The organism is Collinsella sp. AM18-10 (assembly GCF_003471585.1).
GTDB lineage: Bacteria > Actinomycetota > Coriobacteriia > Coriobacteriales > Coriobacteriaceae > Collinsella.
Genome location: NZ_QRJO01000004.1, coordinates 1 through 57,671, shown reverse-complemented (window position 1 = coordinate 57,671; position 57,671 = coordinate 1). Strand labels below are relative to the sequence as shown.

Sequence of the window (57,671 nt, the reverse complement as noted above, 5' to 3'; positions counted from 1 at the left end):
AAATACGGTCACCGGCTCGCACGGCGTACTTTTTGGACAGGCAGGTCTCGCCATTGACCACTACGGCCCCACCCTCAATCAGATGTGCGCAGGCAGAGCGCGTAGGGCAGCCGTCATTGGCGCCCAGATAGGCGTCAAGACGCTGACCAGCGGCATCGTCGGCAACAAGGATATGGATGTCGGCCATTAGCGCTCAGTCCTTTCGCGAATCTTGCGGGCACGCTCCCCACGTTGTTTAGCCTTGCGCTTGGCGCGGGCCTCGTCACGGGCGTTAAGCTCGGCGGTCGCATCGACCTCACGAGCCGCGGGGCTCAAGAACATGTAACCGAAGAGCGCCAGCACCACACCGACCGTAATGCCGATATCGGCCACATTGAAGACGGGGAAGTCGATGAAGGTGGTGGCAATAAAATCGGTCACGAAGCCAAAGGCCAAACGATCGATCGCGTTACCGATAGCACCACCCGCAACCATCGCCATGCCCACAACCTCAAGATGGGCGAGCTGAGGTGCACGAACGAGGTACACGGCAATAGCGATAATGACCGCCAACGCCAGCACGGCAAACGCGATGCCATGCCCCTCGCCCATGCTAAAGGCAGCACCGATATTGCGGACAAATAGAAAGTCGATCACACCGGGGATAACAGTCACATGCAGGGCATCGCCCACGGCACGAACCGCAAGCTTAGTCAGCTGGTCAACAAGCAGCACAACGAGCGCAACACCACCAGCAACACCCAGCCGCCAACCCAAAGGCGGCGTCATATCCCCAGTACGACTCAAATCAATCCCCTACCCTCAAAACAATCGAATTCCGTTTAACGCAGTAGATAATCATACCTTGACGCAAGCAAGAAGCGACAAATCTCCCAAGAACGGAAACACCGCAGGTAGAGCATAAATGAGCGAGCGGGTCGCATTTGAGACAAGGTGACGTGAAATGAAAGGGCGCTGACCTTTCGGTCGCGCCCTTGAAATTGAACGTCAGATTGTCCAAATGCGGCCCGCGCAGCGTCGGCAGGTCCGCCGTTCGGTAGAACGGCGGAACCTACAGGGCATTCGCACACCTCTTGCAAATGTGAGCGTGGCCGTTGTACTCGCCGACGGTGGTGCGGTAGTTCCAGCAACGGTCGCAGCACTCGCCCTCGGCAGCATCGATGGCAACAGAAAGCTCCTCGCCCTGGGTAAGCTCAACATCGGAGACGATGTAGAACTCGGCCAGGTCGACGGCCTTGTCGCCGGTCAGCAGCGCATACATTTCGGCGGGAACGACCGCCTTGACGCGGACCTGCTGGCTCTTGGTGAAGGTGCCGGCGGAGCGGGCATCCTCAAGGGCCTTGGTCACGACGCTACGGAGCTCGAGTGAAGCCTCGAGCACGCCCTCAAACTCGTTGGCCTCGTCGACCGTGATGGGCGACTTGTACCAATCGAGCAGCGCGGCGTACTTCTGGTGATCGACGCAGCCGGCGGGCGCATAGGCCATGGCCTCGTCGACCGTATAGGACAAGATCGGCTGCAGGTCGCGCATGAGCATCGAGAAGAGCTCGGCGAGCACGGTCTGGGCGCTGCGACGCTCGAGCGAGCCGGGCTTCTCACAGTACAGACGGTCCTTCAGGGCGTCGAGGTACACGTTGGAAAGCTCGGTAACCACGAAGTCGTAAAGCGCACGGTAAGCGCGCGGGAACTCGTAGCAAGAGTAAGCATCGTCGACCTCGGCCTGGACCTGGGTCAGACGGGCAACCATGAGCTTGTCGAGCGGCAGCAGGTCGGCAAAAGCGACGCCGTCGGTCTCGGGCTCAAACTGGCCCTCGAGCTCGGAGAGCAGGAAGCGCAGCGTGTTGCGGAAACGACGGTAGGCATCGGACGTACGAGCGAGAATCTCGTGGTCGATGGAAACGTCGGAGCTGGTGTCGACCGAGGCGACCCACAGGCGGATGATGTCGGCGCCCATCTCGTCACAGACCTTATTGGGGTCGATGACGTTGCCAAGCGACTTGGACATCTTACGGCCCTGGCCGTCGAGGGTGAAGCCCTGCGAGACGACCGCCTTGTACGGAGCGTGGCCGTTGGCGCCCACCGAGGTGAGCAACGAGCTCTGGAACCAACCGCGGTGCTGGTCGGAGCCCTCAAGGTACACATCCGCCGGATACTCCAGCTCGGGACGGTACTCGCAGACGGCCTTCCAGGAGACGCCGGAATCCCACCACACGTCGAGGATGTCCTTATCGGCCTTAAGGTGATGGCCGCCGCACTTGGGGCAGACGCAGGCCTCGCCCAGGTAGCTCTGGGGAGCGTCGGTAAACCAGGCGTCGGAGCCCTTCTCGTGGAAGAGGTTGATGACGGCGTCGAGTGTGGCGTCGTTCATGACCTTCTCGCCGCAGTCGGCGCAGGTGTAGCTGGGGATCGGCACGCCCCAGTTACGCTGACGGCTGATGCACCAGTCGGGACGCTGCTCGACCATGGCGCCAATACGGTTGGCGGCATGGGCCGGATACCACGTGACGTTCTCGCGGACCTCCTTGCCAGCCTGATCGCGCAGACCGGTCTTGTCCATCGAGACAAACCACTGGTCGGTAGCACGGAAGAGCACCGGGTGCTTGCAACGCCAACAATGCGGATAGCTGTGCGTGATCTTCTTCTCGAGGACCAGGGTGCCGTGCTCGCGCAGGAACTCGATGATGTGCGGGTTGGCCTCATCGGTGTCCATACCGCTGAAGGGGCCACCGGTGCCAAACTCCTTGCCGGTGTAGAACTTGCCGTCGTCATCGACCGGCATGCAGATGTCGGTGATGCCCTCCTTGAGGCAGGCGAAGTAGTCATCGACGCCGTGGCCGGGCGAGTTGTGGACGATACCGGTACCGTCATCGACACCGACGTAATCGGCCAGCAGCGCCACGCCCTCGACACCGTCAAAGATCGGCTGCTTGTAGTGGATGTGGTGGAAGGTCTCGGCGGGAACCACATAGGGCTTGCCGTCGACCATGACCGGGGTGTACTCCCAGCCAAACTCCTCGCAGCACTTGGGAGCCAGGTCCTCGAGCATGACCTCGGCGCGGCCGTCGTGCTCAACGGCGACGTAGGCGGCGCCGGGCTTGAGGGAAACGGCCTGATCGGAAGGGATGGTCCACGGGGTGGTCGTCCAGATGATGAAGTCGACCGGGCCGTCGAAGTTCTCGAGGCCGGCGGGCTTGGAGGTCATCTCAAAGTGCACGAAGATGGACGGGCTCGTCTCGTCGGAGTACTCGATCTCGGCCTCGGCCAGCGCGGTGTGGCAGTGCTTGCACCAGTGAACCGGCTTGTGGCCGCGATAGATCATGCCCTTATCGAACATGGCCTTAAAGACCTCGATATCGGCGGCGTCATGCTGGTGATAGAGCGTCAGATACGGGTTGTCCCAATCACCGAGCACGCCCAGGCGACGGAAACCGGCCTTCTGGAGCTCGATGTTCTCGACAGCGAACTTATTGCAAAGCTCGCGGATCTTGGCCGTGGAGGTCTGGTTGAACTTCTCGGTGCCGAGCTTCTCCTCGACCTTGTGCTCAATCGGCTGACCGTGGCAGTCCCAACCGGGGACAAAGGGAACCTCATAGCCCTGCATCATCCAGTAACGGTTGATCATGTCCTTGGAGATCTTATTCATGGCGTGGCCGATGTGGATCGGGCCGTTGGCGTACGGAGGGCCGTCATGCAGCACGAACTTCTTGTGACCCTCGTTCTTCTTTAGAACTTGCTCGTAGACCTTGTTGTCCTGCCAGTCCTTGAGTCGCTTGGGCTCGGACTTGGAAAGACCGGCACGCATGGGAAATCCGGTTTTGGGCAGATTCATCGTCTGCTTATACTCGTTTGCCACGGTACCCCTTTCATGTCGTGGGCGCGCACGCCCATTGGGCACCAAAAAAAGCGCCCGTCCCTGCAAGCTGGGACGAAGCGCCACAAAACGGGCCATGTGCCCGCAAAAGCTCTTCGCTTAACCACCCAGCTTAGATGCCCTCGCCCGCGTTACAGCGCGCTCGCATCCGTTACTCGGCTGATCTGTATCGACGACCATCTCGGCGATATCTACTAAGACGAACCTGCGCGGCACGTCCGTTGGGACCGCAGCTCCGGGGTGATTTTCATCGGTCGCATGCACGGGTTCTCAGCGCTCCCCGCTCTCTGTAGCATGCGGACGGCCGACTACTCGTCCCCATCAACGCTTATGGCGTGTATCCTAACACGTTCCGCGCCGGCGAAAAACCCTCAACACTGGTTTAATACGTTCGAAATTTCTTACGGCTGTGGACTGTCTCTAGAAGCAAAGCCCTTCACCGACGAGAAGTTCGCCGCCGCCATCAAGGCTGCCAACGCTTACGGCCACACGCTCTAGGACTGGCCCAAAACCACCACAAAGGGGACAGGCACCTTTCTGGTGGTTTTTTATTGCTCCAGCATTCAGTTCGTACTCGAATCCGATTCTTTACGAGAAAGGGTTCGGGTACGTTTTTTGTTTATCGGAAATTCTGCAGAAGGACTACTCGGAACGGTAAACAGAAACGAACAGAGGCAGGGTATCATCGTGGTTATGGTATCCTGCCTTTTGTTTTGCGGAATCAAGGTTGCTTTATGCGAACTTGATCGCCACTTATATGGCGCATTGATGGCAATTGCTTCGTACGTGCATACCGGGAGCCTGTACACCTCCGGCAAGGCGTAGCACGCTAGACTTTGTACTAAAGTCTAGCGTGCTAAGGGGGGGGGCAGGCCCCTTAGAATTCCTGTGGAGTGTGTACGCACGTACGCAGGAAAACGGCAAAATTTCGCTATATCAGGGCGTTCTTTCATTGGAGAGTATGGTATACACGGCTTAGTTCAATAAATAAGAATTTATATATAAATTTTATATCTGATTTTTGATTATCCGCATAAACACTATACTTTCAAGCATTTTGAAATATAGGAAAGCACTCATTTTACCACGAATTTACCACGATTGAATGAGCCTTGATATGACGTAAGAATTTGAAAAGGACACCGTATAGTTTGGTGTCCTTTTACATGAAAATCATTAGTCGCTATTGATTGTTATTATACATTTTGTTAATTGTTCTTATTTCTTTTACGTTTTTTACCGAAAATCATGAGTATTGTCCGAGAGTGATTGGTCTTGCGTATGGTTAACCCTAAAGTTATGGAAATAAGACTTAGAAGCAAACTTAAGAGTGTGTTGATAGTGCATTATCTTAAAATTTTGTTATAATAGGAATTTAAGTTAAATTAGATGCTAAAAATTTGTAATTAAGAAGGAGGGATTCGTCATGTTGGTATTCCAAATGCGTAATGTAGATAAAACATCTACTGTTTTGAAACAGACTAAAAACAGTGATTACACAGATAAATAAATACGTTAGATTAATTCCTACCAGTGACTAATCTTATGACTTTTTAAACAGATAACTAAAAAATCGTTTAACTTCTGTATTTATTTATAGATGTAAGCACTTCAGGAGTGATTACATGAACAAAAATATAAAATATTCTCAAAACTTTTTAACGAGTGAAAAAGTACTCAACCAAATAATAAAACAATTGAATTTAAAAGAAACCGATACCGTTTACGAAATTGGAACAGGTAAAGGGCATTTAACGACGAAACTGGCTAAAATAAGTAAACAGGTAACGTCTATTGAATTAGACAGTCATCTATTCAACTTATCGTCAGAAAAATTAAAACTGAATACTCGTGTCACTTTAATTCACCAAGATATTCTACAGTTTCAATTCCCTAACAAACAGAGGTATAAAATTGTTGGGAGTATTCCTTACCATTTAAGCACACAAATTATTAAAAAAGTGGTTTTTGAAAGCCATGCGTCTGACATCTATCTGATTGTTGAAGAAGGATTCTACAAGCGTACCTTGGATATTCACCGAACACTAGGGTTGCTCTTGCACACTCAAGTCTCGATTCAGCAATTGCTTAAGCTGCCAGCGGAATGCTTTCATCCTAAACCAAAAGTAAACAGTGTCTTAATAAAACTTACCCGCCATACCACAGATGTTCCAGATAAATATTGGAAGCTATATACGTACTTTGTTTCAAAATGGGTCAATCGAGAATATCGTCAACTGTTTACTAAAAATCAGTTTCATCAAGCAATGAAACACGCCAAAGTAAACAATTTAAGTACCGTTACTTATGAGCAAGTATTGTCTATTTTTAATAGTTATCTATTATTTAACGGGAGGAAATAATTCTATGAGTCGCTTTTGTAAATTTGGAAAGTTACACGTTACTAAAGGGAATGTAGATAAATTATTAGGTATACTACTGACAGCTTCCAAGGAGCTAAAGCGCTCGGGACCCTATTAAGTATTTTTAAAAGCATGGTCGCAAGTTTCACTAGCAGCCATGCTTTTATTGAATCATTGTAGGACATTTTAAAGATAATTGCCCACTTTAAAATTAAACATGTGCTTAGAATCGTTCTAGGCAACACCAATAACAATCACTAATCACAAGTGATTTGTGATTAAAAGGAGAATATCGATGAAACTGTTTTTATGTTCTCACTTTTCAAGTGTAGGAAGTCTGATAAAGGAAGAAATTGAAAATAAAAAAGTCGCATTTATTCCAACAGCATCGCTGCGTGAAGGCTACACCGGTTATGTCGGCTCGGCTCGAAAACTATTCAAAAAGTTGGGAGCAATCGTAACTGAAATTGATATTTCAACGGAGGCTTATTCAACGATACAGTCTCTTTTTGAAGATGCGGATGTGATTTATTTTACCGGCGGAAATTCTTTTTTCCTTATAGACCAGCTCCGTAAAACGGGAACGGATGAGCTGTTGAAGAAAGAATTGGCAAAGGGAAAACTGATGATTGGTGAATCGGCAGGTGCAATTGTATGCGCTCCAAGCATCCAATATATCGAGCAAATGGATGAAAAGCCGGAGGACTACTCACAAGAAGATGATGCAGGGCTTAATTTGATTGATTTCTATGTTCTTCCACATTATCTTACAGCACCATTTAAGAAAGTTACCGAGAAAATAATGACTGAGTTTTCGGATTTGAATCTATGCCCAATTAACAACCGTCAGGGAATTGTAATTGATGGTGAAGGTTCAAAGGTAATTTACAAAGACTAATTTGATAATTCCAGTTTGCTGTACTCGTTCCTAGCAGGGTTTGGGGCAGGCACGCCCCAACAAGAAGCTGTCCCAAAGGGGCAAGAATGGGGACTGCGGACGATTTCTTGGACCGTTACACGGCCCTTCCCAGCGCGGAGCGGAACTCGGCCGGCGTGCGGCCACCGAGCGCATCGCTGCGCCTCTCCGTATTGTATCGACCGATCCAGCCCCCGAGCTCCTCGATGAAGCGGGCGGGGGTCCAGTCCGACCAGTCCCTGCCGTGCCAGAACTCCTTCTTGAGCAGGCCGAAGAAGCCCTCCATCGCCGCGTTGTCCGGGCTGCAGCCCTTGGCGGACTGGATTGGCTACACTGATGTGGACAGTTCCGGGAGGGGCGCAAGAGACGGGAAGGCCGTGTGCGCGTTCCTGCGCGAGGGCCGCGGGGAGGGGCTGCCTGGGCACGGCGCCTGTCAACTCGGTCTACGTCTTTGATGACCGGGTCGTACTCAATATCAACTTCACGGATGATGCCAAAACGGTCACCCGTGAGGAAGTGTTGGGTTCGAGTGCTATGGACAATGTTCCAGCATGCTGGGATCGAACTCGCTAGCCGGAATCACACGGTAGCCGTGGCGGAGCAGTAGATCGACGAAGACACCGTTGCCCGTTGTGAGTTTGCCGCTAAAGGTGCCATCGTAGATGCGACCCGCGCCGCACGAGGGACTACGATCCTGCAAGACGCACGCAGCGATCTCGGACGGACCGCCTGCCTGCTCACACATATCGAGCGCACGTTGGGCACCCAGGCGAAACTCGCGATCGACTGAGACGCCCTCGCAGGTACGGACTTCGCCGTTCACAATCTCGGACGGCTTGCGCGGTGTAGGCAAGCCACCAAAAACCTCAGGGCATACCAACGGGACCTCGGTCCCCGTGCGCTCGCAAGCCTCGACCAGCTCGCGATGGTAGTTGTCGAGCCCGTTATACTTGCAGCTCTCGCCCATCAAACAGGCGCTCACCACGATCTTCATACATAACCCTCCCAAGCAAAACGCCCCATTTGAGATAGAAACTCAAATGGGGCGTTCGACGCTGTGCAACCAGCTTTACTGCTGCTTCGGCATCAGCGGATTCTCACGCGACAGGAGATTCATAAACTCCTCACCCGTGATGGTCTCCTTCTTGTACAGATAACGAGCCAGCTCGTGGAGCTTAAACTTGTTCTCCTTCAGGATCTGCAGAGCGCGGTCATGCGCGTCCTCGATCAGCTTGGCGACAATCGCGTCCACGCGCTCGGCCGTGCCGGGGGCGCAGGTGAGCGACGTATCCTGGTTGAGGTACGCGTTCTGCACGGTACCGAGCGCCATCATGCCAAACTCGTCGGACATGCCAAAACGCGTCACCATGTTGCGGGCGAGCTTGGTGGCCTGCTCGATATCGTTGGCAGCACCGGTCGTCATCTCACCAAAGATGAGCTCCTCGGCTGCGCGGCCACCACAATAGACGGCGAGCTTGTCCAGGACCTCCTGGCGTGTGGTCAGGAAGCGCTCATCCTCCTCGACCTGCATGGTGTAGCCCAGAGCACCGCTCGTGCGCGGGACGATGGTGATCTTCGTGACCGGCGCGGAGCCCTTCTGGCGGGCGGCAACGATGGCGTGGCCGATCTCGTGGTAAGAAACGACCTGCTTCTCGTGGTCGGACAGCACCGTGGACTTACGCTGCTGGCCGGCGATGACGACCTCCACCGACTCCTCAAAGTCGTCCTGCGTGGCGCGCTTGCGACCCTCGCGGACGGCACGCAGGGCGCCCTCGTTAATGATGTTGGCCAGGTCGGCGCCCGAGGCACCGGGCGTGGCGCGGGCAATCGCGGTTAGGTCGATCGGCGGCTGCGTCTTCACGCTCTTGGCATGCAGCTCGAGGATGTTCTTGCGACCGGTCAGGTCGGGCAGCTCAACGGGAATGCGGCGATCAAAGCGGCCGGGGCGCAGCAGGGCCGGGTCAAGGCTGTCGGGACGGTTCGTGGCAGCGAGGACGACGATACCCTTGTGGTTATCGAATCCATCCATCTCGGTCAGCAGCTGATTGAGCGTCTGCTCGCGCTCGTCGTTGCCACTAAAGCCGCCGCCATCGCGCTTCTTGCCGATGGTATCGATCTCGTCGATAAAGACGATGCACGGGGCCTTTTCCTTGGCCTGCTTAAACAGGTCGCGAACCTTAGCGGCGCCGCGGCCGACAAACATCTCAACAAACTCAGAACCAGAAATACTAAAGAACGGAACGCCCGCCTCGCCGGCAACGGCCTTGGCAAGCAGGGTCTTACCGGTACCCGGAGGGCCAACAAGAAGAGCACCGCGCGGCAGCTTGGCACCGATCTCCTCGTAGCGCTGCGGCTTCTCCAGAAAGTCGACGACCTCCTTGAGGGATTCCTTGGCCTCTTCCTGACCGGCGACGTCCTTAAAGGTCACACCCACGTCCTTGGAGCCAATCACGCGAGCACCGGACTTGCCCAGTCCACCGCCGCCAAAACCACCGCCGCCAAAGTTCATCGACGGGCCGTCATCACCCATGGCCTTCTTCATGCGGCGGTTGAGCCACCAGCCGATCAGGAAGAAAATCGCCATGGGAAGAATGAGGGTGAGCAGGTAGTAGGTCATCAGACCCGAGTTCTTATCGGGAACGACCGACTCTAGCGAAGCGCCAGATTCAAGCACGCGATCGGTAAAGCCCGCGTCATTCGGCACGCCGGTCGTCTTGTAGGCGATGTTCTCGTCCTCGCCCTTCTTGGTGTAATAAATCGTGTAATCGTCTGTGTTGTACTCAACCTTGTCGACACTCTTCTTATCGAGCGCTTTGACAAACGTCGAGTAATCGGTCTTCGTAATCTGCTGCGTGTGACCGATGTTGGGGAACAGAACGGTCGAGAGCACGAGGTAGACGACGAAGGCGATGAGCACGTAGAGGATCATATTCCGTCTACGTTTGTTGTCATCCATCTCCATCTGCTTGAACTCCATCTACTGGGGTTGATAATGTTTTCTAGAATACCCAACCCACACGGCGATAAACCGACGCCGGGCACGAAAGGACAGAGATGGCATCACTGGAAGTCGGCAAGGTTCAAATCTATACGGGCGACGGCAAGGGCAAGACGACGGCTGCGCTGGGGCTCGCGCTGCGCGCCACGGGTTATGGTCTTAACGTGCTCATGCTTCAGTTTGCCAAGAAGCTGCACTGCGCCGAACATGATGCCGCGCCGTGCTTGGGACTACGCATTGTACAAGCCGACCGCGACACACCCGAAACCTGTGCCACACAGATTATGGAGCTGGCGCGCGAGCAGATTGGCCAGGTCGACGTACTGATCTTGGATGAGCTGGGAGAAGCCATGCGACGGGGCTTTGTGACGCGTGAAGATGTCGAAGCGTTGATCGCGATGAAACCAACGACCACGGAGCTCGTGCTCACCGGCCGCGGCTTGCTGCCCCTCGCAGACCTTGCCGACCTAGTAACCGAAATGCGCCCCGTCAAACACTACTTCGACGAAGGCCTCCTAGCCCGCCAGGGCATCGAATACTAGTCATTGGGGACGTCCCCAATGACTAGGCGGTGGCGCGACCGAGCCAGTTGCCGCTGTGATGGTAGACGGTGAACATCGCGGCGGTGATTACCCAGGTCATGGGGTAGACCAGCAGCAGATGCTCGAGCGAGGGGTCGAGCGGCATAATCGCGAACACCCACGCCACGCGGAGCACGACGGTGCCAAAAATCGTGAGCATCATAGGCTGGAAGCTCACGCCAGCGCCGCGGATGGAGCCGGACGCGTTTTCGATAATCGAGAAGATCGCGTAGAACGGCGCGATGAAATGAAGAATCGTCGTGGTGTAGGCCGAAATCGAAGCATCGTCGACAAACAGACGCGACAACGGACCCGAGAACACCAGTAGCACGGCAGACAGGCCACCAATGAGCATAAACGACAGCACAAGCGACGTATGGTAGCCCTTGCGCATGCGCTCGTAGTTGCGCGCGCCAAAGTTCTGTGCCGAGAACGTGGTGATCGAAACGCCAAGCGCCTCGGTAACCATCCAGACAATGCCATCCAAACGGCCCGAAAGACCCCACGCCGTGGTGACATCGGCACCAAACGAGTTGACCGACACCTGAATCAAAACGTTGGAAATCGAATACGCAGCAGACTGAAAGCCAAGCGGCAGACCACACGAGATCATGCTCTTACAAATGCCAGGATCAATGCAGAGTTTGGACAGTGAAAGCCGCCACGCACCCGGAGCGTGCATCATACGAATCACGATCATCGTGGCGTTGGAGCAAATGGTCAGCGCCACCGCGATGCCGCAGCCCAGAGCCTCCATATGAAGCACGGCAACGAAGATGACATCCAGCACCGCATTAACAAGGCAGCCGGAAGCAATGATCACAGCAGGACCGCGTGTGTCGCCCACGGCGCGCAGCAGCGCCGTTCCCATATTGAGCAGCAGCGCCGCAACCATGGCGGCAAAATAGCAACGAGCATAGGCCACGCCCTCGGCCAATAGTTCATGCGGCGTGTTCATAAGTACCAGCATGGGCTCAACGAACACTATGCCAAGAATCGAGAAAACGATACCGCCCACCAGCGCGAGCGTCATGGCCGTATGGACCGAACGACTCAATCGCTCATCATCGTGCTGACCAAAATACTGACCGGTAATGACCGCGCAGCCAGCGCCAACGCCAACGCAAAAGCCAATGCAGAGCTCGGTGAGCACCATCGTGGCTTGAATGCCACCCAGCGCGAGCTTGCCGCCAAACTGGCCGACGATATACGTACCAATAAGCGTGTAAGCCTGCTGAAAAAACGAGCTAAAGAAGATAGGGACGCACAGCGACAGCAGCTGTTGCCAAATGACACCCTGCGTTACATCGATAGCCGTAGATTTCTTAGCCACACGCCCTCCCCACCAGCGTACGTCAAACAACAAAACGGCAATTTAAGACCAAAGCCAATACCAGCTTAGCACCGACCGACGTCGGCCGAAACGCCCCGAACCAGAGCCCGGTGCTAACTATCTGCCTAGTGATACAGCCCCGGCTGGTAGTGGTACTCGTTGCTCACATGCGGGCACAGCTGCCAAAAGGCAACAGCGCTTGCCGCGGCCACGTTGAGTGAATCGACCCCATGCGCCATCGGAATACGCACGGCGCGGTCGCAGCCTGCAATGGTCTTGGCGCCCAAGCCAGCACCCTCGGTGCCCATAAAGATTGCCAGGCGGTCAATCTCCTGGAGCGCGGGATCGTCCAGCGACACCGAATCATCCGTCAACGCCATAGCGGCACACGAAAAGCCGGCATCGTGTAGCACCGCCAGCCCATCATGCGGCCATACGCGCGCTTCGCTGCCAATGCGTGTCCAGGGCACCTGGAACACCGTGCCCATGCTCACGCGGGCCGAACGACGATACAGCGGATCACAACACGTAGGACTGACCAAAATGCCGTCAACGTTGAGCGCGGCCGCCGAGCGGAATATTGCGCCCACATTGGTATGGTCGACAATGCCCTCGAGCACGCACACGCGCACCGGGCGCTCCCCCGCCGCCTCGACGACGCCGCCCAAGAACTCATCAACCGGAATCTGTCGCGGGCGACGAAATGCCGCGAGCGCACCGCGCGTCACGTTAAAACCCGTCAGACGCTCCATAAGCTCCATCGAGGCAACGAACACGGGAACCGGACCCGCGCCCTCGCGTACCGCCAGGCGCTCAAACAGCGGCATCATTTGGTCGAGCCAGCGCTCGCCCAAAAGAAAGCTCACCGGCTCGTATCCGGCGCGAACCGCACGTTCGATGACCTTGGCACTCTCGGCGATAAAAATGCCCTTCTGCGGCTCCAGCACGCAGCGCAGCTCACGCTCGGTCAGTCGCACGTAGGCATCAAGCCGCTCGTCCTCGAGCGAATCGATTCGCAGCACCTCAACGGCATCAGTCATAGCAGCCAGCCCGCACCTTTCTTTACAGCGCATCTATACCAAACGAGGCGACGCTAAGCGCCGCCCCATGCATTCAAACAATCCGATGATACCGTTCACGCCGGACGATTTACGCCTCAACGCGACGATACGTTACGAACTCATAATCGACACCCTCGTCGCCCTCGCCCGAGGCAATCGTGGCAACACCGCCACGCCGCGCAATCTCCCACGCGGGATCGGCATCCAAATCGGGAAAATACGTATCCACGTCATGCACGCAATGGTTATGCGTAACCTCGGCCTCCACGCAATACGGCAAAAACTGTCGATATACCTCGCCGCCGCCAATCACCCACGCAACGGTCTCATCGGCAACCGCGGCGAGCGCCTCGCCGATACTATGCACCACGTCGACACCTTCGGGCGAAAAATCCTCGTCGCGCGTGAGCACGATATTGCGACGATTCTTGAGCGGCCGTGCGCCGGGAAAACTCAGCAGGGTCTTGCGCCCCATAATAACCGGGCAACCTTTGGTGCACGCCACAAAATGACGCATGTCGGCACGGTTGGACACCACCATGTCGCCCTCGCACCCAATACCCCAGTCATCGCACACGGCGACAATGGCAGAAAGCTTACACGTCATGCACGTCACCTACACCGCAATGGGGATGTTCTTGACCTGCGGGCCGTGCTCATAGCCCTCGACAATCAGGTCGTCGGTCGTAAACGCATAGAAGTCATGCACATCGGGGTTAAGCGTTACCTTAGGCGCGGCAAACTGCGGACGCTCGATAAGCTCCCGGACGATATCGACATGACGGTCGTAAATGTGGGCATCGGCAATCACATGCAGCAACTCGCCGGGAATCATATCGACCGACTGCGCGACCATCATCAGCAAAATGGCGTACTGGCACACATTCCAGTTGTTCGCAGCCAAAATGTCCTGGCTGCGCTGGTTGAGAATCATGTTGAGCGTCGGTTTATCATCCTGCGGGCGCTGCGTCACGTTATACGTCACGCTGTAGGCGCACGGATACAGGTGCATCTCGGACAGGTCGCTAAACACGTAGGTATTCGTCATAATGCGGCGGCTGTACGGCGTATTCTTGAGGTCGTACAGCACACGGTCCATCTGATCGAAGTCACCCTCGGCATAATGGCTCTTCTGCCCAATCTGATACCCGTAGGCCTTGCCGATGGAGCCGGTCTCGTCGGCCCACTCATCCCAAATATGACTGTTGAGGTCATGCACGTTATTGGACTTCTTTTGATAGATCCATAGGATCTCATCCATGGCAGATTTGAGGGCCGTGCGACGCAGGGTAAGCGCCGGAAACTCCTCACGCAGGTCGTAGCGGGCCGTGACGCCAAAGTTTTTAATGGTATAGGCAGGGGTGCCGTCCTCCCACACCGGGCGGACCTTTTGGCCCTCGGTGGTGGTGCCATGGTCCAGAATATCGCGGCACATGGTTACAAACTGTTGATCAGCCTTGCTCATTGACCCTCCTGTCAGTCGCCTATAAGCGATTTTAATTGTAGCCCAGGCGCGCAGTGTCGGATTGGACACTTGGGTCGGCACACGCAATGCACGGCAGCCAGCACCCCCACAATCGCAGACGTAACAACTTTGAATTTCTGACATATGTTAAAAAAGCTTGCGCGGAACCGCATACACGCTATCCTATTACTGACATATGTCAGATTTGGAGAGAGTATGGCAGGAAGACGCGAAAAATTACGCCGTGTTGGGATCATCCCCGAATATCGCGGCTTTACCCCCGACGGCCTTGCCAGCGGAGACGCCATCGACATGACGGTCGACGAACTCGAGGCGCTGCGCCTGTGCGACCTGGAAGGCCTTAACCAAGAGGCAGTCGCACAGCAGATGGGTATCGCGCGCGCCACGGTGGCGGCTATTTGCAGCCGTGCGCATCGCAAGGTGGCAAACGCGTTGGTCAACGGGCGGGCGCTCGTCATCGAGGGCGGCAATATCGCGTACTCCCCCATCACCGCAACGACGGCCGCATGGCCAGCAAAGGAGGTCGACACCATGAGGGTGGCAACCACGTACGACAACGGCAACATCTTTATGCACTTTGGCCGCAGCGAGCAGTTCAAGATCTACGACATTCAGGATGGCAAGGTACTCAACGAGCAGGTCGTGGGCACCGACGGCACCGGTCACGGTGCCCTTGCGGGCCTGCTCGCCAACGGTGGCGTGGACACGCTCATCTGCGGCGGCATCGGCGGTGGCGCCATCAACGCGCTTGCCCAAGCCGGCATCACGGTGTACGCAGGAGCTCAGGGCAGCTGCGACGCTTGTGTCGAGGCCCTTATCGCCGGAACGCTCGCACAGAACGGCGAGGCCACGTGCGGCTGCCACGGCCATGACCACGACCACGCCCACGAACATGGCGAGTCCTGCAGCTGCCACGGCCATCACGAGCACGAGGGCTGCGGCTGCCACTAACGGCACGGCACCGCGAGCTCGGGGCGCGACGCTGAACGCAGCCCAACTATCAAAGCCAACAACAAAGGCCACCCGGTAGCTTCCGAGTGGCCTTTGCCATATCAAGCTGGAATTACAGCCCTATTTCTTATTGCGCATCTGCGCTTCCATCTGGCGCAGCAGGTCCATATCGGACTTAGGACCACCCGTTCCCAGGCCGCCCATGCCGCCCAAGCCCATGGCATCCAGACCGGGAATATTGGGCATGCGCATCTTCTTGCCCTTCTTGCCCTTTTTGCCCTTCTTGCCGCCGGCCTGTGCCTGATTGGCCATCGTGCGCATGCGGCCCATCATCTTGTTCATCTCGCCCCACTGCTTCATAAGGCTATTGACCTCGGTGGGGGTCACACCGGCGCCCTTGGCGATACGCGCGCGACGCTGGCCGTTGATGATGGAGGGACGCAGACGCTCCTCCTTGGTCATCGACATGATGATGGCCTCGTTCTTGTCGAAGATGCCCTCGTCCAGGTTACCGCCCATCTGGTTGAGCGCGCGCTGGCCACCGGGGAGCATGCCCAGGATACCCTTCATGCCGCCCATCTTTTTGACGGCTTTCATCTGGTCGAGCATGTCGTTCATGGTAAAGCCCTCGCGCAGCATGCGCTCGGCAGCCTCGAGCTGTTCGGCATCGGCGGCCTCCTGGGCCTTCTCGATGATGCCGACAACGTCGCCCATGCCCAAGATTCGCTTGGCCATGCGATCGGGATAGAACGGCTCAAGCGAATCGGGTTTCTCGCCCATGCTCACAAACTTGATGGGCTTGCCGGTCACCTGACGCACCGAAAGCGCGCCACCGCCACGGGCGTCACCGTCGAGCTTGGAGATAATCACACCATCAAAGTCGGTGCGCTCAGCAAACGTCGAGACCACGTTGACGATATCCTGGCCGGTCATGGCGTCGACGACCATCAGCACCTGGTCGGGCTTGACGGCCTTCTTGATGTCGACGGCCTCCTGCATCATCTGCTCGTCGATCTGCAGGCGGCCGGCGGTATCGACGATGACCACGTCACGCAGGTGGTCGACGGCCTCCTGGATGGCGCCCTTGGCGATGTCGACCGGGTGCTCGCCGTCACCGCGGAAGACCGGCACGCCGATCTCGCCACCGAGCGTGGCAAGCTGGTCGGCAGCAGCGGGACGGTAGACGTCGCACGCGGCGAGCAGCGGCGAGCGGCCCTGCTTCTTGAGCAGGTAGGCAAGCTTTACGGCAGCCGTGGTCTTACCGGAGCCCTGCAGGCCCACGAGCATGATGACATTAGGAATGCGGTTGCTAAAAACGAGCTTGCTCTCGGTTGAGCCAAGCATCTCGGTGAGCTCGTCGAGCACGATCTTGACGACGTTTTGCGCCGGCGACAGCGACTCCATGACCTCGGCGGTCATGCAGCGCTCCTTGGTCTTAGCAACGAACTCCTTGACGACCTTAAAGTTAACGTCGGCCTCGAGCAGCGCCATGCGAATGTCGCGCATGGCCGAGGTGATATCGGCCTCGGTCAGCTTACCCTTGCCGCGCAGGCGGTCAAATGTGTCGTTGAGGCGATCGCTCAGAGAATCAAACACTGGTTACTCCTTAATTGGACTCGCCCACCAGGGCGCGGCAGAAATCTTTGGCATTGAACTCCTGCAGGTCATCGACCTGCTCGCCCACGCCCACGCGCAGAATCGGGAGCTTGAGCTTCTCGGCCACGGCCATGGCGATGCCGCCCTTTGCCGTACCGTCGAGCTTCGTCATGATGATACCGTCCAGACCCAGCGCCTCGTTAAACTCGAGCGCCTGGTTCAGACCGTTCTGGCCGGTGGCGGCATCGATCACGAGCACGACCGAGACGGGCATGGGGCCGGCGGCCATATTGGCGGCGCGCTTACGCGTCACGTTAACCACCTTGGCAAGCTCGCGCATGAGCTCGGGGCTCGTGTGCAGGCGGCCGGCGGTGTCGATCAGCACCAGGTCGCTGCCGCGCTTATCGGCCTCATCGAGCACGTCGTAGCAAACACTTGCCGGGTCGGAGCCGCGATCGCGCTTAATGACGGGGACGCCGGCGCGCTGACCCCACACATCGAGCTGCTCGATGGCGGCGGCGCGGAAGGTATCGGCAGAACCGATCACGACATTCTTGCCGCGGGCGGCCATGGCGCTCGCGATCTTGCCGACCGTCGTGGTCTTGCCGGCGCCGTTAATGCCTACAAACAGCACGCAGCTCGGCGTGTCGGAGAACGGATCGCGCTCGGCGGGCACAAAATGCTGCTCGAGCTGCTCAGCCAGGGCGCGACGGAGCTGCGGGGCGGTCTTGAGGTTCTTCTTGGCGGCCGTCTCGCGCAGATCATCGGAGACCTGAATGGCGACCTCGGCACCCATGTCACCCATAACGAGGGTGTCCTCAAGGTCCTCCCAAAAGTCCTCGTCGACCTCGCCGCCAAAGTAGAAGACCTCGTTGAGGGCCTCGCGGCTGCGCTCAAGTCCGCGCGAGAGAGCGTCAAAGAATCCCATTATGCATTCACGACCTTTCCGGTTTCGCGATCGAGTTTTTGCGAGACGACGCGACTGACGCCGTCGGCTTGCATCGAGACGCCGTAGAGAACGTCAGCGTCCTCCATAGTACGGCGCTGATGCGAGATAACCAAGAGCTGCGTATCGGAACGTAACACGTCGAGCGCACCGATGAGCTTGGACAGGTTAGCGTCATCGAGAGCCGCCTCGACCTCGTCCAGCACATAGAACGGCACCGTGCGCGTGCGATACACGGCAAAGAGCAGGGCGAGCGCCGTCAGACTCTTCTCGCCGCCCGACATGAGCATCATCTTGGTGATGCGCTTGCCGCGCGGCTGCGCCACGACCTCGATACCCGTCTCGGCCGGATGCTCGGGATCGGTCATCTCCAGATGAGCCTGGCCACCCGGGAACAGCATAGCGAAGATCTCGCGGAAGTTCGCGTCGACCTTCTCAAACGTCACCAGAAACGCCTTGCGCATCTTGCGATCAATGGCCACCGTGATCTTGGTGAGCGCCTTACGCGCGCTCTCCAGATCGGCCAGCTGCTCCTCGATGTAGTCAGCGCGGCGCTTGAGCTGCTCGTACTCCTCCATGGCAACTTGGTTCACGGGACCAAGGTTGTTGATCTGGCGCACAAGCTGGTTGAGCTCGCGCTCGGCGGCATCGCGGTCCGTGGGCGCAGGAAGCATAAGCGCTTCCTCGAGTACCGTGTTGCCATCGGCGGTAATGGCCTTAATGGCGGCCTCTACCTGCACCTCGAGCTTGCCACGCGCGACCTTAAACTCGTTTTGCGTGGCGGTGGCGGTATCGACCTTCTCCTTAGCGCGGGCAACCTCTGCCTTGGCATCCTCGATGGTCTTCTTGAGCGAAGCAGAGTCCGCCTCCTCCAGAGAGGCCTGGTCACGCAGACGCGCTGCCCAATCCGACGCGCGCTCCAGCAGGGCCGAATAGCGCTCGTGCATGGGATCGACGCGCAGGCGCAGCAGCTCGAGTGAGCGCGAAGCCTGGCGTGTTCCGCGGATACGGCGGTCGATGCCCTCCAGGCGATGCTCCAGATCGGGTACACGGCCCTTCAGAGAACGAAGGCGCTCGCTCGTCTGGGCTAGGCGGACCTTGGCATCGGCGAGCTTACCGGCAGCCTCAGAATCGTCACGGCGAACGCGGTCGAGCTCGTCATTGGCCTCGGCAATCTGAAGGCCCAGGTCGCTTGCCTGCGCACGGGCCTCGTCCCGCGAACGGGTGAGCTCGTCCACGTGCGGGCGCGCAGCGCGAACGGCCTCGGCGGCCTGCTCGCGGCGCTTGGAGATGCGCACGCGCTCGACCTCGGCGTTGTTGGCGCTTTGCTCCAGGCGGCCAATCTCGGAGAGCAGCGAGCGGCGCTCGCCCTCAAGACGGGCGATCTCGCCGGCGGCATCGCCCTCAGCGGCACGCGCCTCTTCGACGGCCGCATTGGCCTCGACGACCTGATCCGACACATGCTCAAACACAGCAGCCAGATCAGGCTCCAGGCCCTCCAGCTCGCGAATGCGACGCTTGCGCTCCAAAGCACCCGAAGCCTCGCCGGCGTCGAGCCCCACACGCACCAGGCCGCCGCAGGCAACGCGGGCGCCATCGGGGGTCACGTAAGTCACGCCGTCAACGACAGGCGCGGCCAGCGCAGCCGCCAAGTCGTCGACAACGTAATAGCCGCCGAGCAGCGCCTCGACAACCGGGCCATAGCCGGCGCGTACGGACAGGCGATCGACCAGGCGGGAACCGGCAGCGCCCTTAGCGGCAGCGGAGGCGCTCACACCGCGCGCGACCAGCAGCGCCTCGCCCGAGGCCTTCTTCTGGTCCAGAGCGGCACGACCGGCACGCTCAAGCGCGGACGCATCGTCGAACAGCAGCGCATCGATATCGCCGGCGAGCAATTGCTCAACCAGGCCCTCAAGCTCACGCGGGGCCTCGAGCACGTCGCCCAGACGACCCGAGACATCGTCGCCCAGCGCACCCATCAGACGGCTCACCAGCGGCGAGCTGTCAGCCATGCGGGCATCGAGCTTCTTTTGGCTGGCAAGCTCCGAGCGCACCTCGGACAGTTTGTTGCGCGCCTCGCTCTCGCGGGCACGCAGGTCCTTAAGGGCTGCACGGGCGACCTCGGTAGCCTCGCGCGCATCAATCTGGGCTTGACGGGCCTGATCGAGTGCACCCTCAAGCTCCTCGGCGCGGTCGCGACGGCTCTCGAGTGAGGCCGTGACTTCCTCGAGCTGCTCGTCGATCTGCTCCAGGCGTGAGGCGTACATGTTGTCCTCGACCTCGGCGTTGCTCAGCGAGTCCTTCACCTTGGCGAGTTCGAGCGCCGCGTTATCGGCCACACGCTGCACATCGCGTTGCTCACGCGTAAGCTGCGAAATCTGATTGTCGAGCGTCACGCGCCGCTCGTGGAGCTGAGCGGCGGCAGGACCAGCGGCGTCAACGTCCTCCTGGGCCTGCATGTGCGCGCCGGTCACTTCCTCAAGCTGCGCACGCGCGTCCTCGAGCTCCTCTACCACGCGACGACGCTGATGCTCGGAGCTCGAGATCTGGCCGCGCATGTCGGACAGGCGCGACACCATGTTGTGGCCCTTTTCCTCGAGCAGGCGCATATCGGAGTTAATGCGGCCGACCACGTCTTGCATATGGCGGCGCTGCTCGCCCAGATCGCCCACAAACAGGCCCTTTTCCTCGAGCATGACCTGGAGCTTCTCGAGCTCGCGTTCCTTTTCGCCCAAGCGGTACTGCGCAAGCTCCAGCTCGGCGGCACCTTCCTTGGAGCGGCTCTCCAAGTCGTTCCACTGCGACTGCAGCGAACGCAGCTCGTCGACGGCCAGCATCTGCGTAAGCTCGTTCGCGCGCGAGGACAGCTCTTTATACTTGCGCGCGCGATCGACCTGACGCTCCAGCGGTCGCAGCTGACGGGCAATTTCCTTATTGATGTCGCGGGCACGCGTCAGGTGCTCGTCCATCGATTTAATCTTTTTGAGCGCACGCTCCTTGCGGCGCTTGTGCTTGGAGATGCCGGCGGCCTCCTCGATGAGGGCACGGCGCTCCTCGGGGCGGCTCTGCAAAATGGCGTCGAGCTTGCCCTGGCTGATGATGGAATGCGTATCCTTGCCCAAGCCCGAATCGTGCAGGATGTCCTGAATGTCCATCAGGCGGCACGGACTCGAGTTGATGAGGTACTCGCTTTCGCCCGAGCGATACATACGACGGGTGATGGCGACCTCGTCAAAGTCGACGGGCAGCATATGGTCCGAGTTATCGAGCACCAGCGTGACCTCGGCGACACCCACCGGCTTGCGCGCTGACGAGCCCGAGAAGATGACATCCTCCATGGCCTGGCCGCGCAGCTGCTTGGCGCTCTGCTCGCCCAGGACCCACAGAATCGAGTCAGAGATGTTCGATTTTCCCGAGCCGTTGGGACCGACGATGACGGTCAGGCCCGGCTCAAACGTCATATGGGCGCGGTCGGCAAACGACTTGAACCCTTTGAGCGTGAGGGACTTGAGATACACGGTTCCTCGCTTAAACAGGCTTCTTGTTGAGAATCACGCCGTTGGTGGTGTAGCCCATGCGGTCAAGTGCCTCAAGTGCAGCGGCTCCCTCGGCTTCCTTCTTTGAGGAGCCGGAGCCGCGACCCTGGCGAATACCATCGATCAACACCACGGCGGTAAAGGTGGGCGCATGCGCCGGGCCCTCGGAGCCAACGAGCTTATACGCCGGGGGTTCGTGACCGTCGGCTTGCACGCACTCCTGCAAGAACGATTTGGGGTTCGCGGGGTGCTCGGCACGCTCGGAGGCCAGGTGCGGCTTAAGCGTACGGTGAATGAACTCCGCCGCCGCATCCCAGCCGGCGTCCAGGTACAGCGCGCCCACGAGCGACTCGTAGACGTTCTCGAGCGCCGAATGCAGGCCGCGCGCACCGGTACCGGTCTCGGAGGCACCAAAGATGATGATGTCATCGATGCCCAACTCGTGAGAAACCTCGGACAGCGTGGCGCCCGAGACAAGCGACACCTTCAGGCGCGTGAGCTTGCCCTCGTCAAACTCCGGATAGGACTCAAAGAGCGAACGGGCGACGACGGCGCCCAAAATGGAATCGCCCAAGAACTCAAGGCGCTCATAGCTGGCAGAAACCGGCTGGCCCTCGACTGCCGAGGGATGCGTAAGCGCCGCGCGCAGCAGCACCTTATTATTGAACTCGTGGCCAAGAATCTCCTGGGCGCGCGTAAGTCGTTCGGATAAAGCCAAGACCTAAGCCTCCCTGGCGTTTTCGATCGCGTCGACGGCGTCGGCGACAGAGTTGAGCGAGAGCAGGGTCTCGTCATCGATCTCGAGATTGAACTCGTCCTCGATAGCCGTAACCAGTTGCAGGCGCTCGAGCGAGTTGGCATCGAGGTCGTCAAAGGTGGTCTCATCGCTAATTTCGGCAACATCGACGCCCAGAACGTCAGCAGCGACCTCGGCGATCTTGTCGAAGATTTCGGAGCGGTCCATAGCGCTTCCTCTCATAGTGCATGAATACCAAAAGAATGGTACCGCCCGGGCGGTACCAAGACACGGTTCTGATTCTACCCCACGACGCACGCCCCGAGGCGCATAACAGCGCTCTAACTCGCTCTTATAAAACGATACCGTCCATAGAGTTGGCGACATTCTCGACCAGCCCGGCGCGCACGGCTTCAGCCGCCGCGAGCGTACCGTTTTTGACGGCCTCGACCGAGGTGGCACCGTGACCGATCAGGACCACGCCACGCAGGCCCAAAAGAATCGCGCCGCCCTTGGCATCACCAGACAGCTTGGTCTTAATCTCGCGCATCTGCTTTTTGATGAGCAGCGCGGCGATCTTGGTGCCGAGCGAGGCCATAAAGGCGCCCTTGAGCTCCTGTAGCAAAAACTTGGCAGCGCCCTCGGTAGCCTTGAGAGCGATATTGCCCGACATGCCGTCGGCAACAACGACATCGAAGTTACCCGAGGTGATGTCCGTTCCCTCGCAGTTACCAACAAAGCCGGGAACGGCGGCTTTCATGGCCGGGAAGCAGGCCTTGGTAAAGTTGGAGCCCTTCTCGTCCTCGGTGCCATTGGCGAGCAGACCTACGCGAGGATGGTCAACGCCCAAGACGACGCGGGCATAGGCGCTGCCCATCTGCGCAAAGCGCACCATATCGTCCACCTCGACATCGGGGTTGGCGCCCATATCGCACAGCACCGTCAGACCGCCGGCGCGATTGGGTAGCGCATTGGTCAGACAGGGACGTACCGGCTGCTTCTTGCCTTCGGCCTGATACCTAAACGGCGTCACATAGGCGGTGGCAGCAGCAGTCATGGCACCGGTCGAGCCGGCAGAGAAGAACGCGTCCGCATTTCCCTTCTTGATGGCGCGGCACGACAACACGATCGACGATTTACGCTTGGTCATCACGGCGCGAATGGGATCGTCATCCATGGCGATAACGTCGGGTGCCTCAAGGGCCTCAACACGTGCATGGGAAGCAGCAAAGGGATTAACGATTTCAGCGGGGCCAGCTGCCAAGACCTCGATATCGGAATCGGCGGCAAGTGCAGCCTCGATACCATCGAGAACAACCTGAGGTTTCTCGTCTCCGCCCACAACGTCTACACAAACGCGAACGCTACTCATATACATACTCCTTATACAAAAATGGCCGACTCATTGAGCCGGCCATTGTGGTTCCATTTGGAACGGCATCGCATCCAGAGTATACCGTTACTCGGTAACGATAACCTCGCGGTCCTTGTAGAAACCGCAGCTGGGGCACACGTGGTGCGGAAGCTTGACAGCGCCGCAACGGGGGCACGTGGACTGAGCCGCAGCCGAGATCTTCATGTTGGCGGAACGACGGGTGTGAGTGCGGATACGACCCTGCTTTTGTTTAGGTACGGGCATAGTGACCTTCCTTATGAACTATCCAGTGTGGCGATTACGCTCAAGTAGCGATACTACCACAGTTTTACTCATCGAGCTTGAGATTCTTCAATGCTGCAAATGGATTTTCCGTGGCAGCGGCCCATTCTGCCTCTGCCTGGGCGGCGCAATCGCATTGCTCGACGTTGAGATTGCAACCGCAAGTGGGGCACAGGCCGCGGCAATCGGGCTTGCACAGAACGACAAACGGCGTGTCCATGACGACCGCGTCGTTGATGGGCTCACCCAGATCGACGATGCGGTCCTCACCCAGGAGCTCGTAGCCGTCCTCGTAGGCCTCGGGATCCTCGGGCTCCTCAAAGAGGTAGAACTCCTCGATCTCGCCGGCGATATCAAACGAGGCAGGCTCCAGGCAACGGTCGCACTCGCCGGTGGCGTGCGCGCGGACCATGCCCGTGAGCAAGACACCGGTACCGGCATTGGTAAAGACAACGTCGTAGTCGATGCCGTCCTGTAGCTGGTACTCCTTCTCGCCCACCGTGTAGGCGGCAACATCGACCTTGCCGGTCAGCGGATACGAATCACCAGGAAACTCGAGCTGCTCAGAAAGATCGACGGTAACGCTCGGGAACTCAGCCATTACCACTGACCATTCTGTTGGGCGGCACCCTCGTTGAGCTGCTGACGGCAACGGGTAACGGTGCCGGTCAGGCTCTTGAGGTTCTCCTCCAGGTGCGTAAAGACCTGCTCTGCGTAGTCCTCGGCAGCATAACGCGTCTCGCGCTCGTACTGCTGGGCACGATCGCGGATGTCGTCGGCCTGCTGCTGTGCCAAGCGGACGATCTCCTGCTCACCGGCAATGGTGAGGGCCTGCTGCTGAGCGTCGGCGATGATGGAATCGGCCTGAGCGGCGGCGGAAGCCATAAGCTCCTCGCGCTCCTTAAGGATACGGCGGGACTTCTGCCACTCCTCGGGATAGCTCATGCGGATCTCGTCGAGAATGTTGAAGAACACGTCGGCGTCGATGACCTTGAACTGAGCGTTCTTGCCGAAAGGCGGCTTGGCTTCCTCGATCAGCCCTTCGAGCTCATCGACCAAGCTGACGATCCTATCGCCAGGAAAATTCTCGCCCGGCATCCGGTCTCCTTTCATAGGTAACATATCATCGTGCTAGTTTACCACATGCCACCAGGCAATAAAAAACGTCACGAAAAGCGGTGTCTGAGCGCTTCGACCACGTTGGGCGGGACAAACGTCGATACATCGCTGCCGAGTGAGGCGATCTGGCGAACGACCGAGCTCGAGATATAGCCGTACTGCGGCGCACTCATGACAAAGATGGACTCCAGCTCGCTATCCAGGCGATAGTTGAGGTCGGCCTGCTGCAGCTCATATTCAAAGTCGGTCATGGCGCGCAGACCCTTGACCACGGCTCCTGCTCCCTGTTCGCGGGCAAAATCGACCAAGAGACCGGTGAAAGGCAGTACCTCGACGCCGTCCAAATCGCCGAGGGCCTCACGGGCCAGCGCCACGCGCTCGTCGAGCATAAAGGTGGTGCCCACGCCGTTTTTTCCCTGCGACTCGGCAACGGCGACGATCACGCTGGGAAAGATGCGGCGGGCTCGGCGGATCACGTCGATATGGCCAAAGGTGATGGGATCGAAGGTGCCCGGGACGATTACGCGGTTAATGGTGTCATTCATGGGCGTCCTCCGTGGGTGCGTCGCTATCGATACCATCATCCTCGCCGTTGCCGACCCAACGAAGCAGGTCGACCGAGGTAATGCCGTAGCGCTTCTCGCGCACGATCTCAAAGCCTGCCGGATGCGCGCCCGCATCGGCGGCGGCATGCTCAAACAGGGCATAAGCGCCAGGTGCAAGCAGACCCTGCTGAGCCAGGTTCTGCAGCAGTTCCTCGACCGGCTCGGCACCAAAAGCATAGGGCGGGTCGAGCAGGACCAGATCAAAGGGGCCGCCCGGCACACGACCGCGCGAGGCGCTCGCCAGCATGTCGCCCGTTACCACGCGCCAACGCGCACGGTCACGGCAGAGCGACTCGATATTCTTGGTAATGAGCCGCGCGGCATTCCGATCGATCTCGAACGTCGTGAGTGAGCGGGCACCACGTGAGAGCATCTCTAACCCTAAGGCACCGGAGCCGCCAAAGGCGTCCAGCATGCGGACCTCGTCCAGATCGAAGTCAAATGCCGACATGACCATAGATGCGCATGCCTCGCGCACGCGATCGGTCGTGGGGCGGGTGACATCGCGACCACGGGGCTCCTCGATCTTACGACCGCGCCATTCGCCGCCGATGATTCTCATCCTCCGCTGACCTCCTTAAAAATGTGTCGATATCGCATGGCGACCGCATCGCGCAGGGGGCGCGTCGCCACGGAGTCAAGGGTGCAAGCATACCGCAAGAGCTCGACCGCGTCCAAATGGGCCCACTCGATCAGCTCCTCGTCGGCATCCAGGTCGACAAAGCGCAGGGTCACACCGCCATGCTGGCGGTACCCCAGAATTTCGCCCTCGTGGCGCAGACGCAGGTCCATCTGGGCGAGCGTAAAGCCGTCCGAGGTCTTTTCGAGCGACTGGAGACGGTCTTGCGCCGCCGAAGCGCCGCCGTTGCCCTTGGAGTGCGTCATGACCAGGCAGGTGCCCGACACGCTGCCGCGGCCCACGCGGCCGCGCAGCTGGTGCAGGGCCGCCAAGCCAAAGCGCTCACCGTTCTCGATGACCATGACGGTGGCGTTGGGCACGTCGACGCCCACCTCGACCACCGTAGTCGAGACGAGCACGTCGATCTCGCCGCGCTTGAAGGCATCGATAACCTGGTCCTTCTCCCCCGCTGGCATGCGGCCGTGAAGGCGCTCGATGGCAAGACCCGGCAACGCCAGACGCAGGCGATCGAGCTCGGTCGCCGTATCGTGCAGCGGCACGGGGACCGTCACGCGGCCCTCGCCGTCGCGGGCGATACCGGGCACGTCCTCCAGCTCATCGGCCGAGTCGCTCGGCTCCACGAGCGGGCAAATCACGTAGGCCTGCTGACCCTTTTCATGCGCCTCGCGGATGGCGCCATAGGCAAGGTCGCGGCTCGACTCGGTAAGGACGCATGTCGTCACGCCAGCGCCAGGGACGGGCCGATGGCGGATGATGCTCGTGTCCAGATCGCCGTAGACCGAAAGTGCCAGCGTACGTGGGATGGGCGTTGCCGTCATAACGAGCAGATCGGCACCAGGGCCCTTCGCACGCAGGGCGTTGCGTTGACCGACGCCAAACCGGTGCTGCTCATCGATGACCACGAGCGACAGATGCTTGAACGCAACGTTATCCGAAAGCACCGCGTGGGTGCCAAAGAGGACATCGAGCTCTCCCGATTCCAGCTGGGCATGGATGCGCTCGCGCTCTGCGGCCGGCGTGGCACCCGTCAGAAGCGCCCAAGACATGCCGGCCTGCGAGAGCAGAGGGCCGGTCTTATCGGCATATTGACGCGCCAGCACGCCCGTGGGCGCCATAACGCAGGCCTGCGTGCCGCTATCGGCAGCCACAGCCAGCGCGCAGGCGGCAACAGCGGTCTTGCCGGTACCGACATCGCCCAGCAGCAGGCGGTTCATCACGCGCCCGCCATCGCACATATCGCGCAGGATATCTTGGAACGCGGCGTCCTGCTCGTCGCTCAGCGAAAACGGCAGAGCCTGCTTAAGCGCGGCCAGGTGCTCGCCCGCGGCATGCGCATAAGGCACCACGTCGACCATACCGCCATCGTTGCGCAGACGCAGTGCGAGCTGCAAGCAGAGACACTCCTCGTAGGCAAGCCGTGCGCGCGCGATATCGCGCTCGGCCATGCTCGAGGGAAAGTGGATCGAGCGCAGCGCACGGGCATTGCTCATGAGCTTCCGCTTTGCGCGCAGCGGCGCGGGAATGGGATCGAACGGATTAGCAGCCACTTCGAGCGCACCGCTCACGATACGGCGCATCCATGCCTGACTCACGCCGTCACTTACGTAGTGAACCGGCAAAATGGTGCCGGCGGCGCGCCCGTCCTCGAGCTTTTCAAAGTGCGGCGAGGCCATCTGCTTAAAACCGTAGGCAAACTCAACCTTGCCCATCACGGCCAGGCGGTCGCCCTGCTTAAGCTGCTGGGCAATCCAAGGCTGACGGAAAAAGGCGACCTGCAGCACGCCCGTCTCATCAACGAGTGAGACCTCGGTCACCTGCATGCGCGGACGCGGCTTCTTTTGAACGATACGGTCGACCGTGGCGATGATGGTGCACACGGTACCAATGGGCGCCATCTCGATGGACCAGGAGCGCGTAAAGTCGAGGTATCGATGAGGGATATGGAGAAGGAGGTCCCCCACCGTCCGAATACCCAGACGGCGAAGGGCCTCCTCACGTTTACCCGAAACATATTTGAGTCGCGCGATATCCTCGTCGAGCGCATTGCTCTGGGCAAAGCGCTCCGAGACGCGCGGCACGGAGCACAGCTCGGACATGGGCAGTTGCCTACTCGATCGAGAAGATAACGGGATAGAGCGGCTGCTCGCCACGATGGGCGTCAATCTCCAGATCGGGCTGAGCCTCCTCAATGGCGTCGACAATCTCCTGGAAGGCCTCATCGGACAGTTCCTCGCCTGCCAGAATCGTCAGCGCGTCACCCTCCTCTTCCTCCTGCATACGGTTGATGCAGTCGAGCGTGACCTGCTTCACGTCGGAGCCGACCACATCGATGGAGCCGGCGATGATGCCCATGACGTCACCGGAGTGAATCGGCGAGCCGTCGGAGGCACTGGAATCGCGCACGGCACGGGTGACCTCGCCATCACGAACCTCACTGATGGCGTCGACCATAGCGGCGACGGCATCCTCGAGCTCGGAATCGGGCAGGACCGCGAACAGCGCGGAGAAGGCCTGCGGAACGGTCTTGGTGGGAACGACGGCGACCTTCTTGTCGGTGCAGGCAGAGGCAGCGGCCTCGGCGGCCATGCGGATGTTGCCGTTGTTGGGCAGAATGATGACCGAGGTCGCGTTGACCTGGTCGACGGCGCCCAGCAGGTCTGCAGTCGAGGGATTCATGGTCTGGCCACCGGACACGATCACGTCAACGCCGAGGGACTTGAGGATGTCTGCCTCGCCGGAACCGGCGGCAACGGCGACAAAGCCCAGGGCCTTCGCGGGCTCGGCGGCCTTCTCCTGGTCCTCGTGGATCTTGGCGGTACGGTCGTGGGCCTCCATCTCCATGTTGTGGATAAAGACCTCGTAGATCTGGCCAAGCTGCAGCATGTGCTCGAGCACCAGGTTCGGGGTGTTGGAGTGCACGTGGATCTTGTAGTCGGGATATGCGCCCACGAGCAGCTCACAGTCGCCCATGGAACCCAGGAACTTAAGGCACTCGTCCTCGTCAAACGGGGCGTCGGCCTTAAACAGGAACTCATTGCAGTAACGGAATTCCGAGCCCTCCCAGTCGTCGTTAGCCTCGATCTCAACGCGGCCAAGAGCGGCATCACGGGCAGAGCCGGCGGAATCAAACGTGGCGGAGAAATCCTCGACAACGGTGCTGCGGCCAAGCGCGGCGGCAACAAAGTTCTCCAGGAAGATGGCAAAGCCAAAGGCGCCGGAGTCGACCACGCCGTTCTCCTTCAGAACGGGCAGAAGGTCGGGCGTGCGAGCGACAGACTGATATGCCTCGACGACGATAGCGTCGAGCGCGTCCTCGGCCGAGAACTTCTTCTTCTCGCACTCGTCGGCCTTGGTCGAGACATCGCGCAGCACCGTGAGGATCGTGCCCTCGATGGGCTTACGGACGGCCTGGAAGGCGACCTTGACGGCTCGGCGGAACGCATAGGCAATGTTGGCGGACGTAATGGGCTCGTCGGCAGAGACAAGGCCCTCGGCCACACCGCGCAGGATCTGCGAGGTGATGACACCGGAGTTGCCGCGGGCGCCCATCAGGGAGCCGTGGGTGATGGCGCCGGCGATGGCCTCCATGTCAGCGTCGGCGGGAAGAGCGGAGAGCTCCTTGGTCACCGAGGCGAGCGTGAGCGACATGTTGGTACCGGTGTCGCCGTCGGGTACGGGGAAGACATTGAGCTTGTTGATCTCCTCGGCCTTGTCGGAAACAGCAGCCGCAGCGATCGGAAAACAGGTGCGAATGGTCTTTGCAATCATGGGTATTTGAATCTCCGTTTTCGGATGCTAGTTCAGACGGCTCTTGAGCGCGTCGATGTGAATGCCGATCTTAAGGCTGGCGGGATCGATCTGGGCGATCTCCTGCAGGGTGAAGGCAACGGAGCTCGAAAGATTGTGGCAGACGGACTTCATGTTGACGCCGTTCTCGAGCACGACGTGAAGATCGACCGTAAGGCCGTTCTCGTCGGCGGAGACAAGCACGCCCTTGCGGAGGCGCTGACCGGCAAGCAGGCGCACGCTCTCGGCGCCCTGGAGCTGCTCAGCCATACCGACGACGCCATAGCACGTCATCGCGGCATAACCGGCAATATCGGCAATAACGTCGTTCGAGACGCTCAGGCTGCCGTTGATGGTCTCAGACACAAGAATCTCCTTATCTGGTGCTCACGGCACCATGTCGTGGGAGCAATCATTGCAATATTCTACAACGACCGCGCCATGTTGAGGTGGTGGGTCGTGGGATTACATCCTCGACACGAAATGTTGATATGGCAACGTTCGAGTCAAGTGGTCGCGGCATGAAAAAACCCGCCGCATAAGCGACGGGTTTTACAACCTGGCTCCCCGGGTAGGACTCGAACCTACAACAGCGCGGTTAACAGCCGCGTGCTCTACCATTGAGCTACCGAGGAATTAAAAAGCCCAGCGGAATGGGCCGAGAAATTCTGGCTCCCCGGGTAGGACTCGAACCTACAACAGCGCGGTTAACAGCCGCGTGCTCTACCATTGAGCTACCGAGGAATAGGTGCGTGCTCTCAAGCAACGAAATTTATTATACGGACGATTGGGCGAAGGGCAAGAACTTTTTTAAGAAATTTTCTCGCCTTGATCCCTTGGGGACGGGCTAACTGCCGGCACCGGCAACGGAAACGCCGATGTTTTGACAATGCCAGCGAGCGGGCACCAGAGCGAACAAATTGGCATGAAAAGAGGACGGCATAGACCTTCTGGCCATGCCGTCCTCTTTGAATGACAAGTTGTCGCTCTGGTGTCCGCGCAGCGTCGGCCAGTTACGGCGTTTTGTAAAACGCCGTAACTACTAAGACTCGATGTAGTCCTTGAGCTTACTCGAACGGCTCGGGTGACGGAGCTTGGCCAGGGTCTTGGACTCGATCTGGCGGATGCGCTCGCGCGTGACGCCAAACTCGCGGCCGACTTCCTCGAGCGTGCGGGGATGCCCGTCGACAAGGCCAAAGCGTAGCTCGATAACCTTGCGCTCGCGATCGGCAAGCGAGTCGAGCACCTGGGTGAGCTGCTCCTGAAGCATGGAGAAGCTGGCGGCATCGGGCGGAACGATGGCCTGGGAGTCCTCGATGAAGTCGCCCAGCTGGGAATCCTCTTCCTCGCCGATGGGGGTCTCGAGCGACACGGGCTCCTGCGAGATCTTCTGGATCTCGCGGACACGGTCGGCGCTCATGTCCATCTCGGCACCGATCTCCTCGGGGGTCGGGTCGCGGCCCAGGTCCTGAAGGAGCTGGCGCTGCACGCGGACGAGCTTGTTGATAGTCTCGACCATATGCACGGGAATACGGATGGTACGGGCCTGGTCGGCGATAGCGCGCGTGATGGCCTGACGGATCCACCACGTGGCATACGTGGAGAACTTGAAGCCCTTCTGGTAGTCGAACTTCTCGACGGCGCGGATCAGACCGAGGTTGCCCTCCTGGATCAGGTCCAGGAACAGCATACCGCGGCCGACGTAGCGCTTGGCGATGGAGACTACCAGACGCAGGTTGGCGCTGATGAGTGCCTGCTTGGCTTCGAGGCCCACGTTCTCAATGCGCGTAAGACGACGCATCTCGGCACGCGTGAGCTCGAGCTCACCGGCATCGGCAGCCTCGAGCTTCTCGGTGGCCTCGAGACCGGCCTCGATCTTCATGGCCAGATCGACCTCTTCGGAGGCGGTTAGCAGGTCGACCTTGCCGATCTCCTTGAGGTACATACGAACCGGATCGCCGGTCAGCATCACCGTGGAGGCATCGATGCCACGCACGCGCGAGCGTGAACGGGACGTGCGCACGGTGCGCTTCTTCTTGCTCTTGGAAGAACCCATCTCGGCGTCGGCCTGACGGGCCATCTTGAGCTCATGATCGTCGAGCGAGCCGGAATCGTGCTCGTCGTCGTCATCGAAATCGTCGGTATCGGTATCGTTATCGTCATCGTCGACGTCCATGGGGGCGTCGTCGTTACCGCTCGCGGAGATAATCTGGATGCCGCTGTTGCGCAGCGCGGAATACACCGCGGTGAGCTGCTCGTCAGAAACATCGATATCCTTCAGGGCGACCTGAATCTCGTCCTCGGTTACCGAAGTCCTGTTTGAGCCGTTGCCCATGAGCTTTGCAACGTAGGATTCCAGCCCAGTACCCGTGCTCTCAGTCTTTTTTGGCACAGATTCTCCCTTCATAGTCCACAGGACTCAATACTTTAGCACACACATAGACGTCTATACCCAAAAAGAGGACTGGATATAGGCGAGAATACGCTGGTTGACCACAACATCTAGGCCTGTTCGGTGCCTGCGGCCTCCAGACCAATCAAACGGAACGGGTCCGCCACGCCGCCGATCGACTTTTGCAGTTCACGTTGACGCTGCGAATCCTGCGCGGCCTGCACGGTCAGCGCGCGACGGGCCTCATCGTCGAGCGAACGGTCCTGGCGCAGCTTGGCCTGTGCGGCACGCATGCGCCGCTTGATGGTGTAGAGCTCGAGCGTATCGAGCATAAAAACGATATTCGTCTCGGTGGGGTGCTTGCTCGTCGCCGAGATGCGCCCGGCACTCACAAGCGTTGCCGCCTCGGGACACACCGAGCGCGCCGCATCCATGCAGGCTGCCGGATCGGTTCCCGGCGGCGTTGCCAGCACGGCCCATGCGATAGACTCGTGACGTGGGTCAACCCACTCGATGGAGCAGATGCGGTCGGCATACGTGCGGAACAGGTCGGGGTAGCTCGTAAGCATCGTCAACAGCTCGCGCTCCCCTGCCAAGGACTTGCGCTCAAGATCAGTAAGAACCATCGGCGCCGCCGCAGCCGGAGCGCCCGAACCATCAGTCACAGGCACAGCACCCATACCATCAGGCACATCGATCGGCGGCAGGTCGTCGACGACCTCCACGGGCGCGGCACCGTAGGCATCGAGCGGGACGTAGTCATACGGCTCTTCTTCGACCGGCGCGGACACCGGCGGCGTCGCGCCCGATGCCCAAGCACCGCGAGATGCCCCCTGCGAACCAGACGTCCGACCGCCCGCGCTACCAGAGCGCTCGGCTTGCGCCCGCTGGCGTTCATAGTTCTGCTCACGACGTCGCTCGGCATCCTCGCGCTTGGCGACATCGCGAAACACGCGACCCGAACTCGCGCGAACCGTCTCCAGATCCAAACCCAGCAGATCGGCAATCTGAATAAAGTATGTGTCGATCATATAGCTATCGCGCAGCGGATAGATAAGCGTCAGCGCATCTTCCAGCGCCTTGGCACGACCGCCCGGCGTGGTGATGTCACTCGACTCCTGCAGCGAACGGTAGACAAAGTCCATGAGCGGCTCGGCAGCGTCGATGCGCGCCTGAAGCTCCTGTCCACCATGCGCTGTGATGAACTCCATGGGGTCGTTGCCGTCGGGCAGCACCACGCAGCGCAGGTCCATCGAATCCTGCTCGATAAATTGAATCGCGCGACGGGCGGCCTTCTGGCCCGCGGCATCGCCATCGAACATATACACGATACGCTTGGCAAAGCGGGTGAGCGTCTTGACGTGATGCTCCGTGAGCGCGGTGCCCAGCGTGGCGACAACGTTTTTGATCCCCGCCTCCCAGCAGGCGATGCAATCGGTATAGCCCTCCACCACGATGGCCGTATCCTGCGCGACGATAAACTCCTTGGCCCAGTTAAAGCCATAGAGGTTTCGCTTTTTATGAAACACGCTCGTCTCGGCGGTATTGAGGTACTTGGGTTGGCCGTCACCCATGATGCGACCACCAAAGGCAATGTTGTGACCCTGCTCGTCAAAAATGGGGAACATCACGCGGTCGTAGAAGCGGTCGGCAAGCTGCCCGCGCCCGCGGCTCACGGCAACGTTGGCATCGATCATCTCCTGCGGGGTAAAACCCGCCTGGGACAGGTGCGACACCAGCGCGTTGCGGCCAGGCGCAAAGCCCAGGCAGTAGCGGCGGCAGACGTCGCCACCCATGCCGCGGCTGGCAAAGTACTCGCGCGGACGGCCGTCCTTACCGCGCATAAGCATGGTGTGATAGAACTGCGCGGTCTCGGCGCACAGATCGTAGATGCGGGCACGCTTGGTACCGCGCTCGCGGCGGTCTCCGGTGTCGTGCAGCTCAATACCCGCGCGATCGGCCAAATAACGGATTGACTCGGGAAAGCTCAGGTTCTCGCGCTTCATGATATAGGTGAAGACGTCGCCACCCTCGCCGCAGCCAAAGCAATGCCACACCTGCGTGGCGGGAATAATGTGGAAGGACGGAGTCTTTTCGCCATGAAAAGGGCAGCAACCCCAAAACTCATGACCGCGGGACTTGAGCTCAACCGTTTCCTGCACGATGGCGACTAAGTCGGACGCAGCGCGTACCTGGTCTTTTTCCTCATCGCTAATCACGGACGCTCACCCCCTGCTCGCCCAAGTTGTGACGAATATCTTCGATATTACCCTCAACGGTCGCGATCAACTCATCCAGCGAATCGAACACGCGCGACGGACGCAGCCAGCGCGTAAACGCCAGCGAAACGGAAGCGCCGTACAGGTCGCCCGTATAACCAATTAAATTAGCCTCGAGATGCGCAGAAGCCGCATCGTCGGCATACGTCGGCGGCAGTCCGACGTTAACGGCAGCGGGCCACACGATGTCGTTGACCAGCACCAGGCCCTCATACACGCCATCGGCAGGCACCTGAATGCCGTCGGGAACCTGTAGGTTTGCCGTGGGAAAGCCCATGCCAGAACCCTCGTGACGGCCGCGAATAACACCGCCGCGCACCATATACGGGCGGCCGAGTAACTCAGCAGCAAGCCCCACATGGCCCTGTCCCAGCTCATGACGAATGCGGGTGGCGCAAATGGCCTCACCGCCCTCGCAAAGCAAGTCGTGCCCGTATACGTCAACGCCGCGCTCTGCACCCCAGGCGCGCATCTCGGCAACGCCTGAAGCGCCGCCGCGACCCAGCCTAAAGTCGCTGCCAACGCGAATCGAACGAATGTCGACCACGCGTGACAACAGTGCGAGAAAACCGACATGGTCGAGTGCCGCAACCTCAGGCGTAAAGGGAACGGCCACTACCGCATCGACCCCGGTCTGAGCCAAGGCATGTAGACGGTCGGCCGTCGTCATCAATTTTTGAGCGGGCGAAGGGCTCACCACGACGTCCGGGTCGGGATCGAAAGTAACTACGACCGCCTTACAGCCATGGGCACGGGCATCACGGACAAACGCCGCAATGAGCTCCTGGTGTCCACGGTGCACGCCATCGAACACGCCAATGGCGATCGAGGCAGCACCCAGGTGCTCACACTTATCAAACGCATCGGCAGTAACGATGCGAGCCTCTTCCGACTCGCCCGCGAAAAAAATACGCGCGAGCTCGCGAGCGGCCAGCATCATCGAACACCGCCGATAGCCTGCGGAAACACGTGTTCCATGACAAAGCGGCCACTTTCAATGCGGGCGAGCGCCTTGAGTCCCCCATCGAGCACCAGCGCAAACGGCGCCTTCGAGGCATCGAAATCGGCAAGCGCACGCTCAACGGAAATGCGTCGGCCGCAGAGCAGGTCATCGGCAAGATTGCCAGGCAAGTCAACACGCGTGGCGCCCAGGGCCGCAATGGGATCCAGGGCAAAGCCAGCCGCGGACTCGGGGGATAGTTCCTCGACCGCATGACAAGCGCCAATGGAAACAACACCGGAGGCCGTGCGGCGCAACGCAGAAATGTGCGCGGCGCTCTCACAGGCGCGGCCCAAGTCGCGAGCGAGCGCACGGATATAGGTGCCCTTGCTCACTGAGAACGCCACGGTCCACACACACGTATCACCTTCGCCTCCCACGGCGATCAGGTCGGCGGCATAGACCTCGACGGGGCGCGGAGGTAGGTCCACCGCATTGCCCTCGCGAGCAGACTTGTAGGCGCGAACGCCATTGACCGAGATAGCCGAAAACGCCGGCGGCACCTGCATCTGCGGACCCAGCATAGCGGCCAAGCGCTCACGGGCATAGGCAGGATCGCGGAGCTCGTTGGCAACAGCCACCGTGCGGACCGCCTCGCCCTCCGCATCATCGGTATTGGTCTCGGCGCCAAACGAAATGTCGGCGACATAGCTTTTGGTATCGAGGGTTAGCATGCCCAGCAAACGAGTAGCCTGGCCAACACCCACCACCATGACACCCGATGCCATGGGGTCGAGCGTGCCGGCATGGCCGACGCGCCGCTCATGGAGGGCGCGCCGGCATTTCGAAACCACATCGTGGGACGTGCAGCCCACCGGCTTATCGACGGCGAGCAGCATATTCAGTTGAGAAGGCGTACGACGAGCCATGTACCATCCAAAAAGTTAAAGCTCGACGGTCACCGAAGCGGGATCCTCCCCCACCAGCTCGGCCAGCATGGGAAGTGCCACGGTAAGCGTCTCGAGAATCGTTCCGTTGTTGGAGAAACCGGCGGCAGCGGGATGTCCGCCTCCGCCAAAGGCAGCAGCGATCTCGGACACGTTGAGGTCGCCCTTGGAGCGCAGGTTGCCGCGCACCTTGGTATCGCCCTCAATGCCCTTCAGGAACAGACAGACCTCGACGCCCATCACCGAGCGCACCACGTCAACCAGACCGTCGCACTCATCCGAGGTGACACCGCACGCCTCAAGGTCACTCTGGTACGCGTAGCTATACGCGACGCGCCCGTGGGCCACCGTCTTAATGCGGCCCATAACGATGGACTTGAGATGCAAAAACTCAACGCGCATGCTCTGGTAGACCTCGAGTGCCACACGCGCCGGATCGGCACCGTGGGCAACCAGACGCGAGGCTGCATGGAACGCGGCGGCGTCGGCGTTTTGGTACTGAAAACGGCCGGTATCGGTAACCAAGCCACACAGCAGGCAGGTTGCAACGCCATCACGTGCGACAATGCCGCAATTGTCCAAGAAGCGGTCGATGATCATGGCGCAGGCTGCAGCTTCGACGCGCCTCAGGCTGAGCTCGGCAAACTCCTCGCGCGCCGGATGGTGATCGAAGCACACCACATGCTTGGAGCGACGAAGCACCTCGGCGGAATTATTGAGACGCTCGACGACCGGTACGTCCACCGAGATGAACAGGTCCGGATTGCCGGTATACGCAGATGCCGGGACCAGGCGATCGGAGCCTTCCATAAAGCGGTAGATGCGCGGAACCGGGTCATCATCTGCCAGCAGCAGGGCAATGTCCTTGTTGGGGAAAAACTTCATAAGCGAGAGGCCCAGACCCAGCACGGAGCCCAGGGCATCGCCATCGGGAGAAGTATGTCCCGAAATCGCAATGGAGGACGCACCCTCGATGAGCTCGAGGATGCGTCGCTGAATATCTGCAGACTCGCACGAGGCGAGGTCGGCGGAATTAGTCATCTAAAGCTGCCTCCTGGGCGGCATCCGCTATCGGATAGCCGTCCTCGTCCTTTTCGATCGCAAGCGTGGCGGGAACGTTTTCCAGCGCACGCGTGATGCGCTCGGCCTCATCGGTCGAGCGATCGATGCGAAAATCGAGCTCGGGCGTGACACGCCAATCGAGCGAGCGAGCCAACAGGCTGCGAATACGGCCCTTGGCGCTTGCGAGCGCCTCCATGACCTCATCGTAGCGGCTCGCATCGCACGACACGTACACGCGCGCGAACGAACGGTCCACCGCGACCTCGACCGCGGTCAAAGTAACCAGGTCGAGACGCGGATCGGAAACCTCAAAGAGCAGGATATAACCGAGCTTCTCGCGAAGCTGCTCGCCCAGACGGCGGGTTGCCTGCGTTTGCTTCATAGCGCTACCCCCTACTCGGTACGGGCAACCTGGTCGATACGGTAACCCTCGATCTGGTCGCCGGGCTTGATGTCCTGGAAGTTCTCCAGGCCAATGCCGCCCTCGGAACCGCTCTTGAGGCTCTTGGCCTCATCCTTGTAGTGGCGCATCGAGGCGATCTTGCCGTTGAAGACCACGATGCCGTCGCGCACCAGACGCACGGAATCGGTCGCGGCGATCTCGCCCTCTTCGACGCGGACACCGGCGGCGATACCGACTTTGGGCACCTTGAAGGTATCCAGGACGGTCGCGGTACCCGTGGAGACCTCGACCTCGGTGGGCTTGAGCATGCCGATACGGGCAGCATCGAGCTCCTCGAGGCACTTGTAGATGACGTCATAGCAACGGATCTCGACGCCCTCGCGCTCGGCAGCGGAGCGGGCCTTACCGTCGGGACGGACTCCAAAGCCGATGATGATGGCGTTGGAGGCGTCGGCCAAGACGACGTCGGTCTCGTTGATGGCACCAACGGCGGAATGGATCGTGTTGATGCGAACCTCGGACTGATCCATCTTGTCGAGCGAATCCTGAAGGGCCTCGATGGAACCCTGGACGTCGGCCTTGATGATCAGGTTGAGCTCCTTGACCTCGGCGTCGGCAATGGTCTCGAAGAGGTTCTCGAGCGTGATGTGCTTGACGCGGCTCTGCTCCTCGATACGGGCCTTGAGCGAACGCTCGTCGGCAAGGGCACGAGCCTCGCGCTCGTCCTCGAACACGCGGAACTCGTCACCGGCGTTGGGCACGGACTGCAGGCCCAGGATCTCGACAGCGTCGGAGGGACCGGCCTCGGTGACGGCGCGGCCCTTGGGGTCGAGCATGGCGCGGACGCGGCCGTAGGTGAGGCCGGCGACCAGCGTATCGCCCACGTGCAGGGTACCGCGGGTCACGAGCACGGTAGCGACCGAGCCGCGGCCCTTGTCGAGCTTGGCCTCGAGGACGTTGCCGGAGGCAAAGGTGTCCGGGTTGGCCTTGAGCTCGAGCACATCTGCCTGGAGCAGCACGGTCTCCAGAAGGTCGTCGATACCGATCTTCTGCTTGGCCGAGATGTTGACGAACATGTTCTGTCCGCCCCACTCCTCGGGGATGACGCCGTACTCGGTGAGCTCCTGGCGCACACGGTCGGGGTTGGCGCCCGGCTTATCGATCTTGTTGACGGCGACGACGATGGGTACGCCGGCGGCCTTGGCGTGGTTGATCGACTCGACCGTCTGAGGCATGACACCGTCGTCGGCAGCCACGATCAGAATGACGATGTCGGTCACCTTGGCACCACGGGCACGCATGGCCGTAAAGGTAGCGTGACCCGGGGTATCGATGAAGGTGATCTTGCGGTCGTTGATCATAACCTGCGAAGCGCCGATGGCCTGCGTAATGCCGCCCGCCTCGCCGGCAGCGACACCGGTGTGACGGATGGCGTCGAGGAGGCTCGTCTTGCCGTGGTCGACGTGGCCCATGACGGTGACGACCGGGGCACGCGGCTTAAGGTCGGCGGGATCGTCGTAGAACGAGAAGGTGTTCTCCTCCTCGGGGGTGATGATCTTGATCTGACGGCCCAGGTCGTCGGCAACGAGCTCGACGAGGTCGTCGGACATGGACTGCGTCATGGTGAGCGGCGTACCCAGCAGGAACAGGCGCTTGATGATGTCGTTGGCCGGAACGTCGAGCGCCTCGGCAAGCTCCTGGACGGTAACGCCCTGGGAGACCTTGATGGCGTCGAGCTCCTCGGGGTTCACGCCCTGGGCCAATGCCTCCTCAATCTTGCGCTCCTCCTGAGCCTTGGCAGCCTCGCGCTCGCGCTTCTCCTTGCGCTTCTTGCGGCGACCGGTGGACTCGCGAGAGGCCTCCTCGACGGCAGCACGAGCCTCCTCGAGCACCTTCTCGCGGCTGTACTCCTCGGCCTCGCGAGCCATGCGGCTGTAGTGGTCCTCTTCGTTGTTGTGACCGCCCTTGCGCTTCTTGCCCTTGCCCTGCTTATCGGGGTTGGGGAAGTCCATGCCGGCAGCGACGTTGTTGCTGGCGTTGGTGCGATGGCTGTGCGGACGGCTCTCGGAGGCGTTGCGCTCGGAGTTGCTGTCGGAGGCGTTACGATCGTTGCGACGGCCACCGCGGCGGTCGTTGTTGCCGCCACGACGGTTACCGCGCTCGGCGGCGCGCTCGGCCTTGGCCTTGTCCTCGGCGTCCTTCTTCTCCTTGAGCACGGTCTCCTGTGCGGCGATCTGGTCGAGCAGCGAACGGAAGCGCGAACCGGAGTCGGAAGCGGGAACGGCGCGGCGCTGGGCCTCGCGGGCAGCCTCCTCCTTCTCGCGAGCAAGGCGCTCCTGCTCGGACTTCTTCTTGGCCTCGGCCTCGGCGCGGGCAGCCTCCTCGGCAGCCTGGGCTGCGGCAAACTGGCGGCGCTCCTCCTCGCGTGCCTTCTCGGCGGCGATGCGCTCGCGCTCGGCCTCGGCGGCGCGGGCGGCCTCCTCGGCGGCAGCTGCCTGCTCCTCGGCCTGCTTGGCGGCCTCGACTTCCTGAGCGCGGGCCTCGATCACCGAGGCAAGCTGCTTGCGGACCATGGCGACATAGGCGTCCTCCAAGGTGGAGGAAGCGGACTTAGCGGGAATCTTCATATCGGCGAGATGACCCATCAGTTCCTTGGAGGTCATGCCGAACTCTTTGGCCAGGGTGGACACACGGACTTTTGCCATATGACTTCACCTACCCTTTCTGGCACCTTGGGTGCCTAGAGACTGAACGAGCGTGGGAGACGCGCCGGGACCCGCCCGGCGCGACCGCGCGCTAGATCAGGTCCTCCGCATCATCGAAGGCGTCGGTGTCGTGGACACCGCAGAAACGGGAGCCGGGACGAGCCTGGTTGCGGCACTGGACGCCGTCCTCGGACACGTACTCGCAGCGGCGGACGTCCTCGTCCTCCTCGTCACCGATCAGGTCGGCGGCGGGCTCCTCGTGAACGGGAACGTTCTTGAGGATGTCGGCGGCAAGCGTCTCGGACTTGATGTCGATGTGCCAGCCGGTCAGGCGCGCGGCGAGGCGGGCGTTCTGGCCCTCCTTGCCGATGGCGAGGGACAGCTGGTCGTCGGGCACGATGACGCCGGCGTAGGCCTTCTCCTCGTCGATGAGGACGCGGGTGACCTTGGCAGGCGACAGGGCGTTGGCGACGTAGACGGCAGGATCGGCATCCCACAGGATGACGTCGACGCGCTCGCCACGGAGCTCGCCCACGACAGCGCGAACACGGCTGCCCTTGGGGCCGACGCAGGCGCCCACGGGATCCAGACGGTCGTCGAGCGAGTGGACGGCTACCTTGGAACGCTGGCCGGGCTCGCGGGCGATCGACTTGATCTGGACGGTGCCCTCATAGATCTCGGGCACCTCCTGCTCAAACAGACGACGCATGAGCTCGGGGTGAGTGCGGGAGATGACAATCGGCGGACGGCTGTGCTCGCCGCGAACCGGTTGCAGGTTGGAGTTGGGGTCGCGTACGTCGATGATCACGGCCTTGATGTGCTGGTTGTGCAGGTAGCGCTCGCCCATCGGGCGCTCGTTGCGCTCGTTCTCGTAACGGCGCTGGTCGAAGTGCGGCAGCTCGGCCTCGACGCCCTCGCGGATCTTGACGATCGTGAAGTCGGGCGTGGACTGCAGCACGGTGCCGCTGATGAGGTCACCGATGCGGCCGGAGAACTCCTCGTAGATCTGCTCGCGGGCGGAGTTGCGCACGATGGCGTTGATCTCGGCCTTGGCGTGCTGGGCGGCGATGCGGCTCGTGTTCTTGGGGGTGACGTCGATCTCCTCGAACTCGGTGAAGTTGCCCTCCTCGTCCATGGAATCGTCGATCGGCTCCAGGCGGTAGACGTAGATCTTGCCGGTGGTGCGGTCGATGGTCACCTTGGCGCCCCACTCAAGATGCAGGATCTCGGCATAGCTCTTGGCGAGCGACTGCTCCAGGCGGTCGATCAGGTAGAGCTGGTCGATGTGCTTCTCCTGGCAAAGCTCCATCAGGGCGGACATCATGTCGGATGCTGCCATCTTACTTTCCTTCCTTCGCGGGCTTGAAGTCGTAGGTGGGCTTCAACTTGCACTTTTTTACATCAGAGAAATCGAGGGTGACGGACTCGCCGTCCTCGAGCTCGAGGGTCACGTCGGTCTCGGTCGCAGCGGCAATCTTGCCGGCGTACTTGCGACGGCCCTCGGTAGCGGTGGAGGTGAGCTCACAGTTCTCGCCCACAAAGCGGGCAAAGTCACTCGGGCGGCGCAGCGGGCGCGCCATACCCGGGCTCGACACCTCGAGCGTATAGCTCGAAGAGATAGGGTCGAGCTCCTCAATCACATCGCCGACCCATTTGGTGTTGGCCGTGACGTCATTGAGCGACAGGCTCTGGCCCTCGGCACCCTCGATACGCACGCGCACGCAGGGGGCCTTGGTGGCACCCACGAGCTCAACGTCGACAATGTCGACATCGTGCTGGGGAGCAACGGCCTCGAGCGCGTCGATGATCGCCTGCTCGGTCTTGGTCTTGACCATTGCGGCACCTCCATCCATACAAAAAAGAAGCGGGGCCGAAACCCCACTTCTTTCAATTACAACTTCATTTGCAAGCAAACTATACCAATACCTGCACAAACGTGCAACCACAACACAAACCCGCAGGTCAGCGTGAGCACAGGTTCTCCACAAGAAATGGATAATTGGGTGTTGTCGCAAGTGTCCTTAACCAAAAAGAGGGGCGACTCCCTACGGAATCGCCCCTCGGTTTTTGATGTCAGCTATGCGCGCAGCGCTTACTTGACCACCAGGTTGACCAGCTTGCCGGGCACGCAGATGGCCTTGACGACCGTCTTGCCCTCAAGCCACTTGGCAACGGCTTCCTCAGCGGCAGCTTGCATCTCCTCGTTGGAGGCGTCGCGGGCGACGTCGATGCGGCCACGGACCTTGCCGAGCACCTGGACGACGATCTGCACCGTATCCTCGATGGACTCGGCCAGGTCGAACTCGGGCCAGGCGGCGGTGTAGGCGTTGCCCTCGCAGCCGAGGGCCTCGTGCCACAATTCGTCGGCCCAGAACGGGCAGATGGGGGCAAGGACGCTCACGATATCCTTAGCCACGCCGTAGCACAGCGCCTTGTCGCGGGCGGCACCCTCGGTGGCGTTGAGGTAGGCGCTCGCCGCGTTGACGAGCTCCATGACGGCCGAGATGGCGGTGTTGAACTGGCCACGATCGAAGTCCTCGGTGCACTTGGCGATGGTGCGATGGCGCTCGCGGTAGAGCTTCATCGCTGTCTCGTCGAGCGCGGACTTGTCAAAGGCCACGTTGGCGTCGCCGGACTGGACGAGCTGCCACACGATACGCCAGGCGCGCTTAATGAAGCGGTTAGCGCCCTCGACGGCCTTGGGATCCCAGTCGAAGTCCTTCTCGGGCGGGGCGATAAACAGGATCGCCAGACGCATGGTGTCGGCACCGTAGGGCTCAATGACTGAACTCGGGGGCACGACGTTGCCCTTGGACTTGGACATGGTGTCGCCGTTCTCGTCCTTGACCATGCCCTGGCACAGCAGGTTGGTAAAGGGTTCGTCAACGCTCAGCAGGCCCAGGTCGCGCAGCGCCTTGGTAAAGAAGCGACTGTAGAGCAGGTGCAAAATGGCGTGCTCGATGCCGCCGATGTAGTTATCGACGGGCATCCAACGATCGGCGGCCTCACGGGAGAAGGGCAGCTCGGTGTTGTGCGGGTCGGTATAGCGCAGGTAATACCAGCTGGAGCAGGTGAAGGTGTCCATGGTATCGGTCTCGCGCTTGGCCGGGCGACCACAGACCGGGCAGGTGGTCTCGTAGAACTCCTTGCACTCGGCGAGGGTCTCGCCGGCACCCAGGTCCAGGTTCTCGGGCAGCGTCACCGGCAGCTGGTCCTCGGGCACGGGCACGATGCCGCAGTGCTCGCAGTGGATGGCCGGGATGGGGTTGCCCCAGTAACGCTGACGGCTGATGAGCCAGTCGCGCAGGCGGAACTCGACCTTGCGACGGCCGCAGCCCATGGCCTCGAGGTCGGCCACGATGGCAGCCTCGCCCTCAGAGTGCTTGCCGCCGCGCATGCCGGTGTACTTGCCCGACTGGACGAGCGTGCCCTCGGCAGCGTGGGCGCAATCCCAGTCGACGTTCTCGGCATGGAAGGTGTCGATGGTCTCGCCGCTAGCCTCGACGGCAGCGCGATCCTCATCGTCCAGGATGATCGGCACGATAGGCAGGTCGTACTTGCGGGCGAACTCAAAGTCGCGCTGGTCGCCGCAGGGAACGGCCATGACGGCACCGGTGCCGTAGTCGGCAACGACATAGTCAGCAACCCACACGGGGATCTTCTCGCCGTTGACGGGGTTTACCACGTAGCGGCCCGTAAAGGCGCCGTGCTTCTCGAGGGTGCCCTGGGCGCGCTCGACGGCAGAGATATGCTTGGAGTCCTCGACGATCTTGGTGACGGCCTCCTCGTACTGAGTGCCCTCGACGAGCTCGTGCAGGCGCACGTACTCGGGAGACAGGACAAAGAAGGAAACGCCAAAGAGCGTGTCGGCGCGCGTGGTGAAGACGGTGATCTTACCCTCGTCGCCCTCGATGGGCTCGCCATCGGTGTCGCACAGGGTAAAGTCGACCTCGGCGCCCTCGGAGCGGCCGATCCAGTTGGCCTGCATCTGCTTGACGCGCTCGGGCCAGCCGGGGAGCTTCTCCAGGTCATCGAGCAGCTCCTGGGAGTAGTCGGTGATCTTGTAGTACCACTGCTCGAGGTCACGCTTCTCGGGCTCGGTGCCGCAACGCCAGCACTTGCCCTCGGTTACCTGCTCGTTGGCCAAAACGGTCTTGCAGGTGGGGCACCAGTTGACCGGGTTCTTCTTGCGGTAGACCAGACCCTTTTCCCACATCTTTTCAAAGATCCACTGACCCCAGCGATAGTAGTCGGGGCTACAGGTCTTAACGGTACGATCCAGATCGTAGGAGAAGCCCATGCGCCTCATCGTGGCGAGCGCCTGGTCCATGTTCTTATACGTCCAGGCGGCAGCCTGTGTGTTGTGCTTGATGGCGGCATTCTCGGCGGGCAGACCAAAGGCATCGAAGCCGATGGGGTGCAGCACGTCGTAGCCGCGCATGCGGGCCTGACGGGCCATGGCATCGCCGATGGTGTAGTTGCGCGCGTGGCCCATGTGCAGGTCGCCCGACGGATACGGGAACATCTCGAGCACATACTTCTTGGGCTTGCTGTCGTCGGTGTCGACGGCAAAGAGGTTGGAGTCCTCCCAGGCCTTCATCCACCGGGACTCAATGGCCTGCGCGTCGTAGGCAGGGATCTCATCCTTATGATCTGTGCAATCGCACATATCAGCTCCTTTGTTAGCTGGGTTGGGGCGGGGCGTTCTTACCTTTACTCGCTGCTGCGGACAGTCCTGCTCGCACGAAGAGCACATTAAGTGCTCTTCGGCTCGTGCGGAACTTGCAGCGAGCAAAGGTAAGAACGCCCCGCCACATCGTTAACTCGACTGATGATAGCAAATACAACAAGCGAGATGCCTGCGACTTGCAGGCATCTCGCTTTATCTAAATAACGTGGTTGTGAATCAACCGCTATTTGTTACCCGCCCAAGCATGGTCGGGTTTTCCAAGTGCCGCAGATTGCCGTGAAAGAGGAGCGACGCGTACTTTGGTACGCGAGCGACGGTTTGAACGGCAAGGTGCGGCACTTGGGAAAGCCGCTTAGCGGTAGCTGACGCTTTGCTGGGAGTCCTTGACGACTACGTCGTGGGCTCCGCCTTCGACGATGGAGGTGGAGCTGACCAGGGTCAGGCGCGCCTTTTCCTGGAGCTCGGGGATCGAGAGGGCGCCGCAGTTGCACATCGTGGACTTGACCTTGTAGAGTGTGCCGCCCACGCCGTCCTTGAGGGAGCCGGCGTACGGGACGTAGGAGTCGACGCCCTCGACGAAGCTGAGCTTCGCGGCGCCGCCCAGGTCGTAGCGCTGCCAGTTGCGGGCGCGCGCAGAGCCCTCGCCCCAGTACTCCTTCATGTACTGGCCATTAACGTTGACGCGCTCGGTCGGGCTCTCGTCAAAGCGGGCGAAGTAGCGGCCCAGCATCATAAAGTCGGCACCCATGGCAAGGGCGAGCGTCATGTGGTAGTCGTAGACGATACCGCCGTCGGAGCACACGGGCACGTAGACGCCGGTCTCCTCGTAGTACTCGTCGCGAGCGCGGCAGACATCGATCAGCGCGGTGGCCTGACCACGGCCGATACCCTTGGTCTCGCGGGTAATGCAGATGGAGCCGCCGCCGATACCGACCTTGATGAAGTCGGCACCGCAGTCGGCCAAAAAGCGGAAGCCCTCGGCGTCGACGACGTTACCGGCACCGACCTTGACGTCCTCGCCGTAGTTAGCGCGGATCCACTCGATGGTGCGCTTCTGCCACTCGCTGAAGCCCTCGGAAGAGTCAATGCACAGGACGTCGGCACCGGCCTCGATAAGCAGCGGCACGCGCTCGGCATAGTCGCGGGTGTTGATACCGGCGCCGACCATGTAGCGCTTATCGCCGTCGAGCAGCTCGTTGGGGTTGGTCTTGTGGCTGTCGTAATCCTTGCGGAAGACGATGCCCATGAGGTGATCGTTGTCGTCGACAATGGGCAGAGCGTTGAGCTTGTTGTCCCAGATGACGTCGTTGGCAACCTTGAGGCTGATGTTCTTATCGCCCACGATGAGCTGCTCACGCGGGGTCATGAACTCGGAGACCTTCTTCTGGTGGTCATCGCGGCTGGGGCGATAGTCACGGCTGGTGACGATACCCAGGAGCTTGCCCTTGGGAGTGCCGTCGTCGGTGACCGGCATGGTGGAGTGACCGGTCTTCTCCTTGAGCTCGATGACCTGCTCCATGGTCATGTCGGGGGTCAGCGTGGAATCGGACTGAACGAAGCCGGCCTTGTGATCCTTGACGGCCTTGACCATAGCGGCCTCGGACTCGGGAGCCTGGGAACCGTAAATGAAGGACAGGCCACCCTCGGTAGCGAGCGCGACACCCATGTCGACGCCCGAGACGGACTGCATGATGGCGGAAACCATGGGGATGTTCAGGGTGATTGCCGGCTTCTCACCGCGTTTAAAGCGGGTTAGCGGCGTCTTAAGAGAGACGTTGTTGGGGATGCACTGCGAGGACGAGTAACCAGGGACCAGCAGATACTCCGAAAACGTGTGGGACTCACCGGGAAAGAACGTAGCCATGTTTCTCCTTTTTCCATGCGACCGGTCGGCTGCAGGCCTCGTAGGACCCAGCCCAACCTTGGGCGCCCAATACTGGGGAAGTATCTTAACGCACTTTGACTGCTACAATGCATGATTTAAGAAGAGCACACGAGGGTTTGACGCAGGCTTTGCGTTTGCCCAGCAAACACTTTAGCAGGGAGACGTGGAGCACATGGAGTACAAGACGACGGCAAAGTTGGTCATTCAAGCGTGCGACAAAGACCTGCCGGGCGTGTTTGGCCACGGCTGTGTCTTGCTGCTGCAGGGTATTGACCGAGAGCATTCGCTCAACCGCGCCGCCAAAAGCATGGGCATGGCGTATTCCAAGGCCTGGCGCATCGTGAACGAGGCCGAAGGACAGCTGGGCTGCAAGCTCATCGAGCGCGACGGCGCCCGCGGATCATCGCTCACCCCCGCCGGCGAGCGCGCCATAGCGGCCTACGAGGAGCTGCAGGCCGACATCAACAACGTCATCGCCACCAAAGCCAACGACCTCATCGCCAGCATCAATGCAGAGTAGTCCTTTTGGGACTGAATTGTTGTCCACCGTGCCCTCGGATTGAGGCTCGTGCCACAAAACGGGCCCATCTACTACGTTTAGCTGAATACCCTCGACCATACCGGACATTATGAAAATAAAACCGCTGGTAGACAGCTTGGCAATTTTCGAAATAGGCGGGTATGGTCGACCCCTATGGCTTAAACGTAGTAAATAGGCCGTTTTCGTGACACACACCCCGATTAGTTACTTTCGGAGCGCGTTGTCCAGGGTGGACGCTACAACCAGGGGGTCGTCGGTGCCGGCGAAGAGGCGGATGGCGCTCCCCCGCTTACCGCGCGGGGCCGAAAGGCGCGTTGTTGAGCCGCCGGCGGGTGATGTACGAAACTCCCCCGGCAAAGCATCGAACAAATCGCCCGCACTGCGCTCGATAAGGTCAAACTCTACTGCCGGACCAAAGCCGTGCTCGAGGATTCCAGTTGCAACCGCATGGTCGGGATGCGAGCTCAGCCCAGGATAGCGCACGGCGTGCACCATCTCATTGGCAGCCAAGTACTCGGCCAGCGCACGTGCGCGGTCGAAATGTGCCTGCATGCGGGCATCGAGCGAGTCCAGCCCGCGCTCCAGCACACCGGCCTCATCAGCAGGCAAATCAAGTTTGACCAAGCCACAGCCCTCAAGCAGAGCATGCGCGCACTCGGCAGCAGCATCCACACGATGGCGCTTGAGCTGCGAGCGCGCGACCGATATGGCAACCAACTTGTGCGGAGCCTCACCGGCGCACACGCGGTCAAGTGCCTCGAGCGACAGCACGGCACCCAAGCGCAACGGATCGCACCCAAAGACACCAGCCACGGTGTTATCCACCACGAGCAGCGCATGAGCCTCACGCGCGGCACGTCCTAACGCGCGCAGATCGGGCACGCGCAATCCAAACCCGCCAATAGAGTTGACGAACCACCACAGGTGCGGCCCCTCGACCTCAAACGAAGCATCAAAGCCCTCGGACGCAGCAGTAAACGCCGCAACCGACGGCTCCTCCACCATAGCCACGTCGCAGCACTCAAAGCCGCGCGCAAACGCATCGGCAAAGTCATCGGCAAACGCAACCAGGCGATCGCCGGGACGTACAATCCCCAACAGAGACAGCGCCGCCGGCACATGCGGCGCTGCAGCAAGACGCGCCTCACGCGCGCCGGCCCTTGCAGCCCAGGCCTCTTCTAGCTGCTGTACGTCCACGCGGCACCGTCCCTTCATAAGCAAAAAACCCACGATGCGGGTGTTCCCCGCATCGTGGGCAACGGCTGCAGTATAGCGCCGATAGGCGACGAAACGCCTAGATGCTGAGCGTGTGATAGGTCACGCTCGCACCCGGAGCGTCAACGGTCACGCCATAGGCCTCGGGTGGCCAAAAGCGTCTGCAACGTCGAGCATCTCAAAGTTGGCATCCCAGCTGTCAAAGATACGATGCACCAACACCGCGAGTTCCTCGGCACACAGCAGGGGAAACGGCGCATCTGCCGCACCCTGAAGCGCGACCGACCCGCCCGAGCATGCCTCGAACAACGGCATCAAAAATGGGTCGGTTAATGCCGGCGATGCGGTATACAGATACGGCACGCGCAGGACTTTGGCTTGGATGCCGTCGCGCGATGCATAGTAACGGCACAGGTCGTTGGCAGCGCGGGCGATAATGCCCTTGCCCGTCTGGGCCTCACTGGCGGCCGTGGCGTCGTCGTCACATCCGCCAGTGGTGCCCTCTGCACCCGCGGGCCCCGCAATAAACAGCAGCTGCACATTGCGTCCCATACAGGCACGAAACACCGAGCGCAGCAGCCCAATGTCGCCAAAAGTCACGGTATGCGGGGTGAGGTAGGTAGAAAGGTAGACCACGCGCTCAAACTCGTAGGCCTGGTCCAGGTGCTGGAGGAGCTCTTTCCACGAAGCATGGGGCGACGACTCATCGCGGCGCGCGTCCTGCGCGGCTACGACCTACACATGGTCGCCGGGGAACGCCTTGGAGCAAAAGTCATCGTCAACATATGCGGTGTTGCCAACAACCAGCACTTCCACGGCGTTCCCCCTCCCCAAAAATCTACTTTTGCCATAGTCAAACATGCGTATTGTACGCTGTAAAAGCGAGCCAAGGCGCCTTTAAGGCTGTTTTAAGAACTTTTTAGAGGATGTGAGAGCGGCAACTCATTCGACTTAGATTCATCGAGGAAATGCTATTCGCTCTGAAAAGGCACATCGCAATCTGCTGACAGCTCTGCAGGGAGAATGGCAGGCAATGTAAGCGCTCCCATGGGTGAAAGTCCAGTAACAACCATCAAATAGCTCTTTGCATGGGCATATGCCATCGAAATAGCATTTGAAAGAAGGTAGTGACGCGCCTCGTCATCGGGAGAGTTCATTGGCATTTGCGCTGAAACCGAGATGGATACTGTAACGCCAGCGTGCATCTTCTCCTGTGCACCTTCGTCTCTGTCAAGGAGGCTGCCAATTACGCACATCTTTAGACTTGCGCGTGCATCATTACCTTTTTTCGAAAGATGGACATCTTGGTAGCTAACGTCAACTTTTAATTCCATGTTATCCGAGGGCGAATCCTCGATATGGAAATCGGAGTCAACGACGAACAAATGAACGACTTGAATCGGAGCAATAAAATCCCCACTCATGCTGCCAAACCTCCGGAAATCATCTCGAGATTCACATGCGAGGACGGACGCTCGTTCCTAAAAGACCATTGCTCTCGCACGAAATTGTTGGATGAAAGAAACGGTAGCTCTTTAGAATAGCTAACGGTAACCTTAGGAACGATATTGATACCCAAAGCAAGCTCGAACCTAGCGATCGTCTTCAGCGTCATATTGGGCTGAGAATTCAACAGCTTCGAAAGCGACTGAAGGCTCACGCCCATACGCTTTGCCAAATCGCTTTTGCTTAAACCCAGACGCTTCATCTCGCGATGAACAATAAACTCGATATCTAGCGCGTGTTCATAAGCACGTGTTTCGCTGGTTTCTGTATCGGCGTAAAAATCAGATAAATCTACTTTATTCATTGTGTTCTCCGTTTCGAAAGCCAAGTATAAAAGTCAAGGCTCAGATTCCAGAAGTTGACGTGCTATTCTGGCCGATCATTGTTCGAGCGGTTAATTTCCGCTTAGGGTCTGACAACATTTTCTGGAATTGAGAGTTGTCGGGAGAAGCCGTCAATTCCCAAAACGGTCGACCCTTGAGGTCTCTATATTCGACAAGATCATATCCTTCTGCCAAAGGGCACCTCCCATTTCTAGATGAACTTAACTTATAGGTTAAGTTCATCCATTTAAATACATATAACGAGGTCCAGACAAGATTCCTCTGCCCCAATCGATAAACAAACCAGTCGAGCTTATGCAAAATCCGGAAGTGTGCGGCATATTCTAGACACGTCAACCACACTGGATAGTGGCAACGCTTCTACCTGCGGGTTCTTTTCATGAAAAGGACGATGTGCTCGAGGGTTCCAAAATTTGCCGCATGCTTCCGTCGGGCGTTTCCGGAAGTGCGGTGAAAAACCGAGATCGACAGACCAGACCCCTGTTTTAGCCTTCCGCGACCTGCGGTTTTGTTGCCGAAATTCGGTTTATGCTCGGAGGTTTCCGATTTTTCCCCGCACTTCCGAAAAGCACCCTTAAACCGCGCGTCCCGAAGCGGAAAACCGCCGGATATTTGTTCTCCCCAAATGAGATCCTTGTTTTGCCTGGCCGAATCTTACATCCAAACAAAAAAAGAGGACCGACGCATCAACCCTCTTCAGGTGTCGCCCGAAGGCTTCCAGCGCAATTGATTTAATTCTAATCGATATCACTTGTTTGACCACGATCACGTCAACCAGTAGAAGCCGCCCATGCTCGATCATTCCATTGCCGGGATGGTGCTTGGCTAGTACGTCACACATTGCATACATGAAAAAAGGGCAACACTCTCAATTTGAAAGCGTCACCCTTAAAGCTCCCAAAGAGCTTTTGTATTGCAGGAAGATACTCTACACTATCTTCCCTTGATTGGCGGGTCGAAACAGACACCATTGTGATTTCAAGCAGAAAGCGTTATATTAAGTATGCATTTGCACGTGGTGTTCGCACTATACGCTCAGATGCCATAGTTTACAAAGATGGCCTTCTTCATAGACGCTAGGTGGGATTACTCACTAGTAGCCGATATGTCGAAGGCCTTCTTGTACTTAAGGAAATCATACATTCTAATAAGCCGTTTCAGCTCGCTATTACCGTGGATTATCTTGCGATCGTCCGTGATGAGCGCCCTCAGATATTCAAGCAACTTATTTAGATCGATCTCATCTTCTTCAAGTAGCACAAGCTTTTTAAATGCTTCCTCAAAGCCTTCGTTAGCTATAACAGACTGAACCGAGTGTCTAATTCCCGAATGATGATAGCTACCTTTTGCCTTTCGTAGGCTGTTGTTTAGAAAAGCATCTAAATCCTTCTTCTCATCTATTTCCTTTAGCATCCTTGGATTAAGAACTTCCCCTGAATACGCGCTTAAATACTTATACATGGGCAAACCACCCGAGTTAGAAGCAAGCAGCGAAGGAAGGTATTCCTCGACGGCAAGCTTAGGAGCAACATGTTCGTCATCAAACACAACATCACGATATAGAAGTTCGGCTTTGACCATATGCCCGTGCCCTAAAGAAGCATTCGCAACACCGATACCCAGCACAAGATGCTGTCCCTCCGGAAGTCTCTCGAGGTCGCTAAAACTCGCTTCAACTACCAGAGAGTCATTCGGATCGCCCTCATCAGCCAAGGCGTAGATGCTCCTGCGAAGCTCACGAATGATCCTGGGCGAGAAGGAGCATTTGGATTGTCCAATTGCTTCATACACTGCACCAAAATCGTTCGTCCTAATCTCGGTCATGCTTATCTCGCCAATACCTGGAAAGGTAAACGAATGAGTTGAGGTTGCGTTTTCTCCCCTAGTAAGGAAGATAAAGCGCTTTCTAAGCAACGCAAGATTGTTAGAACCGAGGCAGCGCGAAATCGACATGAGGATAGCTTGGATATCGGGGTCGTTAAGGGAATAACCGATAAAAATAATTGGGTATTCCATAAAAATAGTTAACAACTTGGCAGCCAAGTAATCCTGTGTTTCGGCGAGTTTTGCGTAATCTGCCTCCTCAAGAACCATAGATTCAGGATTATCCATAGAACCGTGGATCTTATAGATTTCACCCATTTCAAAAGTTCTGTGAAAGACGAGATCGTCTTGGCCAACAAAAACTTTAAACTCGGGAAATAGCGACTCCAGGAGACAGTCATAGTTGGTTGTTATAACTCCAGAGATACGCCGCCTGCCAACCTCTCTCAAGATATCAAGCTCATGCGTCATATATTCAGGTTTGAACGAGGATAACCTCTCGGCCGCCATGATCTTTAAAATAGATTTACGCTGACGAATGTCCTCTACATGATCGTTTCTAAAAGAAGCGAAGCGAGGGTCCTCAAGAACAGCTATGCGCATATCCTTATCAAGCATCGTCGCGGCAGAGGGCAATGCGCTATTGTCAGACTCATCTGGACAACGTGCCAGGTACGAGTCAAGCCGAAAGGGATCATCGGAAAGACGGGAACAGAGGTGCCTTAACAAACCAACCCAATCGTCGGTACCCATGTATCTACGGGAAAAGCCCGAGCCGACGAATAAATATGGGCTACGCCCCACCCCATTTATCAAACGTACAACGCTTTCTACAATGTCATCTCTTCCGACTTCCATCTAGCGCCTCCAAACAAGCTACTTCCATAAGTATAGAACATATGTTTGGATTTTACTAGAATTGCAAGACTTCATCGGAGACAAAGCTGCTCGACAATTGAAAATTCGAACCGCACAGGTGACCCAATATTCAGCAGTGTTCCGACGAGCAAATATTCATTTCGCGCCTCAGGCAATCTAGCGCAGCGGCATCAGTTAGAACGCCATGACTCTCTAGGAGTTCGATAAGTTGAGCGAAAGTCTAAAATTCCATCGCCAAAGTAACTCCTAAAATCAAAGGGCCGTTGCCGATAACAACCAAACAACGACCCTCCTTTGTCATCGCCTCACGTAGAGCCCACGACAACTGCATCACTAACTGGATGTTAACCTAGATGCGCAGTAATTGCGCATCCAAAAAAGTTAATCATGTAGCAAATACTCTTCGCGTTGAAACTAATGCGAAGCATTTTCGCGTCCGTGCACGAGAATGCGCAATCAATATGCGGAAAGGCAAAGATGATTCACCTAGCTAACAACCATCCAGTCACTACCGACAGTACTCGAAATCTTCGAGGAATCGCCGATGCACACGATGGTCGCCGAAGCGCCGGGCACATACTTGGCCTCAAGAACGGAAACACCTTGCTCCTTAAGCCTTAAGGTCGTCTCGGTTATCTGGGTTTTATTCACATCATTTTTGCTGACCAGTTTAACGCCATTGCCATCATTTTCATTCAGGCAGGATACAACCGTATTGTAATCGGCCCAATAACAGTACTCCCCAGAAAGCCATCCAAGCTCAGTGGCGCATATCGATCCAGTCGCAGAAACCGTCTTTGGAAGCAATCCGTAGCGCTGCCTTTCCTCAAATTCAAGAACATCGCAAAATACGCGATTAGCATTAAGTAATCTCGTTCCACAATAGTCCCCGTAAAACGGCGCAAAATGATTGCGGATAGTCCGCGACAACATACAGTAATCGTAGGTGTAGTAACACTTGAAGATTCGTAGGGCGTCTCCCCCTGCCCCTTCGGCAGAACGGGCGAATTCAACAAGAAACTGGTCCCACATGCGCTCAATATAGGGAATTGCGAGTTTAACGCTATCCATATCAGACAAAGGAGCATCGCTCGTCTGCTGCATTATTCCAGTGGTTTTTGCCAAATGGAAATGAGCTGCCATGCGCTCGATCGTTCGGATAAACTCGGGCCGATTCCCGTCCTCAATCGCCATAATTGCAAAGAAAACACTTCTCAACAGAAGATCACTTGAAAATCGCTGAGGTAAGAGATCGCCATATTCGCGCTCGTATGAGAAGAGCCTGGCCTCACCCGTATCGATTGAAGAGTAACCAAATACGGAGTCCGAAGGAACGACATATGATGGAGCGGCATTTGAGTACACACGGCTAAACTTAATTTGATAACGCTTAAAAAAGGTTGAAATCCAAAAGGTCACAACACCAAATAATGCCAGCTCAAACTCAAAGGCAATACTCGAAGTATCAAGCACATCTAGCCCCTGGCCTCCGAGATAGCCATCGATAACAAAGTGATCGAATGCGACGGACAGCAAAAGAGACATGAACGCCTCGAATGAGAAAGGAAGAGTCCGGTACCGCAATTTACCCCTTGCATGCTTGATTACCCCAAGAAACAACCAATAGAAAAGGGTAGGCATGTATCGCAGCGAAGGACCTGGAACTGAAAACGCATCGCAAATCGCAGCCATAATAAACACCGGGAGCTGGCAACAAATTGTTGGAGCGAGAATTCGGTAGGCAACGTTCAGCCTGCCCGACTCATCGGAGGGATACAGTTCTTCGACGGTGTATTGCCCTCCGATCGCCAAGGGCCCAGCAAAGCGGACAAGCTGAACGCTCGACAAACCGATAAAGACATAAAAGACAATCCAATGAATAGTGACCGATTCCACCTGTAAACAATCTCCTCAGGTCATACGCTTGCGATTAATTGTAGATAGACAGAATTGAACAGGAAGCAACAATATTTGAAACTGTTGTTTTGCGCACCCCGGATCAACCAACATACCCCAGAAAGGTCGCTGATGTTGACTGGGGTTCCCGTAAAACCCCAACAAAAAATGTGCGGAGTGCCGGCCTGAAACTGCCTTCGGACCCTATTGGCTGCACACCGAGAGGCTCCGCTATGAAACGCCCCCCTTTACCACCCGCTCTGTGCGACCGCGTGCACGTCCATGGTCAACGCGACGATGCCTATGGCAGCCATTGCAGAGGGGGTTCAGCCTCAGAAGGCCGCCGAGCAGCAGGCGCAAGCCGTGAGGTCGAGCTCAGCGTTGCTTTTGAATGCAGAAAAACGAGTCCGAACGCAGCGGCGTCCGGTCCTCTTGGCAGGTCCCATCTTGGGTTGATGTCCACAAAACTAGCCCTTGCGGTCGGTTAAACAAGTTTCAGCAGCCTTTGATACTCTCCGGGATCACGCATACGCATAATATCCATGTATGTTCTGCTTTTTGCGACCATGATATCGTCGAACTTGGATAGGCCGTGCCCGCTCGCTCTTGTGACAACCATGCGGTCGTCGCAAAAATATGAAAGGAAGGTGTCCTTGCCGGGATGGTGTATCCGTCGGACGTCGAGCACGTTCCGGAAGTCATAGTAAAGTGCGGCGTTGGCGGTTTCCTCAAGTTCAGGCAGTCTGTCGATGCCTTCAAAGCGGCAAGGATAAATTAGCAGCAAGTTTTTCGAATGACTGATTGAGCGAAGAAGTCCTCGGGCCTCACGGTCTTCTTCGCTCAATTGTTTATTACTCTCAGTTTTTAGAAGCTCGTCAAGCTTGGCGAGGCTGTAATCCCTGAGAATTGCATGCAGGCGTAAGCCTCTCTGTTCTTTTACATGACTTCTGCAAAGTTGTTCTAAAGTTATTCCGCGGTCTGAAACTCGCCTTGACGAAGTGAGACTTACGGCGCGCATCATGGATTTTCCGAAGATGAGCTTGAAATCTAACTGATACGCGTCTGATACCGCATCACACTCCCCATTTGCCTCGGATACGGGCGCATGAAACTCCGCACCTCTGGTCAGTTCCTTGAAAGCGTTAGAGTGGTTGATGAGCTCGCGCGTCCATTCCTCGTATGTATATAACGGACGCCCAGAATAGTCTTGCATGAGGTCCTTAACAAACAATTCTGGGGTAATCATTGCGGATTTAAGTCTCTCGGCTCCGGGAACGGCTTCAATAAGCCTCTTATCTATCACTGTGGCCTCCTCTTTGCGGTAGTTTTACGGATGTTGACGGAAGCCGTTCCAGCAGGGTACGCCAAAGTTGGCCGAGCGAGCGGCCCGTCCTGGCTCGGAAGGGTCCGTGCCTTCGCCTAGAATACGCGCACCATGGCGCGTTCAGGCCGCTTTCGGGGTTATCCTGGCCGTTTCCATGGCAACCTCGCGCTACTTCTCGGAGAGGAAGATGGCCGAGTTGCACGACGCGGCGCTGCGAAGGGGAGCATCGTGCTGTCATGACTGGGCCGAGCTGGAAAAGACTGCCGGGAAGATGGTCGAATCCAGCCTTGAGCTTGCCGACAGAGTGGAGTCGGCCTAGGATATCGATAGATTCCGGATCCTGGACACAGGGGCCAAGGAGTCCATTACACCAACTTTCGCGACACTACCGTTCTTGGTAGTGTCGAGAAAGTTGGTGTAGCGCCCGATTCGAAGCGAGTCGGCCCTGCGTCCTGCAATCTGGAATACGGTTGATATCCTATGCCGCCTCGACCCTGTCCGCAAGCTCGAGACCGGCCTCGAGCATCTTCCTGGCCTCCGCCTCAAGCCGCGCCCAATCGATGTGACCGTCGATCCCCCGAGTGCGACCGTCATCGTAGAGCTCGTTCATCCTCGCCTCCGAGAAGTACCGGGACTCCTGCCATATCTCGTCCTGCTC

General features: G+C 58.6%; 49 protein-coding genes, 2 tRNA genes and 2 pseudogenes (1 of these 53 running past the window's edge). 8 read left to right on the top strand and 45 right to left on the bottom strand.

Going from position 1 to position 57,671, the window contains the following annotated elements:
• From DW211_RS04250 to ileS, 3 genes are all read right to left on the bottom strand, one after another.
• Positions 1 to 187 carry the beginning of an RluA family pseudouridine synthase gene (locus tag DW211_RS04250; RefSeq protein WP_118259417.1) on the bottom strand. 827 nt of this gene lie to the left of the window's left edge, so 187 of the gene's 1,014 nt are visible here — the first part of the coding sequence; its start codon is at positions 185 to 187; its stop codon lies beyond the left edge, outside the window.
• Positions 187 to 786: a signal peptidase II gene (gene lspA, locus DW211_RS04245; protein ID WP_233540940.1), complete on the bottom strand. Its 600-nt coding sequence runs from the start codon at positions 784 to 786 to the stop codon at positions 187 to 189. The genes DW211_RS04250 and lspA overlap by 1 nt, the downstream gene beginning before the upstream one ends.
• A gap of 265 nt (positions 787 to 1,051) precedes the next feature.
• On the bottom strand, positions 1,052 to 3,829 hold the full coding sequence (gene ileS / locus DW211_RS04240; RefSeq protein WP_369832384.1) for an isoleucine--tRNA ligase: 2,778 nt from the start codon (positions 3,827 to 3,829) through the stop codon (positions 1,052 to 1,054).
• Between the two features lie 1,335 nt (positions 3,830 to 5,164).
• On the opposite strand from ileS, the pseudogene DW211_RS10430 reads away from it, so the two are divergent.
• From DW211_RS10430 to DW211_RS04210, 4 genes and pseudogenes are all read left to right on the top strand, one after another.
• Positions 5,165 to 5,255, top strand: a pseudogene (locus tag DW211_RS10430) (MLS leader peptide); the annotation flags it as partial.
• Between the two features lie 42 nt (positions 5,256 to 5,297).
• Positions 5,298 to 5,381: a 23S rRNA methyltransferase attenuation leader peptide gene (locus tag DW211_RS04225; protein WP_001865637.1), complete on the top strand. Its 84-nt coding sequence runs from the start codon at positions 5,298 to 5,300 to the stop codon at positions 5,379 to 5,381.
• 115 nt (positions 5,382 to 5,496) lie between these two features.
• Positions 5,497 to 6,234, top strand: a complete 738-nt coding sequence (gene erm(B) / locus DW211_RS04220; protein WP_002292226.1) for a 23S rRNA (adenine(2058)-N(6))-methyltransferase Erm(B) — start codon at positions 5,497 to 5,499, stop codon at positions 6,232 to 6,234.
• Positions 6,235 to 6,529: 295 nt separating this feature from the next.
• On the top strand, positions 6,530 to 7,132 hold the full coding sequence (locus tag DW211_RS04210; RefSeq protein WP_118259407.1) for a Type 1 glutamine amidotransferase-like domain-containing protein: 603 nt from the start codon (positions 6,530 to 6,532) through the stop codon (positions 7,130 to 7,132).
• A gap of 115 nt (positions 7,133 to 7,247) precedes the next feature.
• On the opposite strand, the gene DW211_RS04205 is transcribed toward DW211_RS04210, so the two are convergent.
• From DW211_RS04205 to ftsH, 3 genes are all read right to left on the bottom strand, one after another.
• On the bottom strand, positions 7,248 to 7,475 hold the full coding sequence (locus DW211_RS04205) for an IS3 family transposase (protein WP_369832383.1): 228 nt from the start codon (positions 7,473 to 7,475) through the stop codon (positions 7,248 to 7,250).
• A 207-nt stretch (positions 7,476 to 7,682) separates the two neighbouring features.
• On the bottom strand, positions 7,683 to 8,144 hold the full coding sequence (locus tag DW211_RS04195) for a DUF523 domain-containing protein (RefSeq protein WP_118259404.1): 462 nt from the start codon (positions 8,142 to 8,144) through the stop codon (positions 7,683 to 7,685).
• Positions 8,145 to 8,219: 75 nt separating this feature from the next.
• On the bottom strand, positions 8,220 to 10,112 hold the full coding sequence (ftsH, locus tag DW211_RS04190) for an ATP-dependent zinc metalloprotease FtsH (RefSeq protein ID WP_199576679.1): 1,893 nt from the start codon (positions 10,110 to 10,112) through the stop codon (positions 8,220 to 8,222).
• Positions 10,113 to 10,204: 92 nt separating this feature from the next.
• On the opposite strand from ftsH, the gene DW211_RS04185 reads away from it, so the two are divergent.
• Positions 10,205 to 10,690, top strand: coding sequence for a cob(I)yrinic acid a,c-diamide adenosyltransferase (locus DW211_RS04185; RefSeq protein WP_118259401.1), 486 nt, complete (start codon positions 10,205 to 10,207; stop codon positions 10,688 to 10,690).
• Between the two features lie 22 nt (positions 10,691 to 10,712).
• On the opposite strand, the gene DW211_RS04180 is transcribed toward DW211_RS04185, so the two are convergent.
• The 4 genes from DW211_RS04180 to thyA form a co-directional block, all read right to left on the bottom strand.
• Complete coding sequence (locus tag DW211_RS04180; protein ID WP_117800953.1) at positions 10,713 to 12,062, bottom strand: MATE family efflux transporter; 1,350 nt, start codon at positions 12,060 to 12,062, stop codon at positions 10,713 to 10,715.
• A gap of 125 nt (positions 12,063 to 12,187) precedes the next feature.
• Positions 12,188 to 13,102 (bottom strand): RNA methyltransferase, encoded by a 915-nt coding sequence (locus DW211_RS04175; protein ID WP_117800951.1) that lies wholly within the window; start codon positions 13,100 to 13,102, stop codon positions 12,188 to 12,190.
• A gap of 109 nt (positions 13,103 to 13,211) precedes the next feature.
• Positions 13,212 to 13,730, bottom strand: coding sequence for a dihydrofolate reductase (locus tag DW211_RS04170; protein WP_118259399.1), 519 nt, complete (start codon positions 13,728 to 13,730; stop codon positions 13,212 to 13,214).
• Positions 13,731 to 13,739: 9 nt separating this feature from the next.
• Positions 13,740 to 14,588, bottom strand: a complete 849-nt coding sequence (thyA, locus tag DW211_RS04165; protein ID WP_117629294.1) for a thymidylate synthase — start codon at positions 14,586 to 14,588, stop codon at positions 13,740 to 13,742.
• 216 nt (positions 14,589 to 14,804) lie between these two features.
• Between thyA and DW211_RS04160 the strand changes: the two genes are divergently transcribed.
• Positions 14,805 to 15,560, top strand: a complete 756-nt coding sequence (locus DW211_RS04160; RefSeq protein ID WP_118259397.1) for a DUF134 domain-containing protein — start codon at positions 14,805 to 14,807, stop codon at positions 15,558 to 15,560.
• A gap of 120 nt (positions 15,561 to 15,680) precedes the next feature.
• On the opposite strand, the gene ffh is transcribed toward DW211_RS04160, so the two are convergent.
• The 27 genes from ffh to DW211_RS04025 form a co-directional block, all read right to left on the bottom strand.
• Positions 15,681 to 17,156 carry a signal recognition particle protein gene (gene ffh / locus DW211_RS04155; RefSeq protein ID WP_022093830.1) on the bottom strand — a complete coding sequence of 492 codons (1,476 nt, stop codon included), beginning with the start codon at positions 17,154 to 17,156 and terminating at the stop codon, positions 15,681 to 15,683.
• Positions 17,157 to 17,166: 10 nt separating this feature from the next.
• Entirely contained in the window at positions 17,167 to 18,084 is a 918-nt protein-coding gene (gene ftsY / locus DW211_RS04150; protein ID WP_089571706.1) for a signal recognition particle-docking protein FtsY, read from the bottom strand.
• On the bottom strand, positions 18,084 to 21,620 hold the full coding sequence (gene smc, locus DW211_RS04145; RefSeq protein ID WP_118259395.1) for a chromosome segregation protein SMC: 3,537 nt from the start codon (positions 21,618 to 21,620) through the stop codon (positions 18,084 to 18,086). Before smc ends, ftsY begins: the two co-directional genes overlap by 1 nt.
• A 10-nt stretch (positions 21,621 to 21,630) precedes the next feature.
• Positions 21,631 to 22,356 (bottom strand): ribonuclease III, encoded by a 726-nt coding sequence (rnc, locus tag DW211_RS04140; RefSeq protein ID WP_117637759.1) that lies wholly within the window; start codon positions 22,354 to 22,356, stop codon positions 21,631 to 21,633.
• Between the two features lie 3 nt (positions 22,357 to 22,359).
• Entirely contained in the window at positions 22,360 to 22,602 is a 243-nt protein-coding gene (locus DW211_RS04135) for an acyl carrier protein (protein WP_055309519.1), read from the bottom strand.
• Positions 22,603 to 22,726: 124 nt separating this feature from the next.
• Positions 22,727 to 23,746, bottom strand: coding sequence for a phosphate acyltransferase PlsX (gene plsX / locus DW211_RS04130; protein WP_118259393.1), 1,020 nt, complete (start codon positions 23,744 to 23,746; stop codon positions 22,727 to 22,729).
• 87 nt (positions 23,747 to 23,833) lie between these two features.
• Positions 23,834 to 24,013, bottom strand: coding sequence for a 50S ribosomal protein L32 (rpmF, locus tag DW211_RS04125; RefSeq protein ID WP_022094017.1), 180 nt, complete (start codon positions 24,011 to 24,013; stop codon positions 23,834 to 23,836).
• Positions 24,014 to 24,077: 64 nt separating this feature from the next.
• Positions 24,078 to 24,632, bottom strand: a complete 555-nt coding sequence (locus DW211_RS04120) for a DUF177 domain-containing protein (protein WP_118259391.1) — start codon at positions 24,630 to 24,632, stop codon at positions 24,078 to 24,080.
• Positions 24,632 to 25,129, bottom strand: a complete 498-nt coding sequence (locus DW211_RS04115; protein WP_040358176.1) for an ATPase — start codon at positions 25,127 to 25,129, stop codon at positions 24,632 to 24,634. Before DW211_RS04115 ends, DW211_RS04120 begins: the two co-directional genes overlap by 1 nt.
• 68 nt (positions 25,130 to 25,197) lie before the next feature.
• The gene (gene coaD / locus DW211_RS04110) at positions 25,198 to 25,695 is read right to left on the bottom strand and encodes a pantetheine-phosphate adenylyltransferase (protein ID WP_118259389.1); all 498 of its coding nucleotides are present in this window, start codon (positions 25,693 to 25,695) and stop codon (positions 25,198 to 25,200) included.
• On the bottom strand, positions 25,688 to 26,317 hold the full coding sequence (gene rsmD, locus DW211_RS04105; RefSeq protein ID WP_118259387.1) for a 16S rRNA (guanine(966)-N(2))-methyltransferase RsmD: 630 nt from the start codon (positions 26,315 to 26,317) through the stop codon (positions 25,688 to 25,690). Before rsmD ends, coaD begins: the two co-directional genes overlap by 8 nt.
• A complete protein-coding gene (gene recG, locus DW211_RS04100) occupies positions 26,314 to 28,491 on the bottom strand; it encodes an ATP-dependent DNA helicase RecG (protein ID WP_118259385.1) in 2,178 nt (725 codons plus the stop codon). Before recG ends, rsmD begins: the two co-directional genes overlap by 4 nt.
• A 10-nt stretch (positions 28,492 to 28,501) precedes the next feature.
• Positions 28,502 to 30,163, bottom strand: a complete 1,662-nt coding sequence (locus DW211_RS04095) for a DAK2 domain-containing protein (protein WP_117765715.1) — start codon at positions 30,161 to 30,163, stop codon at positions 28,502 to 28,504.
• A gap of 27 nt (positions 30,164 to 30,190) precedes the next feature.
• The gene (locus tag DW211_RS04090; protein WP_022093773.1) at positions 30,191 to 30,547 is read right to left on the bottom strand and encodes an Asp23/Gls24 family envelope stress response protein; all 357 of its coding nucleotides are present in this window, start codon (positions 30,545 to 30,547) and stop codon (positions 30,191 to 30,193) included.
• Between the two features lie 194 nt (positions 30,548 to 30,741).
• Positions 30,742 to 30,816, bottom strand: a tRNA-Asn gene (locus tag DW211_RS04085).
• 34 nt (positions 30,817 to 30,850) lie between these two features.
• Positions 30,851 to 30,925: transfer RNA gene (locus DW211_RS04080), tRNA-Asn, on the bottom strand.
• 298 nt (positions 30,926 to 31,223) lie between these two features.
• Positions 31,224 to 32,573 carry an RNA polymerase sigma factor RpoD gene (gene rpoD, locus DW211_RS04075; protein ID WP_055286388.1) on the bottom strand — a complete coding sequence of 450 codons (1,350 nt, stop codon included), beginning with the start codon at positions 32,571 to 32,573 and terminating at the stop codon, positions 31,224 to 31,226.
• 110 nt (positions 32,574 to 32,683) lie between these two features.
• On the bottom strand, positions 32,684 to 34,792 hold the full coding sequence (dnaG, locus tag DW211_RS04070; RefSeq protein WP_118259383.1) for a DNA primase: 2,109 nt from the start codon (positions 34,790 to 34,792) through the stop codon (positions 32,684 to 32,686).
• Entirely contained in the window at positions 34,785 to 35,792 is a 1,008-nt protein-coding gene (gene ribF, locus DW211_RS04065) for a riboflavin biosynthesis protein RibF (protein WP_233540939.1), read from the bottom strand. Before ribF ends, dnaG begins: the two co-directional genes overlap by 8 nt.
• A complete protein-coding gene (gene truB / locus DW211_RS04060; protein ID WP_118259381.1) occupies positions 35,789 to 36,721 on the bottom strand; it encodes a tRNA pseudouridine(55) synthase TruB in 933 nt (310 codons plus the stop codon). The genes ribF and truB overlap by 4 nt, the downstream gene beginning before the upstream one ends.
• Before the next feature lie 15 nt (positions 36,722 to 36,736).
• A complete protein-coding gene (locus DW211_RS04055; RefSeq protein WP_099431635.1) occupies positions 36,737 to 37,780 on the bottom strand; it encodes a bifunctional oligoribonuclease/PAP phosphatase NrnA in 1,044 nt (347 codons plus the stop codon).
• Positions 37,773 to 38,183, bottom strand: coding sequence for a 30S ribosome-binding factor RbfA (gene rbfA / locus DW211_RS04050; protein ID WP_006234038.1), 411 nt, complete (start codon positions 38,181 to 38,183; stop codon positions 37,773 to 37,775). The genes DW211_RS04055 and rbfA overlap by 8 nt, the downstream gene beginning before the upstream one ends.
• An 11-nt stretch (positions 38,184 to 38,194) precedes the next feature.
• A complete protein-coding gene (gene infB, locus DW211_RS04045; protein WP_118259379.1) occupies positions 38,195 to 40,909 on the bottom strand; it encodes a translation initiation factor IF-2 in 2,715 nt (904 codons plus the stop codon).
• A gap of 91 nt (positions 40,910 to 41,000) precedes the next feature.
• Positions 41,001 to 42,248: a transcription termination factor NusA gene (nusA, locus tag DW211_RS04040; RefSeq protein WP_117629484.1), complete on the bottom strand. Its 1,248-nt coding sequence runs from the start codon at positions 42,246 to 42,248 to the stop codon at positions 41,001 to 41,003.
• Between the two features lies 1 nt (position 42,249).
• The gene (gene rimP / locus DW211_RS04035; RefSeq protein WP_089571694.1) at positions 42,250 to 42,744 is read right to left on the bottom strand and encodes a ribosome maturation factor RimP; all 495 of its coding nucleotides are present in this window, start codon (positions 42,742 to 42,744) and stop codon (positions 42,250 to 42,252) included.
• A 257-nt stretch (positions 42,745 to 43,001) separates the two neighbouring features.
• Positions 43,002 to 45,578, bottom strand: coding sequence for a leucine--tRNA ligase (gene leuS / locus DW211_RS04030; RefSeq protein WP_118259377.1), 2,577 nt, complete (start codon positions 45,576 to 45,578; stop codon positions 43,002 to 43,004).
• A gap of 373 nt (positions 45,579 to 45,951) precedes the next feature.
• A complete protein-coding gene (locus DW211_RS04025; RefSeq protein ID WP_118259375.1) occupies positions 45,952 to 47,463 on the bottom strand; it encodes an IMP dehydrogenase in 1,512 nt (503 codons plus the stop codon).
• Positions 47,464 to 47,656: 193 nt separating this feature from the next.
• Between DW211_RS04025 and DW211_RS04020 the strand changes: the two genes are divergently transcribed.
• Complete coding sequence (locus tag DW211_RS04020) at positions 47,657 to 48,004, top strand: winged helix-turn-helix domain-containing protein (protein WP_118259373.1); 348 nt, start codon at positions 47,657 to 47,659, stop codon at positions 48,002 to 48,004.
• Positions 48,005 to 48,229: 225 nt separating this feature from the next.
• Here the strand turns inward: DW211_RS04020 and DW211_RS04015 are convergent, their stop codons facing one another.
• The 7 genes from DW211_RS04015 to DW211_RS03985 all read right to left on the bottom strand — a co-directional run bounded on the left by DW211_RS04015 (position 48,230) and on the right by DW211_RS03985 (position 56,992).
• Positions 48,230 to 49,222 (bottom strand): PLP-dependent transferase, encoded by a 993-nt coding sequence (locus tag DW211_RS04015; protein WP_158568489.1) that lies wholly within the window; start codon positions 49,220 to 49,222, stop codon positions 48,230 to 48,232.
• Between the two features lie 147 nt (positions 49,223 to 49,369).
• The gene (locus DW211_RS04010; protein WP_118259370.1) at positions 49,370 to 49,876 is read right to left on the bottom strand and encodes a hypothetical protein; all 507 of its coding nucleotides are present in this window, start codon (positions 49,874 to 49,876) and stop codon (positions 49,370 to 49,372) included.
• 335 nt (positions 49,877 to 50,211) lie between these two features.
• Positions 50,212 to 50,664 carry a hypothetical protein gene (locus tag DW211_RS04005; protein WP_117765735.1) on the bottom strand — a complete coding sequence of 151 codons (453 nt, stop codon included), beginning with the start codon at positions 50,662 to 50,664 and terminating at the stop codon, positions 50,212 to 50,214.
• Entirely contained in the window at positions 50,661 to 51,050 is a 390-nt protein-coding gene (locus DW211_RS04000) for a helix-turn-helix transcriptional regulator (protein WP_117758172.1), read from the bottom strand. The genes DW211_RS04005 and DW211_RS04000 overlap by 4 nt, the downstream gene beginning before the upstream one ends.
• A gap of 1,126 nt (positions 51,051 to 52,176) precedes the next feature.
• Positions 52,177 to 53,772 (bottom strand): SIR2 family protein, encoded by a 1,596-nt coding sequence (locus tag DW211_RS03995; RefSeq protein WP_118259369.1) that lies wholly within the window; start codon positions 53,770 to 53,772, stop codon positions 52,177 to 52,179.
• Positions 53,773 to 54,279: 507 nt separating this feature from the next.
• The gene (locus DW211_RS03990) at positions 54,280 to 55,689 is read right to left on the bottom strand and encodes a hypothetical protein (protein ID WP_117635106.1); all 1,410 of its coding nucleotides are present in this window, start codon (positions 55,687 to 55,689) and stop codon (positions 54,280 to 54,282) included.
• Between the two features lie 484 nt (positions 55,690 to 56,173).
• Positions 56,174 to 56,992 carry a hypothetical protein gene (locus DW211_RS03985; protein WP_117635105.1) on the bottom strand — a complete coding sequence of 273 codons (819 nt, stop codon included), beginning with the start codon at positions 56,990 to 56,992 and terminating at the stop codon, positions 56,174 to 56,176.
• Between the two features lie 208 nt (positions 56,993 to 57,200).
• Here DW211_RS03985 and DW211_RS10370 point away from each other — a divergent pair, with 208 nt between their 5' ends.
• Positions 57,201 to 57,332 carry a hypothetical protein gene (locus DW211_RS10370; RefSeq protein WP_255413169.1) on the top strand — a complete coding sequence of 44 codons (132 nt, stop codon included), beginning with the start codon at positions 57,201 to 57,203 and terminating at the stop codon, positions 57,330 to 57,332.
• A gap of 159 nt (positions 57,333 to 57,491) precedes the next feature.
• On the opposite strand, the pseudogene DW211_RS10280 reads toward DW211_RS10370, so the two are convergent.
• A pseudogene (locus DW211_RS10280) lies at positions 57,492 to 57,671 on the bottom strand (IS256 family transposase); the annotation flags it as partial.

What these genes read in the sequence shown, in the direction of transcription:
- ileS (WP_369832384.1), bottom strand. Translation starts at nt 3,829, where the DNA reads ATGAATCTGCCCAAAACCGGATTTCCCATGCGTGCCGGTCTTTCCAAG.
- DW211_RS04225 (WP_001865637.1), top strand. Translation starts at nt 5,298, where the DNA reads ATGTTGGTATTCCAAATGCGTAATGTAGATAAAACATCTACTGTTTTG.
- DW211_RS04210 (WP_118259407.1), top strand. Translation starts at nt 6,530, where the DNA reads ATGAAACTGTTTTTATGTTCTCACTTTTCAAGTGTAGGAAGTCTGATA.
- DW211_RS04195 (WP_118259404.1), bottom strand. Translation starts at nt 8,144, where the DNA reads ATGAAGATCGTGGTGAGCGCCTGTTTGATGGGCGAGAGCTGCAAGTAT.
- ftsH (WP_199576679.1), bottom strand. Translation starts at nt 10,112, where the DNA reads ATGGAGATGGATGACAACAAACGTAGACGGAATATGATCCTCTACGTG.
- DW211_RS04185 (WP_118259401.1), top strand. Translation starts at nt 10,205, where the DNA reads ATGGCATCACTGGAAGTCGGCAAGGTTCAAATCTATACGGGCGACGGC.
- DW211_RS04175 (WP_117800951.1), bottom strand. Translation starts at nt 13,102, where the DNA reads ATGACTGATGCCGTTGAGGTGCTGCGAATCGATTCGCTCGAGGACGAG.
- DW211_RS04170 (WP_118259399.1), bottom strand. Translation starts at nt 13,730, where the DNA reads ATGACGTGTAAGCTTTCTGCCATTGTCGCCGTGTGCGATGACTGGGGT.
- thyA (WP_117629294.1), bottom strand. Translation starts at nt 14,588, where the DNA reads ATGAGCAAGGCTGATCAACAGTTTGTAACCATGTGCCGCGATATTCTG.
- DW211_RS04160 (WP_118259397.1), top strand. Translation starts at nt 14,805, where the DNA reads ATGGCAGGAAGACGCGAAAAATTACGCCGTGTTGGGATCATCCCCGAA.
- ftsY (WP_089571706.1), bottom strand. Translation starts at nt 18,084, where the DNA reads ATGGGATTCTTTGACGCTCTCTCGCGCGGACTTGAGCGCAGCCGCGAG.
- DW211_RS04135 (WP_055309519.1), bottom strand. Translation starts at nt 22,602, where the DNA reads ATGGACCGCTCCGAAATCTTCGACAAGATCGCCGAGGTCGCTGCTGAC.
- plsX (WP_118259393.1), bottom strand. Translation starts at nt 23,746, where the DNA reads ATGAGTAGCGTTCGCGTTTGTGTAGACGTTGTGGGCGGAGACGAGAAA.
- rpmF (WP_022094017.1), bottom strand. Translation starts at nt 24,013, where the DNA reads ATGCCCGTACCTAAACAAAAGCAGGGTCGTATCCGCACTCACACCCGT.
- DW211_RS04120 (WP_118259391.1), bottom strand. Translation starts at nt 24,632, where the DNA reads ATGGCTGAGTTCCCGAGCGTTACCGTCGATCTTTCTGAGCAGCTCGAG.
- DW211_RS04115 (WP_040358176.1), bottom strand. Translation starts at nt 25,129, where the DNA reads ATGCCGGGCGAGAATTTTCCTGGCGATAGGATCGTCAGCTTGGTCGAT.
- coaD (WP_118259389.1), bottom strand. Translation starts at nt 25,695, where the DNA reads ATGAATGACACCATTAACCGCGTAATCGTCCCGGGCACCTTCGATCCC.
- rsmD (WP_118259387.1), bottom strand. Translation starts at nt 26,317, where the DNA reads ATGAGAATCATCGGCGGCGAATGGCGCGGTCGTAAGATCGAGGAGCCC.
- recG (WP_118259385.1), bottom strand. Translation starts at nt 28,491, where the DNA reads ATGTCCGAGCTGTGCTCCGTGCCGCGCGTCTCGGAGCGCTTTGCCCAG.
- DW211_RS04095 (WP_117765715.1), bottom strand. Translation starts at nt 30,163, where the DNA reads ATGATTGCAAAGACCATTCGCACCTGTTTTCCGATCGCTGCGGCTGCT.
- ribF (WP_233540939.1), bottom strand. Translation starts at nt 35,792, where the DNA reads ATGATGCTGGCCGCTCGCGAGCTCGCGCGTATTTTTTTCGCGGGCGAG.
- truB (WP_118259381.1), bottom strand. Translation starts at nt 36,721, where the DNA reads ATGGCTCGTCGTACGCCTTCTCAACTGAATATGCTGCTCGCCGTCGAT.
- DW211_RS04055 (WP_099431635.1), bottom strand. Translation starts at nt 37,780, where the DNA reads ATGACTAATTCCGCCGACCTCGCCTCGTGCGAGTCTGCAGATATTCAG.
- rbfA (WP_006234038.1), bottom strand. Translation starts at nt 38,183, where the DNA reads ATGAAGCAAACGCAGGCAACCCGCCGTCTGGGCGAGCAGCTTCGCGAG.
- infB (WP_118259379.1), bottom strand. Translation starts at nt 40,909, where the DNA reads ATGGCAAAAGTCCGTGTGTCCACCCTGGCCAAAGAGTTCGGCATGACC.
- nusA (WP_117629484.1), bottom strand. Translation starts at nt 42,248, where the DNA reads ATGGCAGCATCCGACATGATGTCCGCCCTGATGGAGCTTTGCCAGGAG.
- rimP (WP_089571694.1), bottom strand. Translation starts at nt 42,744, where the DNA reads ATGGTCAAGACCAAGACCGAGCAGGCGATCATCGACGCGCTCGAGGCC.
- leuS (WP_118259377.1), bottom strand. Translation starts at nt 45,578, where the DNA reads ATGTGCGATTGCACAGATCATAAGGATGAGATCCCTGCCTACGACGCG.
- DW211_RS04025 (WP_118259375.1), bottom strand. Translation starts at nt 47,463, where the DNA reads ATGGCTACGTTCTTTCCCGGTGAGTCCCACACGTTTTCGGAGTATCTG.
- DW211_RS04020 (WP_118259373.1), top strand. Translation starts at nt 47,657, where the DNA reads ATGGAGTACAAGACGACGGCAAAGTTGGTCATTCAAGCGTGCGACAAA.
- DW211_RS04005 (WP_117765735.1), bottom strand. Translation starts at nt 50,664, where the DNA reads ATGAGTGGGGATTTTATTGCTCCGATTCAAGTCGTTCATTTGTTCGTC.
- DW211_RS04000 (WP_117758172.1), bottom strand. Translation starts at nt 51,050, where the DNA reads ATGAATAAAGTAGATTTATCTGATTTTTACGCCGATACAGAAACCAGC.
- DW211_RS03995 (WP_118259369.1), bottom strand. Translation starts at nt 53,772, where the DNA reads ATGGAAGTCGGAAGAGATGACATTGTAGAAAGCGTTGTACGTTTGATA.
- DW211_RS10370 (WP_255413169.1), top strand. Translation starts at nt 57,201, where the DNA reads ATGGCCGAGTTGCACGACGCGGCGCTGCGAAGGGGAGCATCGTGCTGT.